Annotated in this window: 51 protein-coding genes and 1 tRNA gene (2 of these 52 only partly in view); 34 read left to right on the top strand and 18 right to left on the bottom strand. The window is 67.5% G+C overall.

Translation table 11 applies throughout. The features are described 5' to 3' along the window. From IEX50_RS15135 to IEX50_RS15060, 16 genes are all read left to right on the top strand, one after another. Positions 1–827: the 3' portion of a phage major capsid protein gene (locus IEX50_RS15135; RefSeq protein WP_157176933.1), read on the top strand. Its footprint begins 199 nt before the window's first position; only the last 827 of its 1,026 coding nucleotides appear in the window; its start codon lies off the left edge, out of view; the stop codon is at positions 825–827. Between the two features lie 84 nt (positions 828–911). Next, positions 912–1,178, top strand: coding sequence for a head-tail connector protein (locus IEX50_RS15130; protein ID WP_157176934.1), 267 nt, complete (start codon positions 912–914; stop codon positions 1,176–1,178). Further along, the gene (locus tag IEX50_RS15125) at positions 1,175–1,465 is read left to right on the top strand and encodes a head-tail adaptor protein (protein WP_157176935.1); all 291 of its coding nucleotides are present in this window, start codon (positions 1,175–1,177) and stop codon (positions 1,463–1,465) included. The genes IEX50_RS15130 and IEX50_RS15125 overlap by 4 nt, the downstream gene beginning before the upstream one ends. After that, positions 1,462–1,668, top strand: a complete 207-nt coding sequence (locus IEX50_RS15120; protein ID WP_157176936.1) for a hypothetical protein — start codon at positions 1,462–1,464, stop codon at positions 1,666–1,668. The genes IEX50_RS15125 and IEX50_RS15120 overlap by 4 nt, the downstream gene beginning before the upstream one ends. Then, on the top strand, positions 1,665–2,060 hold the full coding sequence (locus tag IEX50_RS15115; RefSeq protein ID WP_157176937.1) for a DUF3168 domain-containing protein: 396 nt from the start codon (positions 1,665–1,667) through the stop codon (positions 2,058–2,060). Before IEX50_RS15120 ends, IEX50_RS15115 begins: the two co-directional genes overlap by 4 nt. A gap of 110 nt (positions 2,061–2,170) precedes the next feature. Continuing rightward, positions 2,171–2,578 (top strand): phage tail tube protein, encoded by a 408-nt coding sequence (locus IEX50_RS15110; RefSeq protein ID WP_157176938.1) that lies wholly within the window; start codon positions 2,171–2,173, stop codon positions 2,576–2,578. After that, on the top strand, positions 2,569–2,877 hold the full coding sequence (locus IEX50_RS15105; protein WP_157177129.1) for a gene transfer agent family protein: 309 nt from the start codon (positions 2,569–2,571) through the stop codon (positions 2,875–2,877). Before IEX50_RS15110 ends, IEX50_RS15105 begins: the two co-directional genes overlap by 10 nt. Positions 2,878–2,972: 95 nt before the next feature. Further along, positions 2,973–3,140: a phage tail assembly chaperone gene (locus IEX50_RS17565; protein WP_229674099.1), complete on the top strand. Its 168-nt coding sequence runs from the start codon at positions 2,973–2,975 to the stop codon at positions 3,138–3,140. Then, a complete protein-coding gene (locus IEX50_RS15095) occupies positions 3,133–3,723 on the top strand; it encodes a tail tape measure protein (RefSeq protein ID WP_157176940.1) in 591 nt (196 codons plus the stop codon). The genes IEX50_RS17565 and IEX50_RS15095 overlap by 8 nt, the downstream gene beginning before the upstream one ends. Positions 3,724–3,829: 106 nt before the next feature. Continuing rightward, positions 3,830–6,142, top strand: a complete 2,313-nt coding sequence (locus IEX50_RS15090; RefSeq protein WP_157176941.1) for a DUF2460 domain-containing protein — start codon at positions 3,830–3,832, stop codon at positions 6,140–6,142. Between the two features lie 12 nt (positions 6,143–6,154). Next, on the top strand, positions 6,155–6,973 hold the full coding sequence (locus IEX50_RS15085; protein ID WP_157176942.1) for a phage/gene transfer agent baseplate hub protein: 819 nt from the start codon (positions 6,155–6,157) through the stop codon (positions 6,971–6,973). Between the two features lies 1 nt (position 6,974). Next, positions 6,975–7,364, top strand: coding sequence for a peptidoglycan endopeptidase (locus IEX50_RS15080; protein ID WP_184075321.1), 390 nt, complete (start codon positions 6,975–6,977; stop codon positions 7,362–7,364). Between the two features lie 3 nt (positions 7,365–7,367). Beyond that, positions 7,368–9,563 (top strand): GTA baseplate fiber-binding domain-containing protein, encoded by a 2,196-nt coding sequence (locus IEX50_RS15075; protein ID WP_157176943.1) that lies wholly within the window; start codon positions 7,368–7,370, stop codon positions 9,561–9,563. A gap of 19 nt (positions 9,564–9,582) precedes the next feature. Next, positions 9,583–10,083, top strand: a complete 501-nt coding sequence (locus tag IEX50_RS15070; RefSeq protein ID WP_157176944.1) for a DUF2793 domain-containing protein — start codon at positions 9,583–9,585, stop codon at positions 10,081–10,083. Between the two features lie 198 nt (positions 10,084–10,281). Then, positions 10,282–11,391, top strand: coding sequence for an OmpA family protein (locus IEX50_RS15065; protein ID WP_157176945.1), 1,110 nt, complete (start codon positions 10,282–10,284; stop codon positions 11,389–11,391). A 539-nt stretch (positions 11,392–11,930) separates the two neighbouring features. Next, entirely contained in the window at positions 11,931–12,485 is a 555-nt protein-coding gene (locus tag IEX50_RS15060; RefSeq protein WP_157176946.1) for a superoxide dismutase family protein, read from the top strand. Positions 12,486–12,489: 4 nt separating this feature from the next. Here IEX50_RS15060 and IEX50_RS15055 read toward each other — a convergent pair whose 3' ends face one another. Further along, positions 12,490–14,094, bottom strand: a complete 1,605-nt coding sequence (locus IEX50_RS15055) for an MFS transporter (RefSeq protein ID WP_229674093.1) — start codon at positions 14,092–14,094, stop codon at positions 12,490–12,492. 211 nt (positions 14,095–14,305) lie between these two features. Between IEX50_RS15055 and IEX50_RS15050 the strand changes: the two genes are divergently transcribed. Then, positions 14,306–15,031 (top strand): Bax inhibitor-1/YccA family protein, encoded by a 726-nt coding sequence (locus IEX50_RS15050; protein ID WP_157176948.1) that lies wholly within the window; start codon positions 14,306–14,308, stop codon positions 15,029–15,031. Between the two features lie 60 nt (positions 15,032–15,091). Here IEX50_RS15050 and IEX50_RS15045 read toward each other — a convergent pair whose 3' ends face one another. From IEX50_RS15045 to lgt, 4 genes are all read right to left on the bottom strand, one after another. After that, positions 15,092–15,709, bottom strand: a complete 618-nt coding sequence (locus IEX50_RS15045) for a glutathione S-transferase family protein (protein ID WP_157176949.1) — start codon at positions 15,707–15,709, stop codon at positions 15,092–15,094. After that, positions 15,706–16,587 carry a dienelactone hydrolase family protein gene (locus tag IEX50_RS15040; protein ID WP_157176950.1) on the bottom strand — a complete coding sequence of 294 codons (882 nt, stop codon included), beginning with the start codon at positions 16,585–16,587 and terminating at the stop codon, positions 15,706–15,708. The genes IEX50_RS15045 and IEX50_RS15040 overlap by 4 nt, the downstream gene beginning before the upstream one ends. A 63-nt stretch (positions 16,588–16,650) precedes the next feature. After that, positions 16,651–17,679: a class I SAM-dependent methyltransferase gene (locus tag IEX50_RS15035; protein WP_373285328.1), complete on the bottom strand. Its 1,029-nt coding sequence runs from the start codon at positions 17,677–17,679 to the stop codon at positions 16,651–16,653. After that, positions 17,663–18,553, bottom strand: coding sequence for a prolipoprotein diacylglyceryl transferase (gene lgt, locus IEX50_RS15030; protein ID WP_157176951.1), 891 nt, complete (start codon positions 18,551–18,553; stop codon positions 17,663–17,665). The genes IEX50_RS15035 and lgt overlap by 17 nt, the downstream gene beginning before the upstream one ends. Positions 18,554–18,623: 70 nt before the next feature. On the opposite strand from lgt, the gene IEX50_RS15025 reads away from it, so the two are divergent. The 5 genes from IEX50_RS15025 (at position 18,624) to IEX50_RS15005 (ending at position 24,733) form a co-directional block, all read left to right on the top strand. Continuing rightward, positions 18,624–20,321, top strand: a complete 1,698-nt coding sequence (locus IEX50_RS15025; RefSeq protein WP_157176952.1) for a class I adenylate-forming enzyme family protein — start codon at positions 18,624–18,626, stop codon at positions 20,319–20,321. A gap of 47 nt (positions 20,322–20,368) precedes the next feature. Further along, complete coding sequence (locus IEX50_RS15020; RefSeq protein ID WP_157176953.1) at positions 20,369–22,576, top strand: xanthine dehydrogenase family protein molybdopterin-binding subunit; 2,208 nt, start codon at positions 20,369–20,371, stop codon at positions 22,574–22,576. A gap of 128 nt (positions 22,577–22,704) precedes the next feature. After that, positions 22,705–23,712, top strand: coding sequence for a ferrochelatase (gene hemH, locus IEX50_RS15015; protein ID WP_157176954.1), 1,008 nt, complete (start codon positions 22,705–22,707; stop codon positions 23,710–23,712). Positions 23,713–23,744: 32 nt separating this feature from the next. After that, positions 23,745–24,467 carry an acetoacetyl-CoA reductase gene (gene phbB, locus IEX50_RS15010; protein WP_157176955.1) on the top strand — a complete coding sequence of 241 codons (723 nt, stop codon included), beginning with the start codon at positions 23,745–23,747 and terminating at the stop codon, positions 24,465–24,467. An 11-nt stretch (positions 24,468–24,478) separates the two neighbouring features. Next, positions 24,479–24,733, top strand: a complete 255-nt coding sequence (locus IEX50_RS15005) for a ribbon-helix-helix domain-containing protein (protein WP_157177132.1) — start codon at positions 24,479–24,481, stop codon at positions 24,731–24,733. 133 nt (positions 24,734–24,866) lie between these two features. Here the strand turns inward: IEX50_RS15005 and IEX50_RS15000 are convergent, their stop codons facing one another. Then, positions 24,867–29,507 (bottom strand): NAD-glutamate dehydrogenase domain-containing protein, encoded by a 4,641-nt coding sequence (locus tag IEX50_RS15000; RefSeq protein WP_157177133.1) that lies wholly within the window; start codon positions 29,505–29,507, stop codon positions 24,867–24,869. A gap of 217 nt (positions 29,508–29,724) precedes the next feature. Next, positions 29,725–30,735: a PAS domain-containing protein gene (locus IEX50_RS14995; protein WP_157176956.1), complete on the bottom strand. Its 1,011-nt coding sequence runs from the start codon at positions 30,733–30,735 to the stop codon at positions 29,725–29,727. A 133-nt stretch (positions 30,736–30,868) separates the two neighbouring features. On the opposite strand from IEX50_RS14995, the gene IEX50_RS14990 reads away from it, so the two are divergent. From IEX50_RS14990 to IEX50_RS14980, 3 genes are all read left to right on the top strand, one after another. Next, a tRNA-Thr gene (locus IEX50_RS14990) sits at positions 30,869–30,944 on the top strand. A 799-nt stretch (positions 30,945–31,743) separates the two neighbouring features. Further along, positions 31,744–34,077, top strand: coding sequence for an FG-GAP-like repeat-containing protein (locus IEX50_RS14985; RefSeq protein ID WP_157176957.1), 2,334 nt, complete (start codon positions 31,744–31,746; stop codon positions 34,075–34,077). 325 nt (positions 34,078–34,402) lie between these two features. Then, positions 34,403–34,633, top strand: a complete 231-nt coding sequence (locus IEX50_RS14980) for a hypothetical protein (protein WP_157176958.1) — start codon at positions 34,403–34,405, stop codon at positions 34,631–34,633. A 181-nt stretch (positions 34,634–34,814) separates the two neighbouring features. Here IEX50_RS14980 and IEX50_RS14975 read toward each other — a convergent pair whose 3' ends face one another. Further along, the gene (locus IEX50_RS14975; RefSeq protein WP_188699503.1) at positions 34,815–35,111 is read right to left on the bottom strand and encodes a putative quinol monooxygenase; all 297 of its coding nucleotides are present in this window, start codon (positions 35,109–35,111) and stop codon (positions 34,815–34,817) included. Between the two features lie 273 nt (positions 35,112–35,384). On the opposite strand from IEX50_RS14975, the gene IEX50_RS14970 reads away from it, so the two are divergent. Both IEX50_RS14970 and IEX50_RS17560 read left to right on the top strand, forming a co-directional pair. Continuing rightward, positions 35,385–36,260, top strand: coding sequence for an ATP-grasp fold amidoligase family protein (locus tag IEX50_RS14970; RefSeq protein ID WP_157176960.1), 876 nt, complete (start codon positions 35,385–35,387; stop codon positions 36,258–36,260). Positions 36,261–36,557: 297 nt separating this feature from the next. After that, positions 36,558–36,761 (top strand): GNAT family N-acetyltransferase, encoded by a 204-nt coding sequence (locus IEX50_RS17560; RefSeq protein ID WP_198350677.1) that lies wholly within the window; start codon positions 36,558–36,560, stop codon positions 36,759–36,761. An 86-nt stretch (positions 36,762–36,847) separates the two neighbouring features. Here IEX50_RS17560 and IEX50_RS14960 read toward each other — a convergent pair whose 3' ends face one another. Next, on the bottom strand, positions 36,848–38,239 hold the full coding sequence (locus tag IEX50_RS14960) for an aminotransferase-like domain-containing protein (RefSeq protein ID WP_157176961.1): 1,392 nt from the start codon (positions 38,237–38,239) through the stop codon (positions 36,848–36,850). A 110-nt stretch (positions 38,240–38,349) separates the two neighbouring features. On the opposite strand from IEX50_RS14960, the gene IEX50_RS14955 reads away from it, so the two are divergent. Then, positions 38,350–39,192, top strand: coding sequence for a PhzF family phenazine biosynthesis protein (locus IEX50_RS14955; RefSeq protein WP_157176962.1), 843 nt, complete (start codon positions 38,350–38,352; stop codon positions 39,190–39,192). Continuing rightward, complete coding sequence (locus IEX50_RS14950; protein WP_157176963.1) at positions 39,192–39,800, top strand: DJ-1/PfpI family protein; 609 nt, start codon at positions 39,192–39,194, stop codon at positions 39,798–39,800. Before IEX50_RS14955 ends, IEX50_RS14950 begins: the two co-directional genes overlap by 1 nt. A 113-nt stretch (positions 39,801–39,913) precedes the next feature. On the opposite strand, the gene IEX50_RS14945 is transcribed toward IEX50_RS14950, so the two are convergent. Beyond that, positions 39,914–40,786 (bottom strand): LysR family transcriptional regulator, encoded by an 873-nt coding sequence (locus IEX50_RS14945; RefSeq protein WP_157176964.1) that lies wholly within the window; start codon positions 40,784–40,786, stop codon positions 39,914–39,916. 92 nt (positions 40,787–40,878) lie between these two features. Between IEX50_RS14945 and IEX50_RS14940 the strand changes: the two genes are divergently transcribed. Continuing rightward, entirely contained in the window at positions 40,879–41,823 is a 945-nt protein-coding gene (locus IEX50_RS14940) for an NAD-dependent epimerase/dehydratase family protein (RefSeq protein ID WP_157176965.1), read from the top strand. 73 nt (positions 41,824–41,896) lie between these two features. Here the strand turns inward: IEX50_RS14940 and IEX50_RS14935 are convergent, their stop codons facing one another. Beyond that, positions 41,897–42,190: a hypothetical protein gene (locus tag IEX50_RS14935; RefSeq protein WP_184075319.1), complete on the bottom strand. Its 294-nt coding sequence runs from the start codon at positions 42,188–42,190 to the stop codon at positions 41,897–41,899. 103 nt (positions 42,191–42,293) lie between these two features. On the opposite strand from IEX50_RS14935, the gene IEX50_RS17555 reads away from it, so the two are divergent. From IEX50_RS17555 to IEX50_RS14925, 3 genes are all read left to right on the top strand, one after another. Beyond that, on the top strand, positions 42,294–42,545 hold the full coding sequence (locus IEX50_RS17555; protein WP_229674090.1) for a hypothetical protein: 252 nt from the start codon (positions 42,294–42,296) through the stop codon (positions 42,543–42,545). Then, entirely contained in the window at positions 42,473–42,682 is a 210-nt protein-coding gene (locus IEX50_RS17815; RefSeq protein ID WP_373285330.1) for an MmyB family transcriptional regulator, read from the top strand. Before IEX50_RS17555 ends, IEX50_RS17815 begins: the two co-directional genes overlap by 73 nt. Before the next feature lie 94 nt (positions 42,683–42,776). After that, entirely contained in the window at positions 42,777–43,442 is a 666-nt protein-coding gene (locus IEX50_RS14925) for a sulfotransferase family 2 domain-containing protein (RefSeq protein WP_157176966.1), read from the top strand. Between the two features lies 1 nt (position 43,443). Here IEX50_RS14925 and IEX50_RS14920 read toward each other — a convergent pair whose 3' ends face one another. The 7 genes from IEX50_RS14920 to IEX50_RS14890 form a co-directional block, all read right to left on the bottom strand. Then, positions 43,444–45,360, bottom strand: a complete 1,917-nt coding sequence (locus IEX50_RS14920) for a glycoside hydrolase domain-containing protein (RefSeq protein ID WP_229674089.1) — start codon at positions 45,358–45,360, stop codon at positions 43,444–43,446. Beyond that, the gene (locus tag IEX50_RS14915) at positions 45,357–46,595 is read right to left on the bottom strand and encodes a YdcF family protein (protein ID WP_229674088.1); all 1,239 of its coding nucleotides are present in this window, start codon (positions 46,593–46,595) and stop codon (positions 45,357–45,359) included. Before IEX50_RS14915 ends, IEX50_RS14920 begins: the two co-directional genes overlap by 4 nt. Before the next feature lie 14 nt (positions 46,596–46,609). Beyond that, positions 46,610–49,162: a TonB-dependent receptor gene (locus IEX50_RS14910; protein WP_157176968.1), complete on the bottom strand. Its 2,553-nt coding sequence runs from the start codon at positions 49,160–49,162 to the stop codon at positions 46,610–46,612. A 171-nt stretch (positions 49,163–49,333) separates the two neighbouring features. Continuing rightward, entirely contained in the window at positions 49,334–50,683 is a 1,350-nt protein-coding gene (locus IEX50_RS14905) for a class I SAM-dependent methyltransferase (RefSeq protein WP_157176969.1), read from the bottom strand. 474 nt (positions 50,684–51,157) lie between these two features. After that, positions 51,158–52,471: a Xaa-Pro dipeptidase gene (locus IEX50_RS14900; protein WP_157176970.1), complete on the bottom strand. Its 1,314-nt coding sequence runs from the start codon at positions 52,469–52,471 to the stop codon at positions 51,158–51,160. Positions 52,472–52,530: 59 nt separating this feature from the next. Then, positions 52,531–53,823, bottom strand: coding sequence for a cation:proton antiporter (locus tag IEX50_RS14895; protein WP_229674087.1), 1,293 nt, complete (start codon positions 53,821–53,823; stop codon positions 52,531–52,533). A 67-nt stretch (positions 53,824–53,890) separates the two neighbouring features. Beyond that, positions 53,891–55,555: an alkaline phosphatase D family protein gene (locus IEX50_RS14890; RefSeq protein WP_157176971.1), complete on the bottom strand. Its 1,665-nt coding sequence runs from the start codon at positions 55,553–55,555 to the stop codon at positions 53,891–53,893. 199 nt (positions 55,556–55,754) lie between these two features. Here IEX50_RS14890 and IEX50_RS14885 point away from each other — a divergent pair, with 199 nt between their 5' ends. Then, a protein-coding gene (locus IEX50_RS14885) for a TonB-dependent receptor (protein ID WP_157177136.1) crosses the window boundary here: on the top strand, positions 55,755–56,908 show its start. 1,198 nt of this gene lie beyond the right edge of the window; the window shows 1,154 of its 2,352 coding nt (coding positions 1–1,154); the start codon lies at positions 55,755–55,757; the stop codon falls past the right edge of the window.

Raw genomic sequence — 56,908 nt, 5'->3', positions numbered from 1 at the left:
CGTTGGCGAGCATCTCGCCGATCCGGTCGATCGCGCAGGTCGTGAAGGTCGGGACCGCGGGGTACCGCAAGCTGGTGACGCGCGGCGCGACGCCGTCCGGCTGGGTGGCCGAGACGGCGGGGCGTCCGGAGACGGGCACGCCCGTGTTCGCGGAGATCGCGCCGCCGATGGGCGAGCTGTACGCCAACCCGGCGGCGAGCCAGGCGATGCTGGACGATGCCGCGTTCGATGTGGAGCAGTGGCTGGCCGACGAGGTGGCGACCGAGTTCGCCCGCGCCGAGGGGGCGGCGTTCGTGTCCGGCAACGGGGTGCATCAGCCGCGCGGCTTCCTGGCCGAACCGGTGGCGCCGGAGGGGGACGCGACGCGCGCGTTCGGGGCGCTACAGTACGTGCCGTCGGGTGCGGCGGGCGGGTTCGGCAGCAATGCGCAGGACCGGCTGATCGACCTGGTCCAGGCGTTGCGCAGTCCGTACCGGCAGGGTGCGTCGTTCGTGATGAACAGCGCGACGCTGTCGCTGATCCGCAAGGTGAAGACCGCGGACGGGGCGTTCGTGTGGCAGGCGGGGCTGATCGAGGGGCGGCCCGATACGCTGCTCGGCTATCCGGTGGTCGAGGCCGAGGACATGCCCGACGTGGCGGCGAACAGCCTGGGCATCGCGTTCGGCAATTTCCGGGTGGGGTACCTGATCGCCGAGCGGCAGGAGACGCAGATCCTGCGCGATCCGTTCACCAACAAGCCGTTCGTCCACTTCTACGCCACCAAGCGCGTGGGCGGTGCGGTGGTGAATGCCGAGGCGATCAAGCTCATGCGGTTCTCGGCGAACTGATCGTTTCGGATCAATGACTTGTTGCCGCTCGGTTCCAAACTTTCGAGCCTGGGGCCGGGCGGATCTATCGTAGGGAGGGGTGGGATGGCAGCGGTCGGGATCGACGCGGTGAAGGCGTATCTGCGCCTGGAGACGGACGCGGAGGATGCGTTGATCGCGACGCTGGTCGCGGCCGCGGAGGGGGTGGCGGAGCGGTTCCTAGGGGCGCCGCTGACGGGCGAGGTGCCGGCGGCGGTGGCCCAGGGGATCGTGCGGCTGGCGGCGCATTTTCATGCGCACCGCGATGACGATGCAGGGCCGCCCGCGGTGGTGGCGGCGCTGTGGCGGCCTTACCGGCAGATGCGGCTGTGAGCGGGGCGGGGCTTGCCGGGTTGCTGCGCGAGCGGGTGACCGTGTCGCGCGGCGATCCGGTGCGCGATGCGCAGGGGGGCGTGTCGGCGGTGTTCGCGCCAGTCGGCACGGTGTGGGCGGGGTGCGTGCCGGACGGGGAGCGGCGCTGGCGGATCGCGATGCGGCCTTGCGACGTCGCGGTGGGGGATCGGATCGAGCGGGTCGCGATGCAGCTGCGCGTGGTGCGGGTGCTGGCCGATCCGCGGATGCCGGACCGGATCACGCTGTTTGCTGAGGAAGAACCGTGACGCGGGTCGAGCGGATCGCGATGCGGCGGCAGCTAGCGGTGATCGCGCGCGTGGCGGCGCGGCTGCGGGCGGCCTTTCCGGAACTGGATGTCATCGATGCGGCGGACGGCGTGACGCTGGTGGGGCGCGGGCTGTCGCGGCGGATGCTGGACGATGTGCGGCTGCGCGATTTGCGGGGCATGATCGGGGAGGACGGGACATGAGCGATGCGGCGGGAGCGGTGCAGGCGGCGCTGGTGACGGCGTTGCGTGCCGGCCTGGGTGACCGGGTGACGGGCGTGTTCGACGGACCGCCGGCGGAGGCGAAGCTGCCCTATGCGGCGATCGGCGAGGCGACGACGTCGGACTGGGGTGCGAAGGGGCTGGAGGGGCGCGAGCACCGGATCGCGGTGGTGTTGTGGGACGAGGGCGGGCGGCCGTCGCGGCTCCACGCGCTGATGGCGCTGGCGGAGGGCGCGATCGATGAGATGGCGCGCGAGCTGGGCGGGCACAGCATCGTGGGGCTGCTGTTCCTGCGCGCGCGGCTGGTGCGCGATGCGGGGCGGCCCTGGGCGGGGCTGGTGGAGTACCGGGTGCGGACGGTTTCGCTGGGGTGAGGCGGGCCTCGTCTTCCCTTCGTGTTCATGGGTGGGGTGCCGTTGCACCCACCCCCAACCCCCTCCCTTGAAAGGGAGGGGGCTTTCTTTTTGATACAGGGGATCATGACATGGCGGTGGAAAAGGGAAGTGCGTTCCTGCTGAAGGTCGGGGATGGGGCGGCGAGCCCGGTCTATGCGACCGTGGCGGGCATGCGGACGACGATGCTGTCGATCAACGGCGAGGCGGTGGCGATTACCAGCAAGGCTTCGGGCGGGTGGCGCGAGCTGCTCTCCGGCGCGGGGGTGCGATCGGTGTCGGTCGCGGGGGCCGGCGTGTTTACCGGATCGGCGGCGGAGACGCGGCTGAAGGCGAATGCGCTGGCCGGGTTGCTCGACGATTACGAACTGAGCTTCGAAAGCGGGGAGCGGTTGCGCGGGCGGTTCCTGGTCGCGCGGCTGGACTATTCCGGCGACTATAATGGCGAGCGTTCCTATACGCTTGCACTCGAGTCCTCAGGCCAGGTCGTATCGTCGTGAACCCGGCGCGGGGGGAGGCGGCGCTGACCGTCGACGGTGCGGTGCTGACGCTGAGGCCGAGTTTCGAGGCGCTGGTGGCGGCGGAGGGCGAGCTGGGGCCGCTGTTCGCGCTGGTCGAGCGGGCGGCGGCGGGGACGCTGTCGCTGGCGGAGATCGCGGCGCTGTTCTGGCATGTGGTGGCGGAGCGCGGGCCCGAGCTGACGCGCGAGCGGGTGGGCGAGGCGATCCTTGAGGCGGGGCTGGCGGCGGTGACACCGGCGTTGCGCACGCTGATCCTGCAGATCCTGCAGGGGCGGTGATGGTGCCCGGCACGTTGTCCGTAGGGCACCCACCCCCGGCCCTTCCCTCGAAAGGGAGGGGGGAAGGCGCGTCGTTCCGCGATGCGGCGGTGCGGATGGCGGGGCAGGCGGGGGTGCTGTTCGGGTGGGGGCCGGAGCGGTTCTGGCGGGCGACGCCGGCCGAGCTGGCGGCGCTGGCGGCGGTGATCGCGGGCGACGACACGGACGAACCGCTGGGCCCGCGCGAGCTGGCCGCGATGCAGGAAAGGGATCCGGATGGATGACGAGATCGAGCGGCTGGTGATCGGCGTGCGGGCCGACACGGCCGGGTTCGCGCGCGATGTGGCGACGATGCGCGACAGCCTGGCGTCGCCGCTGGAACGCGATGCGGATCGGGCGGGGCGGGCGATCGAGACGGCGCTGGCGCGTGCGGTGCGGACGGGGAAGCTGGGGTTCGACGACCTGAAGCGCAGCGCGCTGGCGGTGCTGGGCGAGATCGCGGCGGCGGCGGTGTCGGGCGGGATCGCTTCGGTGCTCGGGGGCGGCGGGTCGAAGGGCGGCGGCGGGTTGGCGTCGGTGGCGGCGACCCTGGTGGGGGCGGTGGCCGGCTTGCCGGGGCGGGCGACGGGCGGGCCGGTGTCGCCGGGGGCGGCCTATGTCGTGGGGGAGCGCGGGCCGGAATTGTTCGTGCCGACGAGTAGCGGGGCGGTGCGGGCGGCGGCTGCGGTGCCGGGGGAGGCGGCGCGCGAGGTGCGGGTGGCGATTTCGGTGAATGTCGCGGCGGGGGCGGCACCGGAGGCGCTGGCGCGGTCCTCGCGGCAAGTGGCGCGCGCGGTGCGGACTGCGCTGGCGGCGGCGGAGCGGTGAGAGCGTAGGCGTAATTCCTACGGGCGCTCCACCTAAAAACGCCCCTCTCCCCAACCCTCTCCCCGGTGGGGAGAGGGGGCGTGTTGCTCTTTGAATGGAGGTCCTGATGGGTTGGCGACTGGCTTCGGAGCGGACCGAGACGAGGTATCTCAAGCGGTTCGACGTGCGGTTCTGGACGGTGGATTTTCCGCGGCCGGTGATGGCGTCGGTCGTGACGACGGGGCCGCATGCGTTGCGGGTGGATGCAGTGTTCTACAACCGCGACGACCTCGCCGGGCTGATCTGGGCGTCGGAGGATCGGTGGGACCATCCGCTCGCAAGTTACGAGACGGATAGGGATTATCGGGAGTGCAGCCTGCGGTTCCGGTGGCGGTCGGGGGGCATCCGCGCGCTGGATGCGATCAACGGACCGACGCTGACGATCGAGGGGCGCGATGCGGCGGGGCAGGCGCGCGCCTGGTATGTGCGGCTGTCGAACTATGCGGTGGGCGATCCAGAGGACGCGGTGGTGTCGATCGATTTCGCCAGGCTGGACGGCGGCTTTCTGCTGCCGGCGGAGGCGGACCCGGTGTGGGCGGGCGATATCGACCGGATGTTCGTTTCGCTGGTGGCACCGGACTACGACCCGGCGGGCGGGGCGCTGGCGGCACCGGCCGAGGGCTGGGTCGAGATCTCCGACATGAGGTGCGACGGGGCGGGGTCCGTCCTGGCGCTGGGCGATGCGATGGTGCCGGCGCACGCGATGCGGATCGCGACCGGATATGACGACGCGTACAACCTGACGCCGGAGCGGGTACTGCGCAACGCGGTGCTGCTCGGGTACCGCGAGGTCATCAACCACTATGTCGGGATGAGCCATTATTTTAGGCTGGAGCAGGCCGGGAATAACCTGCTCGTCAGCTTGCGGGGCGGTGTGTTGAACGTCGCTTGCGAGAGCTGGCACCGCGACTTCGCAATGCGGTGCAAGTCGTTGGGATATCGGTTTATCCTGTCGCTGAGCTACGAGCTGTTCGATGCGCATGCGTGGGGCGACTGGAAGCAGCGAACGGAGGGCGGGGCGCCGGCGCTGACCGGGTGGGTGCCGCCGTCGACCTTGCTGTCGCCCGCGCATGAGGGGGCGATGGGGTATCTCCATCAGGTGGGGCGCGCGTTCGTGCGGATCGCGGTGGCGGCGGGGCTGGAGCCGTGGTTCCAGGTGGGGGAGCCGTGGTGGTGGGTCGCGCCGGGCGGGCAGCCATGCTTGTACGATGCGGCCGCGCGGGCGGTGTTCGGCGCGGGCCTCGTGTCGATCGCGGATGTGGCGATGCCGATGGATGCGGCGCAGCGCGCGATGCTCGACCAAGCGGGGGCGTTGCTGGCGGCCTCGACGCTGGCGTTGCGCGACGCGGTGCGGGCGGAGGCGCCGGGATGTCGGGTCGCGTTGCTCGTCTATCTGCCGACGGTGCTGGACCGGGCGGCGCCGGAGCTGCGGCGCGCAAACGTGCCGATGGGCTGGGCGCGGCCGGCGTTCGATGTCCTCCAATTGGAGGATTATGACTGGGTGACGACCGGCAACAGCGGGGCGACCGCGCGCGGCGTGGACGCGATGACCGCGCGGCTGGGATATCCGATCGACGAGCAGCAATATTTTTCGGGCTTCGTGCTGAACCGCGAGGCGTCCGCCGAGTGGCGCGCGATCGATGCGGCCGCGGAGGCCGGGCGGGCGCGGGGGATCGCGGACGTCTTTATCTGGGCGCTGCCGCAGGTGGCGCGCGACGGGTTCGTCCATTGGGATACGGAGGGAGAGGCGATGACGCCGTTCGACGATGTGGATTTTCCGATCGCGCTGGGGCGGCAGGCGAGTGTCAGCCCCAACTTCTCCACCGCGGTGGTGACGAGTGCGTCCGGGCACGAGCAGCGCAACGCCGACTGGGCGGAGGCGCGGATGCGGTACGATGCCGGGCCGGGCGTGCGGTCCGACGAGGATGCGCAGACGCTGATCGCGTTCTTCCGCGCGAGACGAGGCGCGGCAAAGGGGTTCCGGCTGCGCGACCCGTATGACGACAGTTCGGCGGGCATGACCGATGCGCCGGCGTATCGCGACCAGCGGATCGGGGTCGGCGACGGGAAGACGACGCGGTTCGCGCTGATCAAATCTTACGGCGACGGGGAGGAGGCCCAGCTGCGGCGGATCACGCGGCCGGTGGCGGGCAGCGTGCGGGTTGGCGTGGATGGCGCGGCGCTGATCGGCGGGTGGACGCTCGATCCGGGCGGGACGGTGGTGTTCGATGCCGCGCCGGGGGTGGGTGCTGTGGTGACCGCCGGGTTCCGGTTCGACGTGCCCGTGCGGTTCGCGGAGGACCGGATCGACGTGTCGCGAGCGACCTATCTGGCAGGCGAGATGGCGTCGGTGCCGATGATCGAGATCCGCGAAACCTGAAGGAGAGAGCGCATGGCCGACTGGTTGCAGCCGGAGTTGACGCGCGTCGCCTTTTGCTGGCGGCTGGACCGGCGGGACGGGATCAGCCTGGGGTTCACCGGGCACGACCACGACCTGGTGGTGGACGGCATGACCTATGCCGCCGCACCCGGGATGGTGCCGTCCGCCGTGACGCGCGAGGCGGGGTTCGCGGTCGAGACGCTGAATGTCGCAGGGGCGCTGACCCACGACCGAATATCGGCGACGGACCTGGATGCGGGGCGGTGGGACGGGGCGGCGGTGCGGCTGTTCGCGGTCGACTGGGGCGATCCGGATGGCGGTTCGGTGGCGCTGGCGCGGGGCGAGATCGGCGATGTCGCGACGCGGGACGGCGCGTTCCAGGCGGAACTGCGCGGGCCGACGGCGGTGCTGGAGCGGCCGGTGGTGGAGCGGACCTCGCCCGAATGCCGGGCCGAGCTGGGCGACCGGCGGTGCCGGGTCGACATGGCCGGGCGCGTGGTGATGAGTGTGATCGCGGGCGTGACCGATGCGCAGACGGTTTCGGTGCAGGACGACGGTGGGCGCGCGCATCGCTGGACCGGCGGGCGGATCCGCTGGCTGGACGGGGCGGGGAGCGGGTTGTCCAGCGAGATCGCGTGGAGCGAGGCGGGTACGTTGTTCCTGCGCGATCCGCCGCCGCTCGGGACGGTGGTGGGGGACCGGGTCGAGCTGACCGAAGGGTGCGACCGGAGTCTGGCGACATGCAGCGCGCGCTTCGGCAACGCAGCGAATTTCCGCGGGGAGCCGCATCTGCCGGGCAACGACCTGCTGACACGATATCCGGGGGAATGACATGGGCGACGATGTGATCGCGCGGGCGCGGGCGTGCGTCGGCGTACGATTTCGCGCGCAGGGACGCGTGCCGGCGTACGGGCTCGACTGTGTCGGGCTGATCGCCTTTGCCGGGCAGTTGCCGCTGGAACGCGTGCCGGCGCGCTATGCGATGCGCGGCGGGACGGCGGAGGCGGTGGCGGCGCTGGTCGATGCCGCGGGGCTCGTGCGGACGGACGTGCCGGGGCCGGGCGCGGTGCTGCTGGTCGAGGCGGGGGCGCGGCAGTTCCATTTGGTCATCCGGACGGCGGACGGCTTCGTCCATGCGGATGCCGGAATCGGGCGGATCGTCGCGGTGCCGGGGGCGGTGCCGTGGCCGGTGATTGCAAGCTGGCAGTTCGGGGAGGCATAGGCGATGGCGACATTGGTCCTGACGACGGTCGGCACGCTGGTGGGCGGGCCGATTGGTGGTGCGGTGGGCGCGCTGATCGGCAACCGGATCGACGGTGCGGTGCTGGGTGGCGGCGGCGGGCGGGGGCCGCGGCTGGGCGACCTGAGCGTGCAGACGTCGTCCTATGGCAGCATGATCCCGAAGCTGTTCGGGCGGATGCGGGTGGCAGGTACGGTGATCTGGGCGACCGACCTGAAGGAGACGGGCACGCGGAGCGGCGGCGGGAAGGGCCAGCCGGGGACGACACAATATAGCTACGCCGCCTCGTTCGCGGTGGCGCTGTCCGCGCGGCGGTTGCGGTCGGTGGGACGGATCTGGGCGGACGGAACGCTGCTGCGCGGGGCGGCGGGGGACTGGAAGGGCAGGACGAAGTTCCGCTTTCATGACGGGGACGAGGGGCAGGCGGCGGATCCTCTGATCGCGGCCGTCGAAGGGGTCGGGGAGACGCCGGCCTATCGCGGGCTGGCCTATGTCGTGTTCGAGGACATGCAGCTGGCCGCGTACGGCAACCGCATCCCTTCGCTGAGTTTCGAGGTGGAGGCGGATGACGGGCCGGTCACGATCGGGGCGGTGGCGGCGGCGCTGTCCGACGGGGCGATCGCGGACCGGACAGCGACGACGGTGCTCGGCTATGCGGCGAGCGGGGACAGCGTCCGCGGCGCGGTGGAGACATTGTCGGCGGCGGTGCCGTCCGTGCTGGTCGACGCGGACGGCGGGCTGGTGCTGACCGAGGGGGCGGGGGTGGCGGTCGAGCTGCCTACCGAGGCGATCGGTGCGGCCGCCGGCGCGGTGGGTGGTGTAAGGTTGCAGCGGGACCAGCGCGCGGCCGGGACCGTGTCGGACGCGGTGACCGTCGCGTATTACGAGATCGATCGCGATTATCAGGCGGGGCTGCAACGCGCCGGGCGGGGCGGTGTCGGGCGGCGGGTGATGGCGCTGGAATTGCCCGCGGTGCTGGCGGCGGCGGTGGCGCGCAGTATCGCTGAGCGGCGGCTGGCGGCGGATTGGGCGGCGCGGCGGGAGGCGGTCGTGCGGCTGCCGTGGCGCTATATGGCGATCGGTCCGGGGGCGGCGGTGACTGTGCCGGGGATCGGTGGGGTCTGGCGGGTGGCAGGCGCGACGATCGAGCGGATGGTGGTCGAGATGCGGCTGGTGGCGGAGCCGACCGGGGCGCGTGCGGCGCCGATGGTGGCGGGGGTGCCGGGTCGGGCGGTGATGCAGGCGGATCGACCGCACGGAGCCACTACGATCGTGACGTTCGAACTGCCCGCCGGGGTGCCGGGCGTGGCGAGCGGTGGCGCGATCCACGTCGCGGCGGCGGGCGTGTCGGCCGGTTGGCGGGTCGCGATGCTGTCGGGCAGCCTCGACGGCGGCGCGACGCTGAGCTCGATCGGGCGGACCGCGCCGGCGGCGACGATCGGGCGGATCGCGGTGGCGACGCCGGCGGCAGGATCGACTTTGTTCGATATGCGGACCGCGATCGAGGTGCGGTTGCTGAACGATACGATGACGCTGGAGGGACGATCCGACGCGGCGATGCTGAACGGTGCGAACCTGGCGCTGGTCGGGGACGAACTGATCCAGTTCGGCGCGGTAGAGCAGGTCGGCGTCGCGCGGTTCCGGCTGACGCGGCTGCTGCGCGGGCGGTACGGAACGGAGGGGGCGATCGAGGGGCATGCGGCGGACGAGCCGTTCGTACTGATCGAGCCGGACCGGTTGGCGACCATGACGCTGGCGGCGAGCGCGGTCGGATCGGACGCGCTGATCCTGGCGAGCGGGATCGGCGACGAGCGCGCGATCGAGCGGGTGCGGGCGTTCAGGGGGCGAGCGTTGCGGCCACCGTCGCTGGTTCGACTGCGCGCGGTTCGGGAGGGGGACGACTCGGTTCGGCTTTCGTGGACTCGCCGCAGCCGTGGCGGCTGGTCATGGGCGGACGGCGCCGATGCGCCGTTGGGGGAGGAGGCGGAGCGATACCGTCTGACCATCCTGGGCGCGGACGGTCCGGTGCGGACCGTGACGGTCGACATGCCGGACTGGGTCTATGCGCCGGCTATGCAGGCCGCCGACGGTCGCGCCCGGGGGAAGGATGTGTCGTTCACGGTCGCGCAGATCGGAACGGCGGGGATCTCCGTCGAGGCCTGCCAGACAATAATTTTGTGATGGAAACGGGGAGATGATGATGGCGGAGGCAAGTGCGCGCTTTGGGTTGCCGGCGATCGTCGCGGGTCAGGCGCAGAAGGAAGTGACGCATAACGAGGCGCTGGCGATCCTCGATATCGTCGTGCACCCGGTGGTCGAGACCCTGACGCTGGCCGTGCCGCCGGGCGATCCGCGGATCGGACAGAGCTGGGCGGTGCCGGCGGATGGCGTGGGGGCCTGGACGAGGCGGCAGGGGCAGATCGCCTGCTGGACCAATGGGGGCTGGCGATTCGTGATGCCGACTCCGGGGATGACGGCCTGGATCGTGGATGCCGGGCAACACGCGTTCTGGACGGGGGCAGCATGGAGCACGGGGCCGTTGCCGACTGGTGGTGTGGCGGTCGGCGGGCTTCGCGTGGTCGGTACGCGACAGCCGGCGATCCTTGGCCCCTCGGGCGGGGAAACGGTGGATATTCAAGGGCGTGCGACCCTGTCGGCGGTGTTGACGGCCCTGCGAAACCATGGCCTAATTACCACGTAGCTCTTTTTTTTCGTGCCGGGGGAAACTGTTCCAACATTGCTGTGTTAAGGGCCTCGTCTGCAGGATGGAAGCGTGGCACTTTTGGTGCGTACGTTGCCTTTTTGCAACGCTTCCGGGTCCAGTACGCTTGCGTGGGGGGGTCGGGTTAGTTAGGAAAACCACGGGTTCCTTCCGGGACACGAACGAAAGGGGATTTATATGCGTAAGCTGGCCATCACGGTCGCGCTTGCTACCACGGCGCTCGCGACGCCTGCCATGGCGAAGGACAACGCCTGGTATGTTGGTGTCGAAGGCGGCGCGATGCTCGTCGAAGATTCGAAGTTCGATATCGGTACTGTCAACAACGGCCTGAGCGTGGACCATGAATATGGTTTCGACGTCGACGGCATCGTGGGCTACGACTTCGGTCCGGTCCGCATCGAAGGCGAAGTCGGCTACAAGAAGGCTGAGAACGAAGCCCTGACCAAGTCGGGCCTCGCGAACAGCTTCGGTGGCGTGCCGAACGGCCGTTACGAGAGCAAGCGTTCGGGTTCCACCGACGCGCTCAGCTTCATGGTCAACGGTCTGCTCGACTTCGGTGCCGACGACGGCCTGAACGGGTATGTGGGCGGCGGCGCGGGTATCGCTCGCGTTTCGGCCAACATCTATCGCTTCAACGGCGGCATCAATGCCATCGACGACAGCGACACGCGTTTCGCATGGCAGGCAATTGCCGGCGTGCGTTACCCGGTCACCGACAATGTTGATTTCGGTCTGAAGTACCGTTTCTTCAACGTCGACAACCTGCGCTACTCTGGTGGCAACGGTCAGGAAGCAGAAGGTCGCTTCCGGTCGCACTCGCTGCTCGCCAGCCTCGTGTTCAACTTCGGCGAACCGGCAGCACCGCCGCCCGTCGAGCCGGCACCGGCGCCTGCTCCGCTTCCGCCTGAGCCAGTTGCACCTGCACCGGTCGCGCCGATCCCGGCCGGTCCGTTCATCGTGTTCTTCGATTGGGACAAGTCGGACATCACGCCGGAAGCAGCAACCATCCTCGACAACGCCGCACAGGCGTTCGCGACTTCGGGTTCGGCTTCGGTCATGCTCGCAGGTCACGCCGATAAGTCGGGTTCGGATCGCTACAACGTCGGCCTTTCGCAGCGTCGTGCGGACGCAGTGAAGTCCTACCTGTCCGGCAAGGGCATCGGCGAAGGTTCGATCACGACCGAAGCGTTCGGCGAAAGCCGCCCGCTGGTGGAAACCGCCGATGGTGTGCGCGAGCCGCAGAACCGTCGCGTGGAAATCACCTACGGTCCGGGTTCGGGCATGTGATTTCCTGTCCCCGCCTTCTGGTGGGGACGGCGAACCTAGGAGGCCGGTCCCGCGAGGGGCCGGCCTTTTTTGTTGCGTCCGGGCCAGATTAGCGGAAGCTCGGTCCGGAAGCTCGGTCCGGAAGCTCGGTCCGGAAGCTCGGTCCGGAAGCTCGGTCCGGAAGCTCGGTCCGGAAGCTCGGTCCGGAAGCTCGGTCCGGAAGCTCGGTCCGGAAGCTCGGTCCGGAAGCTCGGTCCGGAAGCTCGGTCCGGAAGCTCGGTCCGGAAGCTCGGTCCGGAAGCTCGGTCCGGAAGCTCGGTCCGGAAGCTTAATTTAGAACCCTCGCTTGAGTCCCGTTTCCGCCGCCCCCGGCTTGTTGCGACGGACCATGCGGGCCGAACCAGACGACGGGTCTGCAACGAACCCTTGCCAGCTCTCTGGTGATGTCTTGGCATGAGAACATGGACGTCAGGTATCTTAGGTCACCTGTTACTTCCTTTGGCCAACGGAGCAAGCGGGCTTGCAATACGTTGATGCATCGAAGCAACAGGGAGTGTGACATGCGGAAACTTGTTTTGGGCGCGGCGGTCGTCATCGGTCTCGGTGCGAGCGGGTGCGCAATGAACGGGAGCGGCGTCGCGGCGGAGCGCGGTAGCGCGGCTGAAGCATCCGCAAAGGTAGCGTTGATGGATGCGTCGGGTGCGCCAAAAGGCATGGCGACGTTGCGCCAGGGGCCGGGCGGGCTGATGCTGACCGTGTCGGCGATGGGCATGACGCCCGGACCGAAGGGGATCCATTTTCACACGACGGGCCGTTGCGACGCGCCGGACTTCACGACCGCAGGCGGGCATTGGAACCCGACGGCGATGAAGCACGGTAAGGACTCGGGTGTCGGGCCGCATTCGGGCGATCTGCCCAACATCGAGATCGGGTCAGATGGCACCGGCCGGGTCGAGACGATGGTGCCGGGCGCGACCCTGACCGGTGGTGCGTCTCCCCTGATGGACGCGGATGGGGCCGCGTTGATCATTCACGCGGCGGCGGACGATTACCGAACCGATCCATCGGGCAACAGCGGGGCACGCCTGGCTTGCGGCGTCGTGACCGCCGCCTGACCGATTACCGCGTGGCGGCCGCAAGGTTGGCCACGCGGGCTTCGGCGGCGGGCAGTCGGCGTGCGGCGAACAGGAACAAGGCGATGACGATCGGGATCGGCACGACCGCGGTCATGATCGCGACGCGCAGGCTGCCCGTGATGTCGCTGACGAGGCCGATCCAGTAGGGGCCGAGGCCCAGGCCGATCAGATTGATGCCGAGGAACTGGACGGCGGTCGCGGTGCCGCGCATGCGGGGCAGGACATGATCCTGACCGGTCGCGAACGTCGGCCCGAGCCACATCGTCAGGCAGAGCGTGGCAGCGAAGTTCAGGATGTAGAAGGTCGTCAGGTCGACTACCATATACTGCACGATCGTCAGCACGCCAGAAACGGCGGCGGCGGATGCGGCGACGTAGAGTCGGCCCGCGGGGTGGCGGCGGCGGGCGGCATCCGCGATGACGCCGCCGAGCATGGTGCCCAGGCCACCCGCGACCGCGGCGATCGCGCCGATGGTGAAGCCGTCGGCCGGCTGCATCCCGAGATAGGTGGTGCCGTAGAGATAGATGAACGCGCTGAGGCCGTAGCTGCCGAAGCTGAGCAGGCCACCGGCGAGCGCGACCGCAACAAAGCTTGGAGAACCGATCATGAGCGCTGCGGTCGTCGGGTCGCGCAGTCGGACAGACTGGATCCAGGAAACGACCGCATAGGCGCCGATCGCGATCGCGGTCCACTGGACCATGTTCGTCGTGATGGCCGTGTCGCCGATCCGGAAGATCGCAGCGCGTTTGGCGGGGGCGAGCAGTCCGTCGGTGATCCACACTATTACAATGGCTATAAAGACGATGGCGGCGAGCATCAGCAGGTTGGTGCGGATCGCGGCGGGGCGGGCACCGAGCCGGCGCAACGTCAGGATGCTGAACGGCGGGAACAGCGTGCCGAGTTCGCGGAAGGCGGCGCGGAACGGGTGTGGGTCGCCTGGATGGGGGTGACCGTCGATCGCGCCGCGGACCGGCTCACGCACCGTGGTGACGACAAGCAGCGCGAGAAGCAGCCCGGGCAGGCCGACCGCCATGTAGGCCGCCTGCCATCCGACCAGGCCGAAGGGCGCGGTGCTGGCTGGGAACAGCCGGTCCCAGGTGGCGACGACGTGCCCGCCGATCATCAGCGAGGCGCCGGCGCCGAGATAGATGCCGCTGGAGTAGACCGCGAGCGCGGTGGCGCGCTGGGCCTTGGGGAAATAGTCCTGCAGAATCGAGAAGGCGGAGGGGCTGGCGCTCGCCTCGCCGATCCCGACGCCGACGCGGGCGAGCGCGAGCTGCCCGAAATTGCCGGCGGTACCGGACACGGCCGTCATCGCAGACCAGAGGCCGAGGCCGATCGAGAGGGTCCGCACGCGGTGCCAGCCATCCGCCAGCCGGGCGAGCGGCAGACCGAACAGAGCGTAGAACAGCGCGAAGGCGGTGCCGAACAGCAGGCCGATCTGTGCATCGGTCAGGCCGAGATCCGCCTTTAGATACGGCGCGAGGATGGTGACGATCTGGCGATCGATGAAATTGAACGCGTACACGATCGTGAACAGGCCGAGCACATACCAGCGGTAGCCGCCCGGCCGCGCGTCGTTCTCCATCATGCCTCTCCCGTCGCGATCATGCCGTCGCCTGACACGGGTTTGGGCCAGGTTGACGTGTTCGTAAAGTGATAGTCACAACGCCGGCCCGCCGGGGCGCCAGCAATGATTTGACATGTCGAACCAGGCGACGCCGCTTGAAAATCGGGTGCAGGAGGATGATATTCCATGAGTAGCGGTGCGTTTTGCACCCACAGTGGAGTTTATCGCAATGGCGAATTGGTCTGACCCCCGTACGACGGCCGTGCCGCGCTCGGCAGGCCGGGACACGTCCGCGGCCCGCGATGCCGGCCTGCGGTCCTATATGTTGTCCGTCTACAACTACATGGCGTCCGGTGTTCTGCTGACCGGTCTGGTCGCGCTCGGCTTCGCGTCGAGCGGCCTGGCCGCTCAGGTCATGGCGACGCCGCTGCGTTACCTGATCATCTTCGCGCCGCTGGCGTTCGTGATGGTGCTGGGCTTCGGCATCAACCGCATGTCGACGACCGCCGCGCAGGCGACGTTCTGGGCGTTTGCGGCGGTGATGGGCCTGTCGATGTCGACGATCTTCCTCATCTACACCGGCACCTCGATCGCAACGACGTTCTTCGCGACGGCAGGTGCGTTCGCCGGTCTGAGCCTGTTTGGCTACACCACGAAGAAGGATCTGTCGGGTCTCGGCACGTTCCTGATCATGGGTGTCGTCGGGTTGCTGATCGCGATGGTGATCAACATTTTCCTGAAGTCGCCGGCGATGCAGATGGCCATCAGCGCCATCGGCGTGCTGCTGTTCGCGGGCCTGACCGCGTACGACACGCAGAAGATCAAGAGCATGTACTTCCAGGTTCAGGGCTCGGACTTCATGGGCAAATCCGTCGTGATGGGCGCGCTGACGCTCTATCTGGACTTCATCAACATGTTCACGTTCCTGCTCAGCTTCATGGGCGATCGTCGCTGATCGCGGTTTGAACCGAGTGTAAGGAAGGCCCGGCGGAGCTATCCGCCGGGCCTTTTCGTGTCAGGCGGGAGTGGGCATGTCGGCGTCGTCTAGCGCGGCGGCGCGTAGATAGGCGGGGCGGGCGTAAAGCCGGTCACGGTACTGCCCGAAGGCGGGGCGGGCCGGAATGCTGCCGAACATCATGCCCCAGCCGAGGTGGGATCCGACATAGAGATCGGCCGCGGTGAAATGGTCCGCGGCGAGGTAATCGTGACCGGTGAGTGCCTGTTCGAGCGTGTCGAGCGTGGTCTCGAGCGTTCCGTAGCCGAGCGAGCCGGCCTTTCCAGGGGCAAAGTCGGCGCCGAGTGAAGCGTTGGTGACCGCGGCCTCCAACGGGCCGGCGGCGAAGAACAGCCAGCGATAATAGGCGCCGCGGTCCGCAAGCGGCGGTGCGAGGCCGGCGTCCGGGAAGCTGTCCGCCAGATAGGCGCAGACCGCGGCGGTTTCGGTGACGACGGTTTCGCCGTGGCGGATGGTCGGAACCTTGCCCATCGGGTTGATGGCGAGAAAGTCCGGGTCCTTCATCGCGCCGTCATAGCCGAGCACCACGCGTTCGTAGGGCGCGCCGACCTCTTCCAGCATCCAGCGCGCGATGCGGCCGCGCGACATGGGGTTTGTGTAGAGCGTGAGGCCGGTCATGCGAGTGCGGCCTTGAATGCGGCGAGCGTACGCTGCCAGGACAGGTCGGCGGCGGCCTTGTCGTAGCGATCGACCGAGGTGTCGTTATAGAAAGCGTGGCTCACGCCCGGGTAGAAGTAGGCCTGGACGGGGACCCCGGCGGCCTTCAGCGCATCGATCCACGGCTGTGCTGTCTTGTTCACGCGTTCGTCGAGTCCGGCATAGTGCAGCGTCATCGCGGCCTTGACCTTTGCCGCCTCCGATGGATCGGGCGCGGGGCCGTAATAGGCGACCCCGGCCGCCAGCGCGTCGCCGCCCGCGACCGCGAGCCGGTTGACCATGGCGCCGCCCCAGCAGAAGCCGACGACGCCGACCTTGCCGGTGGCGTAGCGATTGCCCTTCAGCCAGGCGAGTGTCGCCACGCCGTCCTGGACGATGCGCGGCAGGTCGAGCTTGCCGATCATGTCGCGGGCGACGTCTTGGTCCGCCGGGGTGCCGCCCGCGGTCGACAGGAAATCGGGCGCGAGCGCGACATAGCCGGCGAGCGCGACGCGGCGGGCGACGTCGCGGACATAGTCGTTCAGGCCGCGATTCTCGTGGATCACCATGATGGCGGGCTGGCGACCGCGCGCCTTGGCGGGCAGCGCCATGTAGCCGTGCATCACGCGGCCGGGGGCGACGGTCCAGCGGACATTGCTGGTTTTGAGGCGCGGGTCGTCGGCGGGGATGATCGCGGCGGCGGCGGGGTCTGCCCCGATGGTGGCGAGCAGCGCGCCGGCCGCCGCGGAACCGCCCGCGAGTTTTGCGAGATCGGCCATGAACGCGCGGCGGTCATGCGTCTCGTGCGTGAAACGGTCGTGCAACGCGATTGCCTGCGCCTTGAGGTCGTCGGGGTCCATGATCCGTCTCCGTCGGTGTTTCGGAGATGGTCCCTTTTTCCGCGGGTGCTGGCAAGCGAGTCGCTAGCCGCGCAGTCCGGCGGGTTCGGGCCAGGACGGGGCGGTGAGCGCGAGCACCTTGAACAGATGGCCCATCGCATCGGCGGCGGTCAGGCGGCGATAGGCGGCGGCGATTGCTTCCGCCTGGGCCGGCGTACCGCGCGCCAGGGTTGCGGCGCGTGCGGCGATGCCGAGCCGGAGCAGCCACTCGCCCTGATCGACCGGGCCGGACGCGGTGAGCGGGGCACCAGCGGCGGCGAGCGCGGTGAAATCGACATGGGCCGTGAGGTCCGCCTCGCCTGGGTCGAGCAGCGGATCGGCGAAGGCGTGGGCGCGGACGGCCTGGAACGTGTCGCCGTGCGCGGGATCGCGGTAGCCATAGTCGATGGCGAGCAGGGTGCCGCCTTGCGCGGCGATCCGGGGGGCGAGGGCCGCGAGGATCGGCTCGGCGGCGGGGCGGGTTTCGGTGATGGTGCCTTCGGGAGCGTCTTCGCCGGGGACTTGACCTCCAAGTGCGAAGGCGAAGCCGTCCGGGCCGTGCGTGACGACCCGTTCGCACCAGCCGTCTGCCGTGCGGACCGCCTGGCGGATCGGGAGCGCGTCGAAGAATTCGTTGGCGACGACCAGCAGCGCACGATCCGTCGGCAGCGTGGTGACGTCGTCATGCCAGACCGAGTCGGGCAGCCTGGCCGCCTGTGCCGCGCGCAGGGCGGGGCTGGTTTCGACGAGGTGGACGGCGGGAACAAGCCCCGCCTTGCGCATGGCACGGAGCGCATCGACCGCCAGCGTGCCGCGACCGGGGCCGAGTTCGACATAGGCGGCGGGCGGGCGGCCGGCGCGGTCCCACAGGTCGGCGAGCCAGAGGCCGGTCAGTTCGCCGAACATCTGGCTGATTTCCGGGGCAGTGGTGAAGTCGCCCGCCAGCCCGAGCGGATCGCGCGTCGCGTAGTAATGCGTATTGGCGGCGTCCATCCACCGGTCGAGCGGCATGGGACCGTCGGCGGCGATCCGCGCCGCCAACGTCTCGGCGAGCGTATCAGGCGACGCTCTCACTCCCGGCGATCGGTTCGACGCGGACGCGCCGGCCGGCGGCGGTGGCGATCAGGTAGAGTCCGGCGGCGAGCATCGGCACGCTGAGCGTCTGGCCCATGGTGAGCCCCCAGCTGAGATGTTCGAGGCCGGCATCGGGCTGGCGCACCAGTTCGATCAGGAAGCGGATGATGCCGTAGCCGAGCAGGCCGCTGCCGACGAGGAAGCCGGGCTTGTAGCGCGCGTCGGCCCGCCAGAAGAGGAAGTTCAGCACGATGAACAACAGAACGCCTTCGAGTGCCGCCTCGTAAAGCTGCGACGGGTGGCGCGGGATGCCGTCGCCGGTGCGCGGGAAGATGACGCCCCAAGGCAGCGTCGTGGGACGACCCCACAGCTCCCCGTTGACGAAGTTGGCGAGCCGGACGAGCCCGAGCGCCGGCGGCGTGCAGACCGCGACATAGTCGCAGACGCGTAGCGCGTTCAGCCCGTTCTTCCGCGCGAGCAGCAGGATTGCGATGATCGTGCCGAGCAGGCCGCCGTGGAGCGACATGCCGCCTTCCCACAGATACAGCACCTCGATCGGGTTACGCAGGATTTCCGGTTTGTAGAACAGGACGTAGCCGAGCCGCCCCCCCGCCAGAATGCCGATGGTGGCGTAGAACACCAGATCCTCAGCATGGCGCTTGGCCATCGGGGCGCCGGGATGCTGCAGCAGCCGCGTCAGATACCAGTAGCCGAACATGATTCCGGCGATGTAGCCGAGCGAGTACCAGTGGACCTGCGGGTGCAGGGAGAGGCCGCCGATCCGCCAAGTTCCGAGGTCCAATGCGATCGGGGACAACCCGAGCGAAGAGAAATCCAAGGCTGCCGTAGCGTCGGCGAGGAGGTTCAGGATCAAGGCTTTTCCCCGGCGATTTCGCCCCTCATAAAGGGAGGAACAAGAAACGAAAAGAGAGCGGGAGAATGTTATGGCAAGCGAGCTCGACATCCGTCTGGAAACGGCGATCGGCGGGATTACCGGGTCGCACGGGCCACTGATCGCGGGCCCCGCGGACGGGGTCGGGCCGATGGTGCCGGGCAACGCGGTTGTCACCAGTGCACCGGCGACGCTGGCGGCGTTCTTCACCCATTTCTGTGCGGCGCACGCGGGCACGACGGCTGTCGTGGCGGGCGCGGAACGGCTGACGTTCGGCGATATGGCGGCTTGGTCGGACCGGACGGCGGCGGCGTTCTGCGGCGGGTGGGGCGTGGAGAAGGGTGACCGCGTCGTGATCGCGATGCGCAACTGCCCGGCCTGGATCGCGCTGTACATGGCGGTGGTGAAGGCCGGGGCGGTCGCGACGCTGGTGAACGGCTGGTGGCAGCCGGACGAGCTGGCCGGGGCGATCGCGCTCGTTTCGCCCAAGCTGATCGTCGCGGATGCGGAGCGCGGCCGGCGGATGGCGGCGGCCGGGATCACCGTGCCGACGATCGTCCTGCCGATCGAAGCGGACCTGGCCGAGGCGCTCGACCCGTTGCTCGACGGGATCGCCACCGCGGCGCTCCCGGATGTGATGCCGGAGGACGATGCGACGATCCTGTTCACGTCCGGATCGACCGGGCGCGCGAAGGGAGCGGTGTCGCAGCATATCGCGGTCGTGACGGGCGCCTATACGTTCCTGGCCTATACCGCGTCGCTGCTCCACCTGATGGTGGAGGAGGGGCGGCCGCCGCCCAACCCGCCGGTGACGCTGGTCGCCGTGCCGCTGTTTCATGTTACCGGCGCGGTGCCGGTGATGCTGAACAGCTTCGCGATCGGGCGGACCATGGTGCTGATGCGCAAATGGGATGCGGGCGAGGCGCTGCGCCTAGTCGAGGCGGAGAAGGTGACTTATTTCGTCGGGGTGCCGACGATGAGCCTGGAGATGATGCAGCATCCCGAGCGCGACAAGTTCGATACGTCGTCGTTGCTCGACATCGGAGCGGGCGGGGCGGCCCGGCCGGTGTCGCACGTCGCGCGGCTGATCGAGAGCTTTCCGGGCAGCGCGCCGATGCTGGGTTACGGCCTCACCGAAACCAATGCGGTGGGATGCACGAACTTCCGCAACAACTATGCCGCCAAACCCGCGTCGACGGGGAAGCCGCAGGCCCCGTTCACGGACGTTGCAATCTTCGATGAGGATGGGTCGCCGGTCGCGCCGGGCGAGCGCGGGGAGATCGCGATCCGGTCGCGTGCGAACTTCCGCGGATATTGGGACAATCCGGCGGCGACCGCGGCGGCGTTTCGCGGGCCGTATTTCCTGACGGGTGACATCGGCTATCTCGATCCGGACGGCTATCTGTTCATCGTTGATCGCGCGAAGGACATCATCATCCGCGGCGGCGAGAATATCGGGTGCCAGGAGGTCGAGACCGCGATCTACGCCAATCCCGAAGTGGCGGAGGCGTGCGTGTTCGGGCTGCCGGACGAGCGGCTGGGCGAGGTGCCGGCGGCGGTGGTCCACCTGACCGATCCGGGATCGCTGACCGAGCACGACCTGACCGAGTTCCTCACGGTGCGCCTCGCGCGGTACAAGCTGCCCGAGCGGATCTGGTTCTCGACCGAACCGCTGCCGAAGCTGGGGACCGGCAAGATCGACAAGAAGACGCTGCGCGAGGGCTATGTGGCGGCTCAGGCCGAGGCGTGACACGGGGCGCTATTCCTTCGGGCGTTTCTTGACGCTATCGCCGCGTGATGGACGACAGGATCAGCCGCCGGAACCTGCTCGTGACCGGTGGGATCGGGGCGGGGCTGCTGATCGGGTGGGGGCTGTGGCCGCGCAGCTATCGGCATAATCTGGTCGCGGCGCCGGGCGAGACGATCTTCGACGGGTTCGTGAAGATCGGCGAGGACGGGCATGTCGCGGTCGTCGTGCCGCAGGCCGAGATGGGCCAGGGCGTCTGGACCGCGCTGCCGCAGATGCTGGCGGACGAACTGGGTGCGGACTGGCGGACGGTGTCGGTCGAGCCGGCGCCGATCAACCCGCTCTACGCCAACGATTTCGTGATGGATGAGGCGGCGCGCAATGCAGCGCCGCATGCGTTGACGGGTTTCGCGGGCACCGTTGGGCGGGAGCTGGCGCGGCGGAGTGCGTTCCAGCTGACCGGCGGGTCGAGTTCGGTGCGCGGGTTCGAGGCGCGGTATCGGGCGGCCGGCGCGGGCGCGCGCATCCTGCTGTGCATGGCGGCGGCGCGGCGCTGGGGGATCGACTGGCAGGCGTGCGATACGAAGGACGGCTTCGTGGTGCGCGGTGCGGATCGGTTGCGGTTCGCGGAACTGGCAGCGGAGGCGGCGGGGCTGACGCTGCCGCGCACGCTGGTGCTGCGGACGCCGGGGGCGGGCGGCGTGTCGGGGCGGAGCGTGCCGCGGCTGGACCTGCCGGCAAAGGTGGATGGATCGATCCGCTATGCGGGCGACTTGCGGTTGCCCGGGATGCTTTACGCATCCGTGCGCGGTGCGCCGGCCGGTGGCTCCCGGTTGCGCGGCGTGACGCTTGCCGCGGGGGAGCGGGTGCCGGGCGTGAAGGCGGTGATCCAGAACGCGCATTGGGTCGCCGTGGTGGCGACGAACTGGTGGGCGGCGAACCGCGGGCTGGACGCGATCGATCCGCAGTTCGGGTCAGACGGTCCGGTGCCGGATGGTGCGTCGGTCGATCGGGCCCTCACCGCAGCGCTGGCGAGCGGCGAGGGTGAGCGGATCGCGGCGGTGGGTGACCTGGAAGAGGTCTTTACCGGCGCGAACCTGCTGACCGCGGAGTTCGTGGTGCCGTTCGCCGCGCATGCTCCGATGGAGACGCTGACCGCGACGGCGCGGGTGACGGGGGATCGGCTGGAGGTCTGGATGCCGACGCAGGCATTGACCGCGTCGCGGGATGCGGTGGCGCGGGCGACCGGCTTTTCGGCAGGCAATGTCGTGATCTATCCGATGCCGATCGGCGGCGGATTCGGGCGCAAGGTGGACAACGACGCCGCGGTGCAGGCGGCGCTGATCGCGATCGAGGTGAAGCGGCCGGTCCAGCTCGTCTGGTCGCGTGAGGAGGAGACAATGCGCAGCCGCAACCGGCCGCCGGCGCGGGCTTTCCTCGCGGCGCGACCGGGGGCGGGCGGGACGATCCGCGGGTGGCATGCGCGGATCGCGGCGCCGTCCAGCGGGCGGGAGGTGGCGGCGCGGATCACGCCGCGGCTGGCGGGCGGCGAACAGGGCGCGGAACCGGCCGCGGTGGCGGGGGCCGTCCCGCCCTATGCCATCCCGGTGCTGGCGGTCGATCATCTGCCGGTCGCGGTCGGGATCGAGACGGGGATGTGGCGCAGCGTGGCGCACAGCTACACCGCGTTCTTTACCGAGAGCTTCATCGACATGCTGGCGGTGCAGGCCGGGGTCGACCCGTTCTCCTACCGGATCGCGATGCTCGGCGGGCAGCCGCGGCTGGCGCGGTGCCTGTCCACCGCCACGGCGCTGGGCGGCTGGGAGGGCGGTGGTGCCGGGTCGGGGCAGGGGATCGCGATCCATTCCAGTTTCGGATCGCATGTCGCCATGGTGGCGCAGGTGGCGGTGGAGGGCGGGCGTGTCCGGGTCGATCGGATCACCGCGGTGGTCGACGCCGGCCGGTTGATCCACCCCGACACGGTGCGTGCGCAGATCGAGGGCGGGATCGTCTGGGGGCTGGCGGCGGCGCTAGGCGGGGCGTTGGACTATGTGGCGGGGGTGCCGGAGCAGCGCAATTTCGATGGGTTGGCCCTGCCTTTGCTGGCAACGACGCCGGAGATCGTGGTCGAACTGATCGCAAGCGGGGCTGCGCCGGGCGGGGTGGGCGAGATCGCGGTGCCGCCGGTTGCGCCGGCGATCGCCAATGCGATTGCGACGCTGGGGTATCGGCGGCGGACGTTGCCCTTGCGGGTTTGAGGTTGCGGTCTCTCCGGGCCAAGCTCCCCGCCGTACCCGCCTGCAGTGGGGAGGGTTAGGTAAGAAGTGGTCAGAGTGATCGTGGATTATCGCTTCCTTCCGGTTGGCGAGCGACTACCTATCGAAGCATGAACCTTCCCCCCGATCATCCGCCCGTCCCGAAGCCGCGCATCGGCGTGCTTCTGATGAACCTGGGCACGCCCGATGCGCCCGATGCCAAGTCGGTGAAGCGCTATCTCGGGCAGTTCCTGTCCGACAAGCGGGTGATCGAGATCCCGCAATTGCTGTGGCAGCCGATCCTGCGCGGCGTCATCCTGAACGTGCGACCCAAGAAGTCGGCGCACGCTTACGCTCAGGTGTGGCGCGAGGACGGATCGCCGTTGCAGGCGATCACGACCGCGCAGTCGCTTGCGCTGAAGGACCGGTTCGGGTCGGGTGTGCTGGTCGAACATGCGATGCGTTACGGCAATCCGTCGATCCCGGACAAGCTGGCCGCGATGAAGGCGGCGGGGTGCGAGCGCATCCTGCTGGCGCCGCTCTATCCGCAATATTGCGCGGCGACGACCGCGACCGCGAACGATCAGGCATTCGCCGTGCTGGCCAAGATGCGGTGGCAGCCGGCGTTGCGCACGATGCCGCCTTATCATGACGATCCGGACTATATCGCCGCGCTGCATGCCTCGATCGACGCGAGCTTGGCGCAGCTGGATTTCGAGCCGCAGCGGATCATCGCGAGTTTCCACGGCATGCCGAAGCGGACGCTGGCGCTGGGCGATCCCTATCACTGCCATTGCCAGAAGACGGCGCGACTGTTGTCGGAATCGATGGGGCGGCCGATCACGATCGCGTTCCAGTCGCGTTTCGGCCCGGCGAAGTGGCTGGAACCGGCGACCGACCTGACGCTGGCGGCGTTGCCCGCGCAGGGCGTGAAGTCGGTTGCGGTGGTGGCGCCGGGCTTCTCCGCCGATTGCCTGGAGACGCTGGAGGAGATGGCGATCCGCGGGCGCGAGACGTTCGAGGAGGCTGGCGGCGAGCGTTTTGCCTATCTGCCGTGCCTGAACGACAGCGACCTCGGCGTCGCGTTGCTCGAAAAACTTGTCGCGCGGGAACTTGAAGGCTGGCAGCGGCCTGCTTAACGTGCCGGAAAGCACAAAGCAGGAGAGAGTCTATGGCACGCGTCGCAATCGTCACCGGGGGAACGCGTGGCATCGGTGAGGCGATCAGCCTTGCGTTGCAGAAGGCGGGGATGACCGTCGCGGCGAACTATGCCGGGAATGAGGAGCGTGCACGGGGCTTCACCGAGCGGACCGGCATCCAGGCGTTCCGTTGGGACGTGTCGGATCATCAGGCATGCCTGGACGGCGTGGCCGCGGTCGAGGCGGCTCTGGGGCCGGTCGACGTGGTGGTGAACAATGCCGGCATCACGCGCGACGGTACGCTGCTGCGGATGAGCTACGAGGCGTGGAAGGAAGTGATCGACACCAATCTTGGCGGTTGCTTCAACATGGCCAAGGCGACGTTTGCCGGCATGAAGGATCGCGGCTGGGGTCGGATCGTCAACATCGGGTCGATCAACGGGCAGGCCGGGCAATATGGCCAGGTGAACTATGCCGCGGCGAAGTCTGGCATCCACGGCTTCACCAAGGCGCTGGCGCAGGAAGGCGCGCGGTTCGGCGTGACGGTCAATGCGATCGCGCCGGGCTATATCGACACGGACATGGTCGCCGCGGTGCCGGCCGACGTGCTGGCCAAAATCGTCGCCAAGGTGCCGGTCGGGCGGTTGGGCCAGGCGGACGAGATCGCGCGCGGCGTGGCGTTCCTGTGCGGCGAGGACGCGGGGTTCGTCACCGGATCGACGTTGTCGATCAACGGCGGCCAGCACATGTATTGAGGCACGGCGCGGTGGCGGGTCCGGTGAAGCGTTCGGTGACGATCGCCGGGCACGCCACGTCCGTGTCGCTCGAGCCGGTGTTCTGGGCGGCACTTGACCGCGCCGCGGCTGAGGATGCGATCCCGGTGAATGCGCTGGTCGCGCGGATCGATGCCGTGCGGATCGAAGCGGTTGATCCGCCGAATTTGACGAGTGCTTTGCGGGTCTGGTTGTTCGAGCGTTTTGCCGGTGAACAGGTACCACCCACCCCCAACCCCCTCCCTTGAAAGGGAGGGGGCTTTTTTCTGCTCCCTCCCCCCACCGGGGGGGGGTTGGGGTGGGGGGCTTGGCTGGGGGTGAGGTTCTTCCAAGCCTAAGTCCCCACCCAACCCTCCCCCCCGGCGGGGGGAGGGCTTTAGGTTACCGCGCCAGCAGTACCCGCGCCTGGCCGGCGATCTGGGCCAGCATCGCCGCGGTCGGCTGTGGCGCGGCGCGGGCGCGGTCGATGAGGGCGCGGAACTGCAGGACGCGGTTGCGGTGCGTTTCCAGCCAGGCATCGACCATCGCGAGCGGGTCGTCGCTGCGTTGCCGTTCGAGGAAGTCGAGCCGGAGCTGTTCGAAATCGCGCGCGAGGCCGGCGGTGAGCAGCCGTTCCCATGGATCCGTCGCGACGAACCGGACCGCGGCGGACTTCGCCCAGTCGAGCCCCAGCGCCTCGCCCAATCGGACATAGGCGCCGGTCGCCGCGACCTCGTCGACGCCGGTGTCGGCGGCGAGCGTCGCGGTGCCGATCGCACCGTCCAGCTCGGCCAGCCGTACGATCCGGTCGATCAGCGCCGGGTCGGCACCGAACCCGCCGATCATCCCGCGCAGGACCGCGGACTGCGACCGTGCCTCGTCGCGCAGCAGCGCCTCGACTGCAGTGTCGAGCCGGCCGATGCCGGGCGAGAGACGCTCGATCATCGGGCCGGGGCCGGTTTCGGTGGCGGCGATGCGGATCAGGTCGGCCAGGTGCAGCCGCGCGATCGCCGCCATCACGCGGAACAGCATGAGCCGGGCGTCCTCGGCCAGCGGCTCGATCTCAATCCGGTGCCAGATCTCCTCGAACCCGAAGATCGCGTCGGCGGCGAAATAGGCCGCGGCCACCTGCGCGATGCTGACGCCTTCCTCCTCCGCCAGTTCGAACGGGATGACGATGCCGAGCCGGTTGATGACGCGGTTCGCCATCTTGGTCGCGACGATTTCGGGGCGCAACCGGTGCTGGTCGATCGCATCGCCGAACCGGTCGCGCATCGCTTTGGGGAAGGCGGCGTGGAGCAGCGGACGGAGCGACGGATCCTGCGCGAAATTGGCACGCTCGATCCGCGATTGCAGCGCCAGCTTGCCGTGGCTGAGCAACACAGCAAGTTCGGGACGGGTGAGCCCGCGATCGTCCTGCACGCGGCGGAGCAGGTCCTCGTTCCCGCCGAGCCCTTCGACCGCGCGGTCCAGCCGGCCCATCGACTCGAGCGTTTCGATCACGCGCACGTAGCTCGGCAAAGCTGCGGCCCCACCGCGTTCGGCCAGCGACAACGCGAGCGTCTGGAGACGGTTGTCCTCCAGCACGATCGCGGCAACGTCGTCGGTCATCGACGCCAGGAACGCGTTGCGATCGTCGAAGCCGAGGCGACCTTCGTTCATCTCGCGGTTGAGCGCGATCTTGATGTTCACCTCGTTATCCGAGCAATCGACGCCGGCGCTGTTGTCGATGAAGTCGGTGTTGATCCGCCCGCCGCGCGCGGCAAAGGCGATGCGTCCGGCCTGCGTCAGGCCCAGGTTCGCACCCTCGCCGATCGCCTTCACCCGCAACTGTTCGGCATCGACGCGGTTGGCGTCGTTGGCGGGATCGCCGACCTCCGCATTGGTTTCGCCGGCGGCCTTCACATAGGTGCCGATGCCGCCGAACCAGAGCAGGTCGGCCGGGGCCTTGAGGATCGCGGCGATGAGTGCTGCGGGATCGAGCGTCTCGTCCCGAATGTCGAGCACCGTACGGATCGCTGCGGAGAGCGGAATCGCCTTTTGCGATCGCGGGAACACGCCGCCGCCGGGCGAGATCTTGGTCGCGTCATAGTCCGCCCACGAAGACCGCGGCAGCGCGAACATCCGGGCGCGCTCGGCCCAGCTGGCGGCCGGGTCCGGATCGGGATCAAGGAAGATGTGGCGATGGTCGAACGCGGCGACCAGCTTCAGCGAGCGCGACAGCAGCAGGCCGTTGCCGAACACATCGCCCGACATGTCGCCGCACCCGACGACGGTGACCGGATCGGTCTGCACATCGACGCCATGTTCGGCGAAGTGGCGCTGGACCGAGACCCAGGCGCCCTTGGCGGTGATGCCCATCGCCTTGTGGTCGTAACCCTGCGACCCCCCACTGGCGAACGCGTCGCCCAGCCAGAAACCATGGTCGACCGCGATGGCGTTGGCGACGTCGGAGAAGGTCGCGGTGCCCTTGTCGGCGGCGACGACGAAATAGGGGTCGTCGTCGTCACGGATCGCGACGCCTTCGGGATGCACGACCGCACCGTCGACGATGTTGTCGGTGACCGACAGCAAAGATCGGATGAAGATGCGGTAGCTTTCGGTGCCCTCCGCCAGCCAGGCGTCGCGGTCACCGGGGGCGGGCAGTGCCTTGGGATAGAAGCCACCCTTGGCGCCGGTCGGCACGATGACGGCGTTCTTCACGACCTGCGCCTTCATCAGGCCGAGGATCTCGGTGCGGAAATCGTCGCGCCGGTCGGACCAGCGCAGGCCGCCGCGGGCGATCGGCCCGCCGCGCAGGTGGATGCCCTCGATCCGCGGGGAATAGACCCAGATTTCGCGCCACGGCACGGGGGCGGGCAGGCCGGGGATCAGCCGGCTTTCGAGCTTGAACGCCAGTGCCTCGTCCGCGGCGGGCGAGAAGGCGTTGGTGCGGAGCGTCGCCTGGATCACCGCGCGGATGCGGCGCAGGATGCGGTCGTCGTCGATCGCGCTGACATTGGCGAGCGCGGCGTCGATCGCCGCCTCGGCCTCATCCGCATTGCCCGTGCCAGCCGGATCGTGGAGCGCGTCGAATAGGGCGATCAGCCCGGTCGCGGCCTGCGGTGCGCGCTTCAGCGCCTCGACCACAGTGGCGAGGCCGTAGGACAGGCCGGTCTGGCGGAGGTAGCGGAACCAGGCGCGGAGCAGCACGACCGCGCGCGGCGGCAGGCCGACCGCAACGATCAGCGTATTGAACTCGTCGTTCTCCGCACGGCTTTCGAGCACCGCGGCGATCGCGGCCTCGGCGACCTGCGCGTCGCGGGCGATGCGTTCGGCGATCTCGCCCGATCCGACGTCGAGCAGGAAGTCGTGGATGTAGCCGGCGCGGCCCTCGTCGAGCGCGGTCGCGGTTTCGCCCAGCACGCGGAACCCAAAATTCTCGAGCACGGGCACGGCGTCGGACAACGGGATCATGCCGCCGATGCGGTACGTCTTGAGGTGCAGCGCGCTGGCTGGTTCGCCCTCGCGCCGGCTGATCCGCACGTCGCGCGCCTCCGGCCCGGACAGCGCGGCCATGCGAAGGATGTCGACCGCGCCCTCGGCCGCGTCGCTGCGGTTGCGGTATCCGATCGGGAAGGCGTTGGCGTAGGTGATGGCGAGGCGGGCGGCACGACTTGCGCCCTCGCTCGCGGCCAGGCTGGCCTCGATCTGGGGTGCCCAGCCGCGCAGCATCGATTCGAGCTGCGCATCCAGCGCATCGGCGTCGGGCACGACGCTCGCCTCCGTGCTTGCGAAGGTCAGCCGCAGCAGGGCGAGATCGCCATCGTCGAGGTCAAGCGACCAGTTGACGGGCGGCGACCCGACGGCGCGGCCGATCATGTTAGTGACCGCGATGCGGCGCTGGGTCGTCAGCTCGTCGCGCTGTAACCACACGAAGGCGACCACGTGGCGACGCAGCGGCGTGGTGACCAGCACCAGCTTCGGCCGCGGGCGATCCGCCAAAGACATCGCGGTCAGCGCGACGCGTTCGAGCGAGGCGCGGTCGAGTCCGGTCAGCAGGTCGTGCGGCAGCGCGGACAGCGCATGGCGCAGTGCCTTGCCGGCGTGGCCAGACGGGTCGAAGCCGTATTTCTCCTCGAGCGCCGACAGCCGGGAACGGAGCACGGGGACGCGGTCCGAAGGCGCGCGCAGCGCCGAACTGGTCCACAACCCGACATGGATCGACAACGCCACGACGCGGCCGCCATCGCGCACCGGCACCACGATCAGGTCGAGCAGCGCGCGGCGGTGGACCGTGGCGATGCTGTCCGACTTCAGGATCAGCGGGGCCTCGCCGCCGGCCTCGAAATGGGCGATCGCGCTGCGGCGGTCGGCGTCGTTCCAGATCTGGCGAGGCGCGACGCGCAGGATGCCCAGCGGGTCGGCCATGCTGCCGTCGGGCCGCTGCGTCGCGGCACCGAGCAGCGTGAAGTGACGGTCGAGCAGCCAGCGGAGGAGGGCAGCACCCTCGCCGTCGGGCATGCGCTCGGCCTCGTCACGGAGCGCGATTTGGAGCTTCGGCCAGTCCTGCACCGCGGCGCGGACATCGGCCAGCACGGCGCGGATCTCGTCCTCGATCCCGCGCCGGTCGCGTGCGTCGGCCCGTTCGATCTCCATATAGACGATCGACTCGCGGCGTTCGCCGGCGGTACCGGGCGGCAGGATGGCGTCCAGCACACCGTCGCCGTCGCGGCGGACGGACACGACCGGATGGAGCAGCCGGTGGACCGCCAGCCCGCGCGCTGCGACCGCGCCCGCGATCGAGTCGACCAGGAACGGCATGTCCGCGTTCACGGTGACGAGCCGCATCCGGCGACGGCCGGCGTCGGACCCGGCCGACTCGATCCGCACGACGGCCTCGCCCGGTGCGCGGCGGGCGGCGACCTCGGCCACGAAACCGGCGGCGGAGATCCGTGCCTCCGCGTCGAACCCGTCGGTTTCGCCGGGCAGTGCACCGGCGACAAGCGCGTCGGCGATGGCATCGCGCTGGCTTTCGGGGGAGTGCGTCGGCGCAGGTGGCATGGACATCGCGGTCTGCTCCTTCATGCGGGCGTGCCCGCCTGTTCTCTTTGGCGGCAGCCTATGCGCCCCGACACCGGGTCATTCAAGGCGAAGCGGCGCGCGCGCGATGCGGCGCAACAGACGTACGTCAACGCCCGCCCACGGTATGCGATGATTAGGCGCGATGCCCGTCGAGCGATATTTCATGAAGACGCGGCGGCTTGCGGCCGGTGTATCGTTACCGCTCAATCGTTCCACTGCGACGAGTCTGACGCTCGGCGCGGGCGAGCGCGCGCCAGCCGCCGGGTTCACGCTCCAGCAGCATTCGCAACCCGCCGCGCTCGACGCCCGTCCGCAGCCCGAACTCCAGTATCGCAGCATAGTCCGCACGCTGTCGCACGGAGGAGTCGGTGGCGAACAGGCGGCGGACCAGCGCCGCGACGCGTCCGGTCCGATCGCTCCCTCCCGACGGGGCGTGCGCTTCGTTGGCGAGCGCGAGATCGTACGCCAGGCCAAGTGCGCGGTACAGGGCGGTCTGGGCCCGCGCCTGCGTCGATCGGGCGAGATCGATGCCGACGATCGCGGCGGCAAGCAGTTCGGAGTCGACGTCGGCCGGCGTATCCGCCTCCTTCGCCAACCGATTGGGTCCGTCGGCCCATGCCGGGACCGGCGGACGCACGGCCGGGGCGGGGGCCCGCGCGACTTCTGCCGCGATGCCCGCGACCAGCGCGGCGTTGGCCACTTCCTTCCAGTTTATGACGCCGTAGATATAGTCGATCGTCATCCCGTCCGACGAGAATGGCATCAGTATGCCGCGATACAGTGTGTGATTGCCGAACGCGTTGTCGAACTCCGCCTCGAACCCGATCGGCGCGCGGTTGGCGACGACATCGGCATAGTGATCGGACAGTCGCGACAGCAATGATCCTGCCGGCACGTCGGCCAGCGTCGCGACCGGTGCGACGTGGCGACCTTCGTCGGCCAGCGCGCGGCCGAGCCATGAGATGGCGGGGTTGGTGCGGCTGTTGCAGAAATCGAGCAGCACGCCGTGCGGGCCGAAATCCCCAATGCTGGCGGGATCCAGAACGTCGATCGATGGAAACTCACGCCCGTGGAGCAGCGACGCCCAATAGTTATAGGCGCGGACGTGCATGCGGCGTTCGTCGTTGCCGATCGTCGGCGGCGGGTCCATCCGCGGTTCGGCGATCGATGCCGCCCCGTCGGCGCTCAGACTGTCAAGCATATCCATGTCGTCGTCCCAGCCCTGGCTCTGAAAGGCGACGATGCCCCAACCATGGTTTCCGAAGGCTTAAGATGCGTGACGAAACTGCCCTTGTCTATCGCGCGCTCCGTTGGTAAGGCCCACCGCACCCGATGCACGGGCCGCCTTAGCTCAGTTGGTAGAGCATCGCATTCGTAATGCGGGGGTCGTAGGTTCGAATCCTATAGGCGGCACCACCCTTGTTTCGACGTTTCGACAACAGACGTGCCGGGATACCGCAGGGCAGTGGTTTAGTACGGATTAATCTCGGTCCAGTTAGGACCGCTCCGGGTAGCCCGTCTCTTGCGACGTGCCCCGTCGCCGTGCGGCCCTTGGCTGGGAACTGCCTGACGATCAGCGCTTGGCTGTCGAAGGTGACGCCATCCTCTGATGCTTTACATGGGCAACGACGAATTGAACGCCTTCTCGAGCGATAGGTCGGGATCGGCGCAACTACGCCCCGGTATTTCGGGGATGTTGCATCCACGGCCAGACGCCTGAGGGGGATACTGCCCCCTTTCCGACTGGGATGCCGGCAGGATTTCTTAAGGCCTTCCCAGATCGTCGGGATGAGCCGGGCCGGGACAGTCGCGTCGACTTGCGACCGGGAATGGCGTGACGCCTATCCGGGCTGACTGCCGACTTTAAGAAACCAAGTTCGTCCAACCAGGGCAAGGCTGTTACAGCTTGCCTCTTGGTCGGCGTCAGGACCGTCGGCGAGCAGGGTTTGTCATCGCAAAATGGCGGAGCGTGGCTTTGCTGTAGTGATTTACGCAAACCTTTAGTGGGTCGGCTGCGCTGCCGAACTCGAGGCGGAATTACAAAATTTGGCGCGCCTCGAACTGGTTTGCGTCGCTGCATTATTACGGTCCCGATCCTAACGCCTTTGAAGCAATTGGACGTTTTGATCATTTCAAACGAGCGCGAAGTTGTTATGACGCAGGCCGAGCCTGCGGCGGGGGCGCTGCCGGTCTGGTTCGGGTCGGGGGAAAACCGATGCAATACGTCACTGACGATCGAGCAATATTGAACTATTCGTGGGTGGGGTCTGACAGCAGCGGAAACCCTTTGACGAACCGGCCGGTCTTCATCACCTACTCACTCGAAACCACTTCTTCCGCGTTGCTCGGCAACGGTCAGCTGCGCCTCGATCAACCGGCGTTCATCGACAGCTTCAAGCCGTTGAACGCCAGCCAGGCATCGGTGGCACGAAGCGCCTTCTCGATTTGGGACGCCGCCAGTGGGATCACTTTCCTGGAAGTGCCGGCCGGCCTCGGCGACATCAAGCTGGCCACGTTCAACTTCGATCTTGGTGGGTTCTACAATTCCAGCCAGGCGGATGCCTACGGCGGCGGTGGTATCGTCTACGTCTCAGCGACGTATCCCGAGGCCGGTATCCAACTTTTCCTGCATGAGATTGGTCATAATCTTGGTTTCAAGCACAGTTTTGAAGGTGAGTATGTCCTTGGGCCATCGCAGGACAATTTTGCCAGCACGGTCATGAGCTACACCAGCGGCGGAACGGCCGGTACCGTGCTTGGGTCAATTGACCAGCGTGCAGTCAGCTATCTTTACGGCCAACCCGGCAGCGACGGCAGGCAGGTCGCCGCATGGTCGTGGGACGCCGAAAACTTCACGTTGACCCAAAACGCGTTCGCGGGCGGCGGCACGATCTTGGGTGTCGGGGGTAACAACAATATTAATGGCGCCGGTGGTGCCGACATCGTTGAGATCGAGGGGAACACGCGTCGGAACCAGATTTCCACCGGTGCCGGCGACGATATCGTCACTATATCAGCCACGGCAAGCAACAACGTCGTTTCAGTGGGCGACGGTGCAGACCGCATTTCGTTGCGCCCTGGAGGGTCGTTCACCATCGATGGCGGGGCCGGCTTGGACACGTTGTCCTTCACTGCTGATTATAGCATCGGCGCCAATTTCTCGGTCGCGACGGCTTTGGAAAATGGCAGCCGGATCGATAGTATCGAAAGCATTTTCCTGGTGGGGTCTTCGCTTGGGAATGATCGCTTCGTAGCGAGCAACGCCAACACAGGTATTTATGGCTTTGGCGGCGACGACGATCTTAGCGGTGGCAACGGCAACGACAACATTTTCGGTTACGACGGCAATGATACGCTTCGGGGCGGCCTGGGGCGTGACTATCTCAGTGGAGGGATCGGCAACGACTTGTATGCCGGCACCGCGTCAGAACTGACGAGCGACACGATCGGGGATTTTTCGCTGGGCGATACCATCTCTTTTCAGGGCGTATCGCCCACCGCGCTCGGCTACAGCCTGATCGGATCAACCCTGCGTTACGCGGGCGGAAGCCTCACACTGAACGGCCTGACCGGCTCCTTGCGGCTTGCAAGCGGCGCTCAGGGCGAAGCCGCGCTGATCGTCCGCAACACCGCCCATGTCACGAACCTGGGCGATTTCGGCGGTGACGGAAATTCCGACATCCTCTGGAGAAACCGCGACGGATCACTGTCGGTCTGGGGCGTCAGCGGCGACCTTCGCGGCAATGTTGTGCAGCAGAGCGTTTTCAACACACGGCTCGGTACCGACTGGAAGTTGATCGACACTGCGGACTTCAACGGCGACGCCAAATCGGACCTGCTGTGGCGGAATGACAACGGCACCGTCGCGACCTGGAACGCGACCGCCGGCGGACAGATCGCGACGGGCGGCTATACGGCGTCGGTTGGAGCGGAATGGACAATCGCCGCGGTCGGCGACTTTGGAGGCGACCGAAAGGACGATCTGCTTTGGCGCAATGCCGACGGCTCGGTATCGATCTGGTCCGGCAGCAGCGGTGACTTCGCCGTCAACACATACTCGCACGGTTCGGTGAACACAGACTGGCGCATTCAGGGTGCGGCCGACTTTACGGGCGATGGCCGCGCGGACATCCTCTGGCGCAACAGCAGTGGCGCAACTACTGTCTGGAGCGCGAGTGGTAACGGTTTCAGCGAGAACGGCTTCAACGCAAGCGTCGGGCGCGAATGGCATGTCGACGGAATGGGCGATTTCAACGGCGACGGGCGTGCGGACATGCTGTGGCGTAACGATAATGGGGCAGTGTCCGTCTGGACGTCGAACGGTTCAGAATTCGACCAGGCCGTGTTCGACACCTCTGTCGCGACCGAGTGGCGGATTGCCTCGATCAAGGATTTCAACAGCGATGGTCGGGCCGACATTCTGTGGCAGAATGCAAATGGCGCGATCACCAGCTGGCAGTCGAACGGACCTGCATTCGATCAACAAGTTCTTGACGGCTACAATCCGGGATCCGACTGGGCCGTCATTGGGCATGAGTATATCCTCTGAGGCGCTGCGTCCCAATGAATCCTACGCCGTGAACACATATCGCCGAGTGACCGAGCGTTAGTGTGTGTTGTTGAGCTGACAGGACCTAATATGGGCCGGTCATCCTGGAGGACTCCGTCCCAACTCCGCTCGACACGCAGTAGATGTGTGACGGTTGCCGAACAGTTTCTCGGGAGGTTCGCCCGCCAAACCGAGTCGGTCAAGCGTGCCGAGGTGTCAGAAAAGCGCGGGGTCGCATCCTTGATGCGGCCCCGACCGACTGGAGGTTGCCGTCCACCGTCAACACGCGCACGGTAGGGCTCAACCGAACGATTGGACTCTGAACATGGAATGGGACCTGACGCGCGACGCGGAAGTCTATAACACCGCGGCCCTCGAAGGCGCGACGCCGGAAGAACGGCTGTTCGCCGGAAGCCTCGAAGCCGCAATCGCCTTCATTCGCGCCGAGACACGTTCGGATCAGGCGCTGCTTGCCATCAAGCTGGTCCCGGACCCGAAGAATGAGGGGCCGATCTACGGGCCGCGTATTTCCGAATTCTTCCTAAGGCAGTCTTGAACCTAACGCCAGCTTGAAGCTGGGCGTGGAAGGACGGACGCCGACGATCGCCGCATCTGTCATCTCGCAGATTGCGGCAACGGTGCGGCGGTCGACCTCGCGTCTTACGGGGACAACCCCTGTGTATTGACATCGCCCAGCTGATCATCGTGCAACACCAGACAGTGCCGACCTGTGCCGGTCAGTCAATATCAACCGGATGGGTCACGATGATCGTCGGGGGAGCGGTCCACAGGTCGGCGGCAGCGCGACCGAACGCCTTGAAGTGGTCGGATGCCATATGTTGCTCGACCGCTTCCTCGTCGACGTAAAGCTCATTGAAGACGACGCGGCGTTCGCCGTCCGTCTCGCGCCAGATCTCATAATGCAATGTGCCGGCTTCACCTCGTGAGGCGGCCGCGCAGGTCGATGCTGCGGCAAGGAAGGCATCGTCCGCATCGGGCTTCAACGTGACGAGTGCGACCACTTTGACTGACATTCCGAGTTCCTTCGAATCTGCACCGGCTTGCGGTGACCGGGTAGCGGCCATCCCGAGATGTATGCCCTGCTTCGTCGGTAAACCATGACTGACCGACCGCCGTGCCCGAGCCGTCACAGCAAAGCTTGCGTATCCAGAATGGATCACGGCAGATCGTGTTGCGGATCGGGTCGGCGGACGACCGTGTCGGGGTGGCGGTGCGGTCGTAGCGGCGCTCGACATCGTTTGGCGCGTCGTCGGAACATTCGGCCGCGTTGCGGCCTTCCTTACAAGATGCAGGGTTTCAATCAGTTAGGGTCGGTCGACGATCGCGCCGCACGGTTGCGGATCGGGCTGACGTACCTCTGGCGGCACGGGCGGCTGCCGAATCTGACCGACCCCGGACTGTTCAGCGAACTGGTCCAGGTTCGTAAATTGCGAGAGCATGATCCGCGGATGCCGGTCTTGGCGGACAAGGTGGGGGTGAAGGCGATCGTCGCCAGCCGGCTGGGGCGCGAGTGGGTGGTGCCGCTGCTGTGGTCGGGGTCAGAACTGCCGGCGCAATTTCCTGCGACCGGCCGCGTGGTCGTGAAGGCGCGACATGGGTGCAACCAGAATGCGTTCGTCGGCGATGGGCGCGATTGGGCCAAGGCGCGCTCCAGGTCGGCGAAGTGGATGTCCGGGGCTTATGGATGGTGGCTGGACGAGTGGCTCTACGCCCACATTCCAAGCGGATTGCTCGTGGAGCCGTTCATCGGCGGGGGAAGCGACTTACCCGTCGATTACAAGCTGTTCGTGTTCGGCGGGCGCGTGACCCATGTGCAGGTCCATCTCGACCGCGCGCGTCGGCATCGGTGGATTGTTTACGATCGCGATTGGTGCCCGATCGCGAACGATGTGCCGATCATGCCGCGCCCGACGGCACTGGCGGCGATGATCGCGGCCGCCGAGGAGTTGAGCACCGGCTTCGACTTCGTGCGCGTCGACTTCTACCAGCCGGGCGAGCAGCCGTTGTTCGGGGAGATCAGCTTCTATCCTGGATCGGGGCTGGAGCCGTTCGATCCGCCCGAACTAGACCGCGCGTTCGGTCGCCTCTGGCTGGAAGCTCGGGCGTCTCAACCGGACATAATCCCGGTGGCGAAACCCGCATGGTCGGCCCGCTGTCCGTAGGACGACGGGCGTGCCATTCGCCGTTGGAACAACAACGTCGATCGGGGCGGCGGATGGTCATTCGGGACGTGACGGACATCGATCTGACGGTGATTCTCGCAATCGAAAATGCTGCGGTCGCCGGGACGACGGCAATCTAGGACAATGCGGCGGTCCATCGCGGCGATCGTCAGGCCGGGCTGGCGGCGTGACGCACTGCCGGTTATTCAGTGCTGGCTTGCGAGGTCGACGGGGTGCTCGCCGGATGCGCGTCGTTCGGCGATTTCCGACCGCGATCACGAAACCGTCTAACATTCGGTGTATGTCGAGGCTGGGGATCGTCGCCGCGGGATTGCTCGACTGTTGCTCAAGGCGCTGGTCGGGCGTGCCGGTCGGTTGAGGAAGCATGCGATGGTCGGTGGGATCGAGGCGGGTAACGTGGCGTCGATCGCGCTGCATGCGGGACTTGCCTTCGAAGAGGTTGGCAGGCTTCCGGAGGTCGGTGCTCAATTCGGTCCGTGACTCGATCTGATCCTCATGCAGCGGCTTTTGGACAGTCGCGCGATACCACCGCGGTAGGGGGGGCGTGAGGGGCAGACCGGGTCTGCTCAACACAGGCTTTTCCCCAGGAATTCGGATAAGCGATCGTCCTCGCTTCGGGCGACGTTGAAGCGCATGTGATCGCGCCAGTTGCCGCTTGTGCTGAAAACCGGTCCGGGTGCCAGCACGATGCCCTTTGCCAGTGCGTCGCGTGCAAGTTGGACCGCGTCGCGACCATCCGGCAGGCGCGCCCAGACGAACAGCCCGGCGGCCGGATCGATCCAGGGCACGATGCCGACCGCGCGCAGCCGCTTCGTCAGGCGGACCGTGGCCCGTGCGAGGCGGGCGCGGACGCCCTCGACATGGCGTCGATAGCTGCCGTCGGTCAGCACCGCATGGAGCAGGCCGGCGGCGAGCGGGCTGCCGGCCATCGATGTCGCGATGCGCAGGTCGCAGAGCGCCTCGATCCAGTCCGGCCGCGCGGCGATATGGCCGCAGCGGACCGCGGCGGAGAGCGACTTTGAGAAGCTGCCGATGCGGATGACGCGATCGAGCCCGTCATAGACCGCGAACCGGGGCGAGGCCGCATGTTCGAAATCGGCAAAGATATCGTCCTCGACGATGACGATATCGTGCGCCTCTGCGATTTTCAGCAGCCGGTGCGCGGTCGGGCCGGGCAGCGTCGCGCCGGTCGGGTTATGGATGCCTGAGTTGGTGATGTAGAGCCGCGGGCGGTGCATCGCGGCGGCTTCGGCGAATGCCGCGACATCCGGGCCGGCGGGGGTCATCGGTACGCCGACCACCTTGGCGCGGTGGGCGCGGAGCAGCGCCAGGAAATTGAAGTAGCAGGGGTCGTCCACGAGTACGGTGTCGCCGGGCTGCAGCATGAAACGGCAGACGAGATCGAGCGCGTGCGTCCCGCTGTCGGTGAGCAGGATCTGGTCGGGGCTGGTGTCGACACCCTGTTCGGCCAGTCGGCGGGCCAGCAGTGCGCGCAGCGGTGGATGGCCGAGCGGCGACCCATAACCGGCGAGCGTCGTCGCGTCGTCCGCGCGTGCGGCGGTCCGCATCGCCTTGCGCAGGGCATCGCCCGCCAACCAGTCGTCGGGCAACCAGCCGCAGCCGGGCATCAACTCGTGGCGCTGATCGCCCAGCGACTGGCGGAGCATCCAGAGCGGATCGACCTCGCGCTCGGTCGTCGGGTCGAGGCGGTCGAGCGCCAACGGTGCGAGAGGTGCCGCGACATAGAAGCCAGAGCCGGGACGCGAGCGGATCATGCCTTCCCCAGCCAGCCGTTCATAGGCCTCGACCACGGTTGAGGGGGCGACGCCGCTCGCCTGCGCCATCGCGCGGATCGATGGGAGCCGAGCGCCGGGTGTCAGGCTGCGCGCTTCGATCCGGCCGCGGATCGTGCGGGCGACGGTGCCGGTGCGGGTGTCGTCGTTGGGGTCATGTCTCATCTGTTCTGCTTCGGATACCGGTACAGTTCGGGGTGATTGTATCGGACCGTGCCTGTCGCGACCATCCGGTTTCGGGCAAAGGCAGGGCTCATTAACAGGAGGCCTTGCCAGTGACCCGTTCCTTCCACCTTGTCGACGTTTTCGGCACTGATCGCTTCACCGGTAACCCGCTTGCGGTGGTGGCGGACGCGGAGGGGCTGTCCACCGAGGAGATGCAGACGATCACGCGGTGGTTGAACCTGTCCGAAACCGCCTTCCTGCTGCCGCCGACAGAGGCTGGCGCGGACTACCGCGTCCGGATCTTCACGCTGGCGCACGAACTGCCCTTTGCCGGCCACCCGACGCTCGGCAGCGCGCATGCCTGGCTGGAGGCGGGTGGCAAGCCGCGCCAGGACGGCGTGGTCGTGCAAGAATGCGCGGCGGGGCTGATCCCGATCCGCCGGGATGGCGATCGACTGGCGTTCGCCGCGCCGCCGTTGCTGCGTGGAGGTGTTCCCAGCGAGGCGGAGATCGCGGAGGTGGCCACGGTGCTGCGGATCGAGCCCAATGCGATCGTCGATGCGGCGTGGGTCGATAACGGGCCAGGCTGGATCGCGGTGATGCTGGCGTCGGCCGATGCAGTGCTGGCGCTGGAGCCGGCGCGCCATCACGACGGGCAGATCGACATCGGCATCGTCGGTCCGCACGCGCCAGGCGGGGAGACCGCGTTCGAACTCCGTGCGATCTTCAGCGACGCTTACGGCGCGCTGATCGAGGATCCGGTGACGGGCAGCCTGAACGCGTCGGTCGGGCAGTGGTTGTTCGCCAGCGATCGGGCGACGGGTGCCTATGTCGCGGCGCAAGGGACGCGGCTGGGGCGGACGGGGCGCATCCATGTCGAGCAAGACGGCGCGGGCCAGGTCTGGGTCGGCGGGGCGACGCGCACGTTGTTTTCCGGGCGGAGCAAAGACTGATGCAGGTCGCGATCCTCACGTTCGACGGGTTTAACGAGCTGGATTCGTTCGTTGCGGCCGCGATCCTCAATCGGCTGCGGCCGGAAGGCTGGGCGGCTTACATCACGTCGCCGGCCGAGGAGGTGACGTCGATGAACGGCGTCACGGTGCGGCGCCAGCGCCCGATCGAATTCGCCGGCGAGGCCGACGCGGTCCTGATCGGCAGCGGCATCCGGACGCGCGACATCGCGGCCGATCGCGACCTGCTGGCCCGGCTGACGCTGGATCCCGCGCGGCAGTTGATCGGTGCGCAATGTTCCGGGACGCTGTTGCTGGCGAGGTTGGGGCTGATCGGCGCGGTGCCGGCCTGCACCGACCTGACAAGCAAGCCCTGGGTGATCGAGGCGGGTGTGGACGTCGTCGATGCGCCGTTCGCCGCGCACGGGAATGTCGCGACTGCGGGCGGCTGTCTTGCGGCGCCGTATCTGGCGGCGTGGATGATCGCACGCGCGGCGTCCGTCGGCCACGCACGGGACGCGCTGCACTATGTCGCGCCGGTCGGGGAGAAGGCGGCGTACGTCGACCATGCGCTGGAGGTGCTGGAGCCGTTCCTGCCGGTTCACGTTTGACGCCATCGGGCGGGAGCCGCTAAGAGCGTAGCTGAAATGGCGGCAACGCTAGCGGTGCTCGCAGCGGGCTGATGCGATGGCCTCGTCCGACGCCGTTTGGTTTCGGACGAGCTTCAGCTGAACTCGGCAACCAAGGCGTCGAACACCGCGCGGCAGCGCGGGCTGTTGCTGAGGTCCTCGTGCATGACGATCCAGACGTCCAGCTCGATGGTCAGGCAGTCGGCCAGTACGCGGATAAGCTGCGGGTCGCGGGCGGCGACCGGAACCTGGCAGATGCCGATCCCGAAACCCGCCCGGATCGCGGCGAGCTGCGTGATATCGCTGTCGACGCGCAGGGTAAAGGCCGCGCGGTTGAGGTCCGGAAAGCGTTCGGCAAAGGCGCGGATCGCAGGGGTTTCGGTGTCGAAGCCGATGAGGTCGTGGTCCGCGAGATCGCGCAGGGTGGCGGGGACGCCGCGACGCGCGAGATAGTCGGTGTGGGCGTGGAGGCCGACCGGGATCGGCGCCACCTTCCGGCCGATCAGTGATTGCTGGACGGGTTGCACCATGCGGACGGCGACATCGGCTTGGCGCTGCAACAAGTCGTCGAGCGTGTTCGACGCCGACAGTTCGAATGTCAGCGCGGGATAGCGGTGCCGTAGGCGGGCGAGCATGGCGGGCAGATGCTCGGCGCTGACCACTTCGCTGGCGCTGATCCGGACCGTGCCGGCGACCGCGCCTGCGCTCCCTTCCGCGGTGCGCAACAGCGCCGCCGAGGTCGAAGCGAGCAGCTCCGCATAGGGCCGGAGCTCGAGCGCCGCCGCGGTCGGGGTCAAGCCGCGTTGCGAGCGCACGAACAGGTCGCGCCCGATCGCCTGTTCGAGCGCGTCGATGTGACGCGCGATGCTGGGTTGCGTCAGGCCGAGCGTTCGGGCCGCCCTGGACAGGGAGCCGGTGCGCAGCACGGCCTCGAACGTGCGGTAGAGATCCCAGCTCGGTATGCTCATTCTTTTCCGTATAATCACTCCACGCTTTTCGGCAATTTCGTTTAGTAATGATGGGCTGCATCTGTGGGTTACACACAGAGCGGAGACGGAACATGAGCAAGATCGCATTGGTACTGGGCGCAACGGGCGGCATCGGTGGCGCCGTCGCGCAGCGGCTGACGGCCAGCGGATGGACGGTGCGGGCCATGCACCGCGCGCCGGACAGCGTGGCGGTGAAGCACGGCTATGACTGGCATACCGGCGACGCGATGGTGTTCGGCGACGTTGCCGCGGCTGCGCGTGGTGTGTCGCTGATCGTCCATGCGGTGAACCCGCCGGGGTACCGCGACTGGGACAAGCTGGTCCTGCCGATGCTCGACAACAGCATCGCGGCGGCGCGCGCGAACGGCGCGAAGATCCTGTTTCCGGGGACCGTCTACAATTACGGGCCGGATGCTTTCCCGGACATTGCGGAGGATGCGCCGCAGCATCCGACGGCGCGCAAGGGTGCGATCCGTGTCGAGATGGAGGCGCGGCTGCGTACCTATGCCGAGGCGGGCGCGGGGACCGTGCTGATCGTGCGGGCGGGAGACTTCTTCGGTCCGGGATCAGCGAACAACTGGTTTTCGCAACTGGTGCCGGCGGGCAAGCGTCCCGCGGCGGTGAGCTATCCGGGTCGGTCCGGCGTGGGGCATCAATGGGCCTATCTGCCCGACGTGGCGGAGACGATGGTGCGGTTGATCGAGACGGACGGGCTCGATCCGTTCGCCACATTCCACATGGACGGCCAGTGGGATGCGGACGGCACGCAAATGACCGACGCGATGGTTCGCGCGCTAGGCGATCCTGCAATCCCGGTGCGCAAGACGCCTTGGTGGATGATGCGGCTCGCCTCGCCCCTCGTGCCGACGCTGCGCGAGGTGTTGGAGATGAAGTATTTGTGGGAGCGGCCGGTGCGGCTGTTCAACGGTCGGATCGAGCGTGTCCTCGGCAGCGAACCGCGTACGCCGCTGAACGACGCTGTTCGCACGACGCTGGCGAGCATGGGCTGTCTGTGAGGCCACAGGCAGAGGCTATAGCGGAGGCGATTGTACGGTTGCAGGTCGAGACCTGTGACCGCCGACTTTTCGGTTAAGCGACCGCCGTCGGGGAGTAGTCCATCGCTTCGAGATCGCCGATCAGTTCGGGTCCCGTCGGTTGCCACCCGAGTTGCGAACGCGTCCAGTCGCTCGACACCAGCATGTCGAGACCGGCAAAGAGGCCGAACCGGCCGAAATAGGCTTGCGCCGGCACGCTCAGCCCGGCCGCGACGGTCTCCGGAATGGTGGGTGCCGGGACGTCCCTCTTTGGCGACCGCGTGGTAGCGGGCGCCGCGTTCGCCGCGATCCAGTGTGAGGATGTAGAGCTTCGCAGCGTCGCTGACATGCGCGGCCGCCCAGTGGTTTGCGCCGTCGCCGATAGACGCCATCTCGCCTTTGGCGCGCGACATCGCGACGAACGGGGTGATGAGGCCTTGCTTGACCGTGTCGTGGATCTGCGAAAGCCGTACGACCGAGACATCCACGCCGGTGTGGAGCAGTGCCTGCCCGGCCAGTTCGGAGGCGATCCGCGGATTGGGATGGTGCGGGTCGAACCGGTCCTCGGTGGCGGGGCGGCGGCGACGCTGCTGACCGACGACGGCACGCTGCCACGCGAGCGACTCAACAACTGTCGCGGCCCAGCCCAAAGTTCGAGGCGCTGTGGCACGACGACGACGTCGCAAGACATGCGGACGGACTGAAGCGGATTCACCATCCGAAGCATGGCCTGATTGAGCTGGAGTTTTTCCGCCTTTGCGACCGACGGGTCATCCCGACCTCGGGATTATCGTCTAAAATCCCACGACGGCGGATACCACCAAGCGGATCCAGTCCTTGATGGCGCGTCGCGCGACCGAGGTTTCCGGCGCACGCTAGGTACAGCTGCCAAATGTTCGGGTTGTCGTCACGTGATTGTTCGAACATGAAACGCCATGGTCCAGATCGTTTCACCTCATATCCCGAAATGCGGCGGGACGTCGCTGATCGATGCCGTTACGTCCGCGATCGGGCCCGATCTCATCTACCTCGACTACGGCGACAGCCCGGCCAACCCGGCTACGGATTTTAGTATCGATCCGCTCGGAACGGCCGAACGCTTCGCGGCCGACGCCGCGACGTTGCTTGCGTCGAAGCGGCTCGCCTACGGGCACATGCACGCCGCGAAATATCGACTGGCGGCGCCAAATGCTGCCTGGGTGACGATCTTGCGGGATCCGGTCGAGCGGCTGATCTCGCATTATTTCTTCTGGCGTGAGGCGCCGGTTGCGCAGGCAAACCCGCTCCGCCGGTACTTCCACGAGCAATCGCTCGATCTGCTCGGTTTCGCGCGGCTGCCGATGGTGGGCGGATTCTATCGGGACGTCTTCTTCCGCGGGCTGAGACGCGCGGACTTCGAGTTCGTCGGGCGGACGGACGCGATCGAGGCGTTCACGGTCGTCCTTGGGCAGATGCTCGACGTCGAACTCCTGCTGCCGCGGTCGAACGTCGGTGGGCTGCGATCCGGCGGCGATGCGCTTGAGGAGATTGACCGGGCACGGCCTTTTCTGCGGGACATTCTCAAGGACGAGATCGCTTTCTACGAAGAATGGACGCGGTGACTTAGCTGCCGGTTTTGTTGCCGGTCGGGACGAGCCTGACGGGTGCCGTTCCCGGCACGTACAACGTCGCACCGCGGACGGGTGGCGCGATCGTGACGAAGCCGGGTGTGCCCGGCACCAGCGGGTAGCGGCCGATCGACGACCAGACGTACCAGGCCGACATCGTGCCGGCGTCGTCGTCCATCCCGTCGGCGAAGCCCTGCGGCTGGGGCGCGAAGCTGCGCCCGACCCAGGTCTCGGGCCGCACGCCGGCATTGGTGTAGCGGTGCGGCACCGGTTCGCGCAGGTAGCGGTTCACGATCCGCCTTGCGACAACAGGATCGCCGGCGAAGGCGTAGAGCCAGGGGACGTGGATGTCGGGCTGGTTCGTCATGTTGAACAGATTGTCGGCGAAGAAGCGGTCGAGTTCGGGGCGGAACCGCGACCCGAGCGTCGCGGCGATCCACGGTAGGTCGAAGACTGGTGCCCAGCGATACTGTGCCAGCGTCCCTTGATACAGCCCGCGGGCGTGCACGACGTCCGCGTCGGCGCCGAGCGTCGCAAAGGTTTCGAGCCACATCGGGCGGTAGGCCAGAGCCTTGGCGCGGAACCGGCGGGACACCTCCGCTTTCCCGAGGTCGGACGCCAGTTCAGCGATGGCCCAGTCGTCATAGGCCGCCTCGATCTGCTCGTCGGGCGTCTTGCGGGCGAGCGTCGCGCTTTCGGCGACCATGCCGTCCAGCGCGGCGCGCGCGTCAAAATCGACGATGCCCCTGCGCCGGAAATCGAGCAGGGCGATGCCGGCATGTTCGGTGCGGACGGTCAGGAACGGTTCGGTCTGCGTGCTCCAGCGCTGCTTGCCGGTCTGGTACAGCCGGACTAGCGACCGCGCGATGGCCCCCGCGCGGGCCGGATCGACGAGCGCCAGCAGCGGCAGTTGTGTGCGGTAGTTATCCCACAGCGCCCAGCTCGTATAATGCTGCTCGCCGGGCTTCAGCCGCGCGACGACGCCGTCGCTGCCGCGGAACCGCCCGTCGGGATCGGTGATCGCGACCGGCGATTGCATGACGCGGAACAGCGCGGTGGTGAACAGGACCTGCTGCTCGGCGGTGCCGTCGATGGTCAGCCGCGACAGCTGGTGGTTCCATTCCGCGCGGTTGGCTGACTCGATGGCGGCAAACGACCGCGTGCCGAGTTCCGTGTCGCGGACAGCCGCCGCGGCGGCGGGATCGACGGACGAAAGCCCGGTGCGAACCTCGATCACGTCGCCCTTGCGGACTTCGACAGTGGCCTCGGCGGCGCCCGTCGTCCCGGCCCAACGCAACGCCATCGCCTTGCCGGCGTGTGATACGCGGGTGGCGGAATGAAGATGATATCGCCCGATGTCGCAGACCGTGCCAGCGCTAAAGCTCGCGCGCAGGTCGCCGTCCGGCGCGGCCCGCCATTCGGCACCGTGGCGGCGGGAATAGCCCTGATCGAACGCTACCGTCAGGTCGATCCGTCCGGCGCGCGGCAGCACGAAGCGGATCACGCCGGCACCGCGCGTGACGGTCATCGCCGCGATGATGCCGTCGCCGTAGCCGACCGTGTAGTAGCCGGCGTGGGCGGCCTCGCGGCGCTTGTCGATCGACCAGGCCGGCCCGGTCCCGGCGTAGCCCAGCGATACGCGCACGTCGCCGCCCGCGCCGCTGCACCCGACGCCCACGCCGCGGGTGTGCGAGAAGCCTAGCAGCGTCCGGGCGGCATAGTCGTAGCCGGCGTGGTTCGCCGGGCTGGTGTCCGGGCCGAGCTGGACCATGCCGTAAGGCGCCACCGCGGCCGGGCTGAGCTGCCCGAAGTCGGCCAGCGTGCCGATGAACGGGTTGACGGTCTGCGCCGCGTCGCGCGCCTGCGCCGGTACTGCCGCGGCCAGCAGGAAAAGGATTAGCAGGCGTTTCACGGATCGAGCGGGTCCGCCGCGGCGTCGACCTGGAACGCGACCGGATCGGGGGCGAAGCGGAGCGAGAAGCGGTCGGGCCCCGGCGTTAGCGTGCCCGGCTGGACGCCCATTTCGACGACGTTGCGCTTCGCCAGTTCCGCGCCGCCGATATAGACGATGGTGCGCGGATCGGAGACGACCAGTGCCAGCCGGTCCGCGGGGAAGCCGGCCGCCAGCAAGAGCCGCGCGCAGTTGCGCAGATTGGTCGTGGTGTGGCGGGCATGCGGCTCGATCAGGATCCGGTCCGCGGGGATGCCGTAGTCGCTGATCAGCAGCCGCTTCATTTCGATCGCTTCGTTGAACGCGGTCCGGTTCGGGTGGACGTTGCCACCGGACACGATCAGGAACGGCGCCAGTCCGCGCTTGTAACGGTCGGCGGCGATCTCCAGCCGGATATGGCCCATCACGCCGGTGCGCGACACGGCGTCCTCCGGCCCGTGCCCGAACACCAGCAGCGCGGTGTAGGGCGTGGCGCTCCAGTTGGTGTGCGCCACCGCCTGTACCGCCGCGGCATTTTCGCCGCCGAGCAGCGGGCGATGGCTGGCGGCGTCGGTCCGCTCGTTCATGCGCAGCAGGCCGGTCGCGTAACGGAGCGCCGGATCGAAGAACAGGTCGCCGTCGCGCGCGCCAACCGCGGCGGCATGGGCGATCAGGACCTCGCCATATTCCGGCAACAGCGGGTCGAAGATGATCGCGTCGATCAGCGGGTAACGCGGCGGAATGCCCTTCGCGTAGACGTCGACGACGTGGTTCATCGCGGCGGCCGTGCCGGCCCAGGCGGCGGCGACCAGGTCGCCGTCGTTCAGGTTCTTATAGCGCGCGAACTGGCCCGAGGGGCGCAGCACGCGCTCCATCAACGCATCGGCCAGTTGTGGATCGCGGACCAGTTGCCGTAGCCGGGTCTCGACCGTCGCGATGTCGGCCGCCGTCCAGAGCCAGGGATCGGCTTGGCAAACAGGCGTCGGCACGCACGGCTTGTCGGGCACGCGCGCGGCCCGGTCAGCGGCCAGGCGGCGCAGCACCGGATCGCGGCGCAGCGCCGTAGCCCAGCCGTCCGCCGCCCGCATCATCGCGGGCAGCGGGAAGACGACCGTCTCGAGCGTCTCGTCATACGGCACCGCATAGGTTGCCAGAGTCTGCGCCACCGCCCCGACGGACGGCAGCAGCAGCAGGACCGCCGCGAGGCAGGCACCCATCAGCCGACGCATTCCTACCAGCTCCGGCTGACGATGAAGCGCACGTTGCGCCCGAACAGCGGGCGGCCGTAAATCGCCTCTGCCGAACCCTGGCCGGCGAACTGGTCGGTGCGGGTATTGCCCTCGGTCAGGCCCTTGGCGTTGGTGATGTTGTCACCCACGACCTGGAACCGCCATGCTTTCCAGTCGAGCGCCACGCCGGCGGCCAGCGTTTCGTACCCCGGCATCGCGGTCTGGCTGAACAGATCGACGTAGCGGCGGCCGACCCATTCGTAACGGCCGAACAATTCCAGTTCGCCTTCGCCGACGGGCAGATTGAAGGACGGGCGGACATTGCCGAAGAACTTGGCCTCACGGATGATCTGGTTGCCGTTGACCGCACTCGGATCCGCGCCCGACGTGTTTTCCAGGTTGCGGTATTCCGGATTCTGCCGGGTGACCGAGCCGGTGATCGAGAACCACCGGGTGGGGGCGAGCCGGCCGTCGATCTCAACGCCCTTCACCGACGCTTCGCCGATGAACGGCAGCGACTGGTCGTTGCGTCCGGTTTCCGGGTTGAAGGCCGCGAACGAGGCGTTGAACGGATTGAACTTGGTGTAGAAGCCGGTGAGATACAGATAGTTGCGGCCGAAGCTGGCCTTGAGGCCCGCCTCGAACTGACGCGCCTTCGTCTTGACGATCGTCGGATTGATGCTGGTCACGACGCTGAGCTGCGGCGGGACTTCCAGGTTCGACACGCGACCGTAGACGCCCAAATTCTCGGTGAAGTCGTAGTTGGCACCGACCGTCCAGTTCATCGCCTTCGGCTGGAGCTTCTGCGAGATCACGGCGCCGGTGAAGGCGCGGGTGGTATTGTCCGCCAGCGTGGTCGCATCGCCGAGATCGGCTTGCGTGGTCGGCAGTGCGAAGCCGTCATAATCATACCATTCCTGGCGGATCCCAAAATCGAGCCGCAGGCCGCGGGTCACGTCCCAGGTGTCGTTGGCGTAGAGCGCGATCATCTTCGCGTCGCCCTCGCCTTGGTTCAGCGTCGTAGTATAGCGCAGCACGCCGTTCTGCGTGACCGATCCCAACACCGCGCCGGTCGCGGAATAGGCGACCAGATCGAGCGTCCGCGGCTGGCCGCGCACCTCGATCAGCATGTCCTGATAGGCTTGCAACAGCGTGTTACCGTACAGCGAGCCGTAGGTGCCGACGCGCAGTTCGTGCGTGCCGAGGCCTGTCTCGATCGTCCGGGTGACGCTGACGTCCGCCTGACCGGAATAGAAGCTCGATTCCGACATCCGGTACTGGCCCGACACGACGAGGCCGGACGCGGTCGCCGGATCATAGACCGTGCCGTTGGTGCCGGAGAAGACATAGCCGAGCCGCGCCACGCCGGCGCCGAATGCCGCGCGCGCGTTGGTCAGGTTCGTGCCGGTCCCGGTGGCCGTCGCGTAGGTGACCGCATCGACCGGATTGGTGGTCGAGTAGAAGGCGTCGAAGCTGCTTTTGCCCTTCGTGATTCCGGTCTTGGCCGACACGCGCCAGCCGTCGAAATCGCCTTCATACTGCAGTCCAGCGTTGAAAAACCGCATGTGCCGCCCGTCCGCCAGATCCCGGTTCTGGTTCTGCACCACACCCGCCCCGTCGCGATACTTGATGTTCACGTTGCGCAGCGCCGGCGAGTTCAGCGTACCGCGATGATAGTCGATGAACGGATCGAGCGAGACCGACGGGTTCCGCGGATCGGCGATCGGGATCGGCAGGTAGAAGATGTTGTGATCGTTGACATAGGTGCCCGACAGCTTGACGAAGCCGTTGCTGAAATCATGCTTCAGGTTCGCGCGGATCTGGCCGCCCTTGTCGCTCGGGAAGCCGCTCTTGCGGTAGCCTTCGTGGTGGCGGAGGAAGCCGCCGACCGCGAAATAGGTGTTTTCCGACAGCGGGCCGGACTGCATCGCATCGAGCCGGTAGAGACCGGTGTCGCCGAGCGTCAGTTGCGCCTTGCCGCGGGCGACGCCGGTGCCGACCGCGGTGATGTTGTTGGCGATCGCGGCCGCGCTGCTGGCGTAGATCGGCGCCGGGCCGCCGCGCACGATCTCGACCCGTTCGGTCATCAGGTCGAAGCGGTGCATGCCTTCGCCGGAGTTGAAGAAAACCCCGTCGATTTCGTGATATAGGGGCAGGCCGTCTTGCTGGAAGATGAGATAGCCGCGATCCGTCGGGATGCCGCGGACGCGGGTGACGTTCTGCACTTCGCCGCCGGTCGCCTCGACCTGGATACCGGGGACGGTGCCGAGCAGGTCAGCGAAGCTCTTCGGTGCGATCTGCTGCACGTCGGCCTGCGACAGCGAATTGATCGCGTAGGACACGTCGAACCGGCGTTGCGCGCGGGCGGCGGTACCGGTCACGATGATGTCGGACTGTTCGGCCTCTGCCTGAACGTCAGCCGGGGTCGCAGCCGCGGTCGCGGGCGGAGTGGTGGCTGCGGCCTCCTGCGCATGGGCCGCCCCGGGCACGCATGCGAGCACACTGACGGACGACAGAAACGAAAGAGCGAAAGCTCGCGAACGTGCGACCTGCATCGGAAATCCCCCCACTTGGATGGGGGGCCTCTATGGGGCCTGCGCTACAGTCCGGTGACATGCCTACGAACTTGAAGCACACCGGACTTCCGGCGGACGTTCGGTCGTAGAGGGCGGTCTGCTCACGATGGCGAGCGGTTCGTGCGCCGACGTTTGAGCGAACCGGCTTCCTTATCGAACGTCCGGCCCGCGGATCACCGCAATCCCGAACGACGTCGTTACGAACTGCCGCAACGCGATCTTGAGGTGGTTCGTCTGCGCGAACGGCGGGACGTCGATGTGCAGATCGAGCGGTCGATCGCCCGCATCGTATTTTAGCGGGAGGACATGATGGCCGGCTGCGGTGAGTTCGAGCGCGAGCCGTTCCATGTCGCGGCGGCGGAACAGCACGGTGCTCTCATTGTCGACGGTCGCGGTGTCGGACGACAGGTTCAGCTCGGTCGTGTGGACTGCAACCCCGCCGGGGCGCAGCCGATCGACCGCCTGGTGAATGAAACGCAGTCCCGCCTCGATCGACCCGAGATGCTCGAACGCGCAGGCTGACCAGCAGAAGTCGAAGCCGCGCAGGTCGTCCGGCATCGCGTTCATATCGACCGGCCGGAACGAGACGTTTTTCGCGTGCGTCTCGGCATCGCACAAAGATGGCCAGTGGAGCTGTTCGATCGCGGTGCTGTGCTGGCCGGTGTTGAGCCAACCCGCCAGCTGCTGATGCCCGACCGGCATGTCGGTCGCCAGGATTTCGCAGCCGAGTGACGCGAAGTAGGAGGGGAAACATTCGGCACCGCAGCCGAAGCCCAGTCCGCGGGACCCCGGGCGCAGCATCCCCTGCGCTTCGAGTACCGCCATGATGTAGACGACTTCCCATTGCTTGCGGTGCCAGTGAACCCCCATGCCCAGCTTGTCCAGCCACGCTCGATAGGCCGGTTCCTCCATCTGGTTGCCGGTGCACATCTGCGACGCCGGCTCGGCGATCGTCGCCGGTTCGCTGGAAATCAGTCCGACCTGGTCGACCGGCGAGGGCCTGCCCCACCAGCTCCGACCTACGACGGAACCGCGCGCAAACACCGTCTTCTTCGCGTCGAGCATCTTCGCCTTGTGCGCCGATCCGTCACCCCAGCCATCGCAGTCGATGCTCAGCTTCGTTGCGGCGGCGTCTGTGTCCTCGACCAGCCGACCCATGATGGCATGGTAGTAGCCGGGCTTGGCGTTCAGCGTGACGCTCCAGCGGCCGTCCTGCGCGGCCACGTCCGTCAGCCGCAGCACCATTGTCTTGGCCGTGGTCGAGGCTTCGGACCCGTAGGGCATCGCCCGAACGCGAATGCGAAGCTTCCCCTTGGTGGCCCGCAGATCGTGGAAGCGCCCCGAAAAGGTCACAAGTCCGGCGCGCGTGGTCACATAGTCCGAGTGGAAAACGTAGGTCGTGTCCGTAGCTCCGCCGCTGCCGCCGAGCCCGGTAATTGCGCTCGATACGTCCGGCCATAGGCCGAACGGCCTCAATTCGCGCTGTTCCTCAATAATCATTGACGCCCCCGCCGGGCTCCTATCAGCCACGTCCTACACTCGGACTAGAAGCGGCGGATGACAAGTCCGTTACGCGCCCCCGGTGAATAAGTGTTTGAGAAGTGACGTCTCAGCGGTGCAGCTTGTTTATCCGCTCAACGAAATGGGGAAGGAAGAGGCGCCGACGCAGAAGGCATGTTGCAGGACGCGCAGTTCATTCTCAAGGCGATGCTGCGCTACCCGGAATATGCAGTTCCGGCCCAGCCCGACGCGTCATAGCCAATCAAGGAGGGGTTTCGTTTCGCCGTCGGCAAACTCTGCATCGCTAACCTCCAACTATCCGTTGCCGCTGACGGCGGTAAACTGGTTTCCGGCACCCGATAGGATCACCTGACTAAATCGGGAGAACCTATTGTGACCGATACCAACCAGCAGATACCGCCGTATGTCTCGGCGCCACGCCGGGTCTACGCTGCCCAGAAACGCGTTGCTCACCTAGTTGATTGCGGAGTTCGTCAGTCCGTGTCCGGCAGTCGATTGCCCGTCGAGCGACTTCATGACTTCGCCGGCTTTCATGACGAACATGACATGCTCTAGCTGGCGGACGTCGGTGAGCGGGTCGCCTTCGACGGCGATCAGGTCGCCGTATCGGCCGGGGGCGAGTGCGCCGACGTCGGCGGTCTTGTCGAGGGCTTCGGCTGCGTTGCGGGTCGCGGCCTGGATCGCCTCGATCGGGCGCATGCCCCATTCGACCATCTTGGCGAATTGCAGCGCGTTGTTGCCGTTGGGGTAGACGCCGGCATCGGTGCCGAACAGCATCTTCACGCCGGCGGCATGGGCGGCGCGGAACGTCTCGCGCTGTTTGCGGCCGATGATCCGTTCCTTCTCCAGGCTTTCGGCGAAGACGCCGTTCTTCGCCCCTTCGGCCAGGATATAGTCGTCGTCGTAGATATCCATGTCGAACCAGGCGCCGTGCGCCTTGGCGAGCTTGAAGCTTTCCGCGTCGGCGAGGCTGGCATGCTCGATCGTATCGACGCCGGCACGGAGCGCGTCGTTGATGCCGGCCGTGCCGTGCGCGTGGACCGCGACGCGCATGCCGAGCATATGCGCTTCCTCCACCACCGCGGAGATCTCGGCCAGGCTGAGCTGCTGCGCGCCGACCGAGTCCGTCTTGGACAGGACGCCACCGGTCATGCAGACCTTCACCACCTGCGCGCCATATTTGCGGATCGTGCGGACGGCGGCGCGGAAGCTTTCGGGTGAGTTCGCGATCTGCGGGCTGGGCACCGTGATCGACGGCGGGAACTCGGTCGCGTCGCAGTGGCCGCCGGTCACGCCGAGCGCGTAGGTGGCGGGCACGATCCGCGGCCCGGGGATGTAGCCGCCGTCGACGCCCTGCTTCAGCGCGACATCGTCGTAGTTGGACGAGCCGACGTTCCGGACGGTGGTGAAGCCGGCATCGATCGTCTTGCGCGCATTGGCGACGCCGACGACCGTCCAGAACGCATCGGTGAACTCCAGCCCACGGTAGCCCGACAGCGTCGGATCACTGGTCAGGTGGACGTGCATGTCGATCAGCCCGGGTAGGATCGTCCGCCCGCCCAGATCGATGCTGGTGGCGCCAGCCGGGACCGGATCGCCACGGCGGCCGACCTTGGTGATGCGGCCGTCGACGATCGTCACCTGCGGATTGTCGACCTGCCGCCCGGCCAGCACGTCGACCATATGGGCGGCGGTGACGACGACGGTCGCGGCGGGGGCGGCGGTGGAGAGGAGGGCGGCGAGGAAGATGGCGGCTGTTCGGATCATGACCGCGATGTTCCGGGCATTGCCGCGCCTTGGCAACCCCAGAGCGCGGTTATTTTACCTTACGGAGCGGCAGCAGCGGCGACCGGATCGTCGCGATCGGGATCGCGACCATGTTGGCGATCGAGCGAGCGCATGATCGGCGTCACGGTCAGGCCGTGCAGCACGACCGAGAACAGGATGACGAGACCGACGATGCCCCAGAGCCGCTCGACGCCGCTGACCTCCATATGGTTCAGGCCATAAGCGAGATAGTAGAGCGACCCGACCCCGCGGATGCCGAAGAAGGCGAGCGTGAGTTTCTCCGACCGGTCCGCCTTCAGCCCCGCAAGGCCGAGCAGGCCGGTGAGCGGCCGGATGACGAGCAGGATCACGATCGCTGCGACGACATCGAGCCACGAGACGGCGCTGAACAGCCCACTGACCACCGCGCCGCCGAACAGCAGCAGCAGGACCATCATCGCCAGCCGTTCGATCTGCTCCGTCACGTCATGCATGTTGTGGTGGAAGTCGTGGTCGCGGTGCGTGCCGCGGAAAGTGAGCGCGGTGACGAACACGGCGAGGAAGCCGTAGCAGTGGACGATCTCGGTAAAGCCGTAGGAAACGCAGGTCGCCGCGAGTGCGATAAGCCCGTCGCCGGTCTGGACCAGCTTGGTTTCGGCGGAGACGTGGAAGGTAAGCCAGCCGAACGCGCGCCCGATGACCCAGCCCGCAACAACGCCGACGCCGATTTCCCAGAACACGCGATAGCCCAGCCATTCGCCGAACCAGGGTTCGCCCGTCGCGGCGACGGTGGCGAGCGCGATCGCCAAGTGGACAAACGGGAAGGCGAAACCGTCGTTGAGCCCGGCCTCCGATGTCAGTCCGAACCGGACCTCGTCCTCGTCGCCAGTCTTGGGCGGGCCGACCTGAATGTCGGCGGCGAGCACGGGATCGGTGGGCGCAAGGCTAGCGGCGAGCAGCAACGCGATCGCCCAGGGCAGGCCGATGCCCCATGCCGCGAGCAGCGTGATCGCCAGGATGCCGAGCGGCATCGTGACGGCGAGGAGGCGCCAGGTGACGGCCCAGTCCCGCCAGCTGAATACCCGGTCAATCTTCAGACCCGCACCCATCAGCGCGATGATCACGACGAATTCCGTGAAACGCTCGGTGATCGCCGGATACAGCCAGGGGAGCGGCCGCAGCGTGATCTGCGGCAGCGAGAACAACGCAGCGCCGAGCGCGATGCAGACGATCGGCAGCGACAGCGGCAGCTTCCGCAGCACGAGCGGCAGCCAGACGACCACGGCGGTGAGAATGCCGAACCCGGTCAGCATCAGGATATAGGGTTCGGGCAGCAAGTGTTCTGGAATCATTCGCCTTTAACGACCCGCGGCGCGGATCGGGGGCGTCATTGGACAGATTGCTGTGCGGCCCGATCCGTCAGGTCGCGGCGCGCATCGGCGACGTCCGATCGGCGGCGGACACGGTGTAGGTGGCGACGGTGTTGACCGTGTAGGGCTTCGTCATGATCGTCGACATCGCCAGATAGTCGCCGCGCGCCGATTGCGGCGTCAGGGTCAGCAGGATGTAGCCCTTGTTGTTCTGGTCGCAGAACGCGACCTCCGGGTTGGCGTCGGCGATGATCTTGCCGAGGTTCGCCTTAGGGAAAAGGCTACCGTAGGATGGGCTGGTAATGGCGCTCGTCCCGAACTCCGCGGCGACCAGTCGGCGGGCATCGTCGTACAGGTCGTTCGCCCAGAAGGCGTGGCTGTCGCCCGAAATGACCAGCGGGCGCGAACCGGCGGCTTGGAAACTGGCGTAGAGCCGCTCGCGTGCCCTGGGGTAACCGTCCCAGGAATCGAGGCTGAACGGGATACCCGCGCGGAAGGAGTCCGCCGCGGCGGTGAGCGCCGTGCGGTACATCGCGGGCATCGCCGCCATCGTGGCGGCATAGGTCTGCGCGCCGAGCGCCTTGGCGAGATCGGGTCCGGCGACGCGCGCCATTACGACCTGGTTGCCGAGCACCTGCCACGGCTTGCCCGCCTTGACCGACGCTGACAGTTCGCCCTGTAGCCAGCGCGCCTGGTCCGCGCCCAGCATCTCGCGCTTCGGATTGGCGCGGATGGCCTTGACGGCGTCATACTGGTCGGGCGTCGCGACCTCGTTCTTGAACACCGCCTGATGGCTGCGCGCCAGCAGGCGCGTTTCGACCATGATCAGGCTGGCGAGGTCGCCGAACTGGAAGCTGCGGTTGATCGCCTCGTGCGGGCGGCCGGGGATCGGATCGCGGATCGGCATCCATTCGAAATAGGCCTGCATCGCGGCGGCCTTGCGCTTGCCCCAGTCGCCTTCGTTCGGCTGGTGGTTTTCCGCGCCGCCGATCCAGCTGTCGTTGGCGGTTTCGTGATCGTCCCAGACGCAGATGAATGCGGCCCGGGCGTGCGCGGCCTGCAGATCGACGTCCTTCTTGTACCAAGCGTGGCGGCGGCGATAATCGTCGAGCGTCACGATCTCGTGCGTCGGATCGAGTGTGCGGCCGAGGCGCTTGCCGATTTCGCCGCCATAACCGTCGATGCCATATTCGTAGATATAGTCGCCGAGATGCACGACCGCGTCGACGCGCGGCGCTTGGGCGATCGCGTCATAGGCATTGAACAGGCCGCCATTGTAGAGGCTGCACGAGACGACCGCGAGCACTGCGTCCTGCACCGCGCCGACCGGCAGAGTGCGGAAGCGGCCGACCGGGGATTTCGTGCCGTCGGCCGCGGTGAAGAAAAAGCTGTATTCGTGGCCGGGCTTCAGGCCCTTCGGCTCGACCTTGACCGTGAAGTCGCGCGCGGCGCGGGCAACGGCGCGGCCGGTCGCGACTGGGGCAGCACCTTCACCGTCCGTGACGGTCCAGACGACCGGGATGTCGCCGGCGTGGCCCGCGACGGACGGGGTGGCCCGCGTCCAGAGGATCGCGCCGCCGGTGGTTGGATCACCGCTCGCGACGCCGTGGACGAAGGTGACGGCGGACGAGGCGGCGGCGGTTGCGACGCCCGGTGCGGCGAGCGTGGTTCCCACGCCGATCAGGCTCAACGCGGTGCGGCGGTCGACGGTCATGCGGTCATTCCTGTGTCTGGGATCACCGCGCGATAGGTGGCGTATGCGACGTTATGGTTGCAGCCGTCGTAACCGTTTCGTCACCGCGCCGTCATGCCGCCGACCCCGGCCCGTCATGCGAACGCCATCCGGTAACCCTAGCGCGACGATATTACATGGGGGAAATATTGTGTCTGTTTCACGCTTTGCGCTGGCCATCATGCTTGCCTGGACGCCGTCGACCTTGTTCGCGCAAGCTGTTGCGGCGCCCACCGACGGTGCCGAGGATGCGGCGTTCGGCGATATCGTCGTCACCGCGCAGAAGACGGAGCAGAAGATCGCCGACGTGCCGCTGACCGTCACCGCACTGACCGGCGAGACGATGCGCGCGATCGGCGTGTCCGAGCTCGACGAGCTGGCGGCCTATGTCCCCGGCCTGACCATCCAGGAGCAAAGCGCCAACAATCCGGGCTTCGTCATCCGCGGCATCACGTCGGACAACGGATCGTCGCAGCAGGGCGCGCGCGTGACGCTCTACTATAACGGTGTCGATATCAGCCGGTCGCGCGGGGCGTATCAGGACCTGTACGACCTGGAGCGGGTCGAGGTGGTGAAGGGGCCGCAGGCGACGCTGTTCGGCACCGCGGCCGCGATCGGCGCGATCAGCATCATTTCCGCTAAGCCGGAACCGGGTTTCTCCGGTGCGCTGTCGGGTGGCTACGGCAATTTCAATCGGTATCTGGCGTCTGGTTACCTGAACGCCGGCAACGATATGATCGCCGGGCGGATTGCCTTCGCGTACAAGAAGCGTCGCGGGTATGTGCGGAACATCGCGGGCGATCCAGATGTCCCGAACCAGAACCAGGGGCAGGTCGACCAGCGCGACCTGAACGGGCAGGACCAGCGCGGCGTACGTGCTTCGTTGCGCTACCGGCCGTCCGATGCGGTCACCGCCGACCTCGTGCTAACCTATGACGGGCAGCGTAACCCAGGCACCGCGTTCAAATCGCGCGCGTTCGCGCCCACCGGCGGGTTCGGCGGCAAGCCGTTCGACGATTACGGACCGGCCGAACTGTCCGGTTCGCCGTACAGCGAGAGCGTGCTGGGCGCGCGCCGGCTCGGGCTGAAGCGCAACGTATATGATGCGAACTTCACGCTCGCGTGGGACGTGGGCGACGGCGTGACGCTGACCACGGTCAACGGGTACCGCGAATTCAACGCAAACGAAGTGTTCGATGCCGACGGCGCGAGCGTGTTCTACTTGGAATTCGCGGAAGAAGCGCGCGGCAAGCAGTATAGCCACGAGACGCGGCTGTCCTACACCGATGACCATTGGCGCGCGTTCGTCGGGGCGAATGCGTTCTTTGAAAAGGG

It is taken from the genome of Sphingomonas prati (genome assembly GCF_014643515.1).
GTDB classification, from domain to species: domain Bacteria; phylum Pseudomonadota; class Alphaproteobacteria; order Sphingomonadales; family Sphingomonadaceae; genus Sphingomonas_R; species Sphingomonas_R prati.
The sequence above is the reverse complement of the archived record's forward strand: the minus strand, read 5'-3'. Positions and strand labels throughout refer to the sequence as shown.

Bases quoted from the DNA above. Each gene is read 5' to 3' on its own strand.
- IEX50_RS15130 (WP_157176934.1), top strand. From the start codon at position 912: ATGGCAGCGGTCGGGATCGACGCGGTGAAGGCGTATCTGCGCCTGGAG.
- IEX50_RS15115 (WP_157176937.1), top strand. From the start codon at position 1,665: ATGAGCGATGCGGCGGGAGCGGTGCAGGCGGCGCTGGTGACGGCGTTG.
- IEX50_RS15110 (WP_157176938.1), top strand. From the start codon at position 2,171: ATGGCGGTGGAAAAGGGAAGTGCGTTCCTGCTGAAGGTCGGGGATGGG.
- IEX50_RS17565 (WP_229674099.1), top strand. From the start codon at position 2,973: ATGGCGGGGCAGGCGGGGGTGCTGTTCGGGTGGGGGCCGGAGCGGTTC.
- IEX50_RS15095 (WP_157176940.1), top strand. From the start codon at position 3,133: ATGGATGACGAGATCGAGCGGCTGGTGATCGGCGTGCGGGCCGACACG.
- IEX50_RS15090 (WP_157176941.1), top strand. From the start codon at position 3,830: ATGGGTTGGCGACTGGCTTCGGAGCGGACCGAGACGAGGTATCTCAAG.
- IEX50_RS15085 (WP_157176942.1), top strand. From the start codon at position 6,155: ATGGCCGACTGGTTGCAGCCGGAGTTGACGCGCGTCGCCTTTTGCTGG.
- IEX50_RS15080 (WP_184075321.1), top strand. From the start codon at position 6,975: ATGGGCGACGATGTGATCGCGCGGGCGCGGGCGTGCGTCGGCGTACGA.
- IEX50_RS15075 (WP_157176943.1), top strand. From the start codon at position 7,368: ATGGCGACATTGGTCCTGACGACGGTCGGCACGCTGGTGGGCGGGCCG.
- IEX50_RS15070 (WP_157176944.1), top strand. From the start codon at position 9,583: ATGGCGGAGGCAAGTGCGCGCTTTGGGTTGCCGGCGATCGTCGCGGGT.
- IEX50_RS15065 (WP_157176945.1), top strand. From the start codon at position 10,282: ATGCGTAAGCTGGCCATCACGGTCGCGCTTGCTACCACGGCGCTCGCG.
- IEX50_RS15060 (WP_157176946.1), top strand. From the start codon at position 11,931: ATGCGGAAACTTGTTTTGGGCGCGGCGGTCGTCATCGGTCTCGGTGCG.
- IEX50_RS15055 (WP_229674093.1), bottom strand. From the start codon at position 14,094: ATGGAGAACGACGCGCGGCCGGGCGGCTACCGCTGGTATGTGCTCGGC.
- IEX50_RS15050 (WP_157176948.1), top strand. From the start codon at position 14,306: ATGGCGAATTGGTCTGACCCCCGTACGACGGCCGTGCCGCGCTCGGCA.
- IEX50_RS15045 (WP_157176949.1), bottom strand. From the start codon at position 15,709: ATGACCGGCCTCACGCTCTACACAAACCCCATGTCGCGCGGCCGCATC.
- IEX50_RS15040 (WP_157176950.1), bottom strand. From the start codon at position 16,587: ATGGACCCCGACGACCTCAAGGCGCAGGCAATCGCGTTGCACGACCGT.
- IEX50_RS15025 (WP_157176952.1), top strand. From the start codon at position 18,624: ATGGCAAGCGAGCTCGACATCCGTCTGGAAACGGCGATCGGCGGGATT.
- IEX50_RS15020 (WP_157176953.1), top strand. From the start codon at position 20,369: ATGGACGACAGGATCAGCCGCCGGAACCTGCTCGTGACCGGTGGGATC.
- hemH (WP_157176954.1), top strand. From the start codon at position 22,705: ATGAACCTTCCCCCCGATCATCCGCCCGTCCCGAAGCCGCGCATCGGC.
- phbB (WP_157176955.1), top strand. From the start codon at position 23,745: ATGGCACGCGTCGCAATCGTCACCGGGGGAACGCGTGGCATCGGTGAG.
- IEX50_RS15000 (WP_157177133.1), bottom strand. From the start codon at position 29,507: ATGCCACCTGCGCCGACGCACTCCCCCGAAAGCCAGCGCGATGCCATC.
- IEX50_RS14995 (WP_157176956.1), bottom strand. From the start codon at position 30,735: ATGGATATGCTTGACAGTCTGAGCGCCGACGGGGCGGCATCGATCGCC.
- IEX50_RS14985 (WP_157176957.1), top strand. From the start codon at position 31,744: ATGCAATACGTCACTGACGATCGAGCAATATTGAACTATTCGTGGGTG.
- IEX50_RS14980 (WP_157176958.1), top strand. From the start codon at position 34,403: ATGGAATGGGACCTGACGCGCGACGCGGAAGTCTATAACACCGCGGCC.
- IEX50_RS14975 (WP_188699503.1), bottom strand. From the start codon at position 35,111: ATGTCAGTCAAAGTGGTCGCACTCGTCACGTTGAAGCCCGATGCGGAC.
- IEX50_RS14970 (WP_157176960.1), top strand. From the start codon at position 35,385: ATGCAGGGTTTCAATCAGTTAGGGTCGGTCGACGATCGCGCCGCACGG.
- IEX50_RS14960 (WP_157176961.1), bottom strand. From the start codon at position 38,239: ATGAGACATGACCCCAACGACGACACCCGCACCGGCACCGTCGCCCGC.
- IEX50_RS14950 (WP_157176963.1), top strand. From the start codon at position 39,192: ATGCAGGTCGCGATCCTCACGTTCGACGGGTTTAACGAGCTGGATTCG.
- IEX50_RS14945 (WP_157176964.1), bottom strand. From the start codon at position 40,786: ATGAGCATACCGAGCTGGGATCTCTACCGCACGTTCGAGGCCGTGCTG.
- IEX50_RS14940 (WP_157176965.1), top strand. From the start codon at position 40,879: ATGAGCAAGATCGCATTGGTACTGGGCGCAACGGGCGGCATCGGTGGC.
- IEX50_RS14935 (WP_184075319.1), bottom strand. From the start codon at position 42,190: ATGTCAGCGACGCTGCGAAGCTCTACATCCTCACACTGGATCGCGGCG.
- IEX50_RS14925 (WP_157176966.1), top strand. From the start codon at position 42,777: ATGGTCCAGATCGTTTCACCTCATATCCCGAAATGCGGCGGGACGTCG.
- IEX50_RS14915 (WP_229674088.1), bottom strand. From the start codon at position 46,595: ATGGGTGCCTGCCTCGCGGCGGTCCTGCTGCTGCTGCCGTCCGTCGGG.
- IEX50_RS14910 (WP_157176968.1), bottom strand. From the start codon at position 49,162: ATGCAGGTCGCACGTTCGCGAGCTTTCGCTCTTTCGTTTCTGTCGTCC.
- IEX50_RS14905 (WP_157176969.1), bottom strand. From the start codon at position 50,683: ATGATTATTGAGGAACAGCGCGAATTGAGGCCGTTCGGCCTATGGCCG.
- IEX50_RS14900 (WP_157176970.1), bottom strand. From the start codon at position 52,471: ATGATCCGAACAGCCGCCATCTTCCTCGCCGCCCTCCTCTCCACCGCC.
- IEX50_RS14895 (WP_229674087.1), bottom strand. From the start codon at position 53,823: ATGATTCCAGAACACTTGCTGCCCGAACCCTATATCCTGATGCTGACC.
- IEX50_RS14890 (WP_157176971.1), bottom strand. From the start codon at position 55,555: ATGACCGTCGACCGCCGCACCGCGTTGAGCCTGATCGGCGTGGGAACC.